The organism is Methylibium sp. (assembly GCF_035762065.1).
Taxonomy (GTDB): domain Bacteria; phylum Pseudomonadota; class Gammaproteobacteria; order Burkholderiales; family Burkholderiaceae_C; genus Methylibium.
In genome coordinates, this window is sequence record NZ_DASTPW010000011.1 from 1 (window position 1) to 55129 (window position 55129).

Sequence of the window (55129 nt, forward strand, 5' to 3'; positions counted from 1 at the left end):
GCTCGATCTGTCGAGCCAGCGACTGGGCGAGTTGGTCACCAGCATCGGCGCGGTCGTGGCCGCCGTGGCGACCAACCGGGACGCGGCCACCGCATCGGCCGCGGCGCAGCAGGTGGATGCGTACAACCGGCAGTTGCATCCGGTGGAGACGGGCCGGGTGCAGCAGCTGGCGCAAGGCGATGTCGAGCGCGAAGCGCGACTGGGCGCGGCGGCCTGCGCGCTGGTGCGCTGCGCCGACGGCGTGCCGACCGACGATCCGAGCTACGCCTACCTGCGCGCGCTGCAGGACGAGGGCGCCGGCTACACGGCCGAGCAGGCGCTGCTGCGTCAGCAGCAAGGCCAGATCGGGCGCAGCCGGCAGACGCTGTTCGGCTATGACCCGCTGGTGGACACCAGCCTTGATTGGTTGAGCCAGAACCGCGTGGGCACACGCGCGGCCGGCACAGCGCAAGCAGTCGGCGGCGCAGCACTCATCGCCAGCGGCGCGGTCGAGTGCACCACCGGCATCGGCTGCACGCTCGGCGCGGCGAGCATGGTCTTCGGGGCTGATCAGCTTCAGGCCGGCGCGCGCACGGCCGCAAGTGGGCAGACAGCAGCAACGCAGGGCGAGCTGGTGCTGCAGTCCCTGGGCATGAGCCCGGAGGCGGCGGCGGTCAGCTATGCGGCGTTGGGGGTGGCGCCTGCCGCAGCAGGGGCGGTGGTCGCGAACCGCGCGGCGAATGCGACGGCTGAATTGAATGCATTGACCCGGGCCAGCTACGCCAACGACTTCGCTACTCACGGGCTTCAGGCCACGCCGGAGGTGATGGCGACGCCGCAGGCGCAGGCGTTGATGAGGGAGATCGCAGCGGGTAGTCCGGGGTTGTCGCCTCAACGAGTGATCGACTATGCGCGAGACTACATCCAGTCAGGAACGTCGCTACCGGTACAAAGCTTTGCGACGGCTGACACGATTGCAATCAAGGTCGTGCCCAGGGGAGAGGGCGTTACTGACTTCAGTGGCTTTTGGATGACACCACAACAGGCGCGCGTGATAGCGACGATGTCGCCTACACAAGCTGCACAAGTGCTGGGCCTACCAGCGCCACAAGCAGCGCGCATGCAACTCCAAGGCATGGACTTTGTGGCGATCTCGCCAAGAACCGGAGTCACACCCACAGTCTTCACATCAGAAATTGCGCGCATCACGCAAGGCGGAATCGCCATGCCAGGGGGCGCTCAACAACTGCTTGTACCCAATCGATCTCAATGGACACCGGCAACTCCCATTGATCCCGCCACGTTGCGGCAATGACGAAGGTTGTTATCAAGGAGTCGACAGACGTGGACAAAGTCACTTTGCTAAAGCAAAAAGCGGCAGCACTGAGACTGCTGCTCGAGCGCCACCAGCACTTCAACGGCGATGCCAGATCGCTACTGGAGACACTCACCCCGTTGTTCAATGACATTGCCGCAGGAAAAGTGGTGCCGCCCATGTATTACGCTCAAAGCCGTGCGCTCGGCAAGGACCACCCTTTCTATGAACCCGCCAGCATCTTCTCCGGCCCACATGCCGAGTTCGCCTGTGCGTTAGAGGACTGGGCGTCGCAACCCTGGTACGCCGCGCTGGAAGCACAAATGAGCCGCAAACCCTGAGCGCCAGTACGAAGCTCAAGCGCCCGGCCGGCCAGCCGGGCCTGGCCTACCTCGGCGGCCTCGCCCACGAGGCGCGCACCCGGCACCCGGCCACTTGGCAGGCGGTGGACCTCGCGGCGCAGAGCTGGAACCACCGCGCCCAGGGCCTGACGCCGGCCGGCGCGGTGATCGTGGCCATCGTGGTCACGGCCGTCTCGGCGGGCAGCGCGTCGAGTGCCGGGGCGGCCGTGGCCTCCTCGGCGGGCGCTACCGGGGCTACGGCCACCGCCGTGACCGCGGCCACCGCCGCGGGGCTGAGCACACTGGCCAGCCAGGCGGCCGTCAGCTGATCGACAACCAGGGCAACCTCGCCCGCACGCTCGACGACCTCGGCAGCCGCGAGAACGTGCGCGCGCTCGTCGTCAGCATGCTCGGCGCGGGCATCGCCAGCGGCTTGACCGAGGCGCTGAACCTGCCGCGCGGACAGCAGCTTGCCGGCGCGAGCTTCGGCACGCAGTTCCAGAGCTCGCCGGGCGCCGTCGGAGACGCTGCGGCCAGATCTCCAACCATCGTTCTTCCCTGAAGGATGCAGCCATGACAGAGGCACGCTTGTATGGCGCTTCGTCGCTGGACCTGGAAGAGGGGTGTGCCCTTTTGCAGGCCGCCGTCGCAGCAAGATTTGAGGCGCATGAAAGCTTGTATCGCGGCGGCAAGTACTACCGGCTGAGAACACGCGACGACGTTGAACTGGTGCTTCAGCTGAATTTCATTGAGGACGACGGAGAGGCAACAGAGTCCGACTTTCCACAAGCTACGCTGTTGCTATACGTGCACGGCAACAACAATGCTGTCGCGTCAACGGCTTCTTGCATTGAGAGTGCCAGAGGCGGCTTCGAGCTCCTACTGCGTACATCCGGTTGATCGACGCTACCAACTAAGGCGCAGCAACCGTTGCAAGACATGACCTGGCGCGAGATAGGCACCCAAAGCATCGGCAGCTTAGCCTCGTGGACAGCCGCATCGAGTTCACGCCGGCGGCGCCCGGTCTCTTCGTTGTCGCCTACAAGCCGTAGGCGGCGATTTGCGAAGGCCGCCCGCGCGCGATGGCGACGGGCGGCCTGCCGCTCGGCCGGTGGCGGGCTTCAGCCGATCAACGGCGCGTCCGGCAGCTCGTTTGCGTCCACCTCGCCCGCCCCACGCGGGAAGTGCTCGCGCAACTTCGCATCGACCGCATCGATCGCCTGGTTCAAGCCGTCCTCGAACCGCCCCGCGCGAAACGCCGCGCGCATGCCTTCGACGATCCGCTGCCAGTGCGCCTGCGGGACCACGCGCGCGAGGCCGCGGTCCGCGAGGATTTCGATCCTGTGCTCGGCCAGCAGCAGGTAGATCAGCACGCCGTTGTTGCGCTCGGTGTCCCAGACGCGCAGCTTGCCGAACAGCGTGATCGCGCGGTCGCGCGCCTGCAGACCGCGCCACAGGTAGCCCAGCGGCAGGCCGGCTTCGACGACGACGCGGATCTCGCCGCCGTGGCCCGCTTCGCTCGCCTGCACGCGCTGCTCGATGCGTTCGAGCGCGCCTTCGCCCAGGGCGCGGCGCGCGTCGCCTTCGTCGAGCATGCGGTGCTTGAGGATGCGCAGCCAGCGGTTCATCGTCGCCCCGTGCTTCGTGTCGTTCGTCACCAATCGCCGGAGGCGCCGCCGCCGCCGAAATCGCCGCCGCCGCCCGAGGAGAAGCCGCCGCCGAAGCCACCGCCGCCGCCGCCGCCCCAGGAGCCCCCGCCGCCCCAGACGATCGGCGGCATCCCTGCGCCCGCACCGCGACGCCCGCCGAGGCCGCGCGACGCAGCGCCGAAGCCCAGCACGCCGACGAGCACCACCGCGATCAGACCAGCCACGATCGCGATGCCGAAGCTCGCGGTCAGTACCCAGGCCAGCGCGCCGGCACCGCCGCCCGTCGCGAGCGAGCCGAGCTTGCGGCCGAGCATCGCGGTGAGCACGGTGGCGGCGACCGGCACGCCGAGCAGGAAGAAGAGCGCGAGGTCGCCGAGGTCGGTGCCCGCCGACGCGGAGCCGCCGACGCGCCCAGGCGCACTGGGCGGCGGCAGTGCCTCGCCCTTGATGCGTGCCGCGAGCCGATCGACCGCGGCATTGAGCCCGCCCGCGTAATCGCCGGCGCGGAACGCGGGCTGCAGCGTCGCATCGATGATCTGCTTGGCCGCGAGGTCGGGGATCGCGCCTTCGAGCGACTTCGCGGTCGCGATGTGCAGGCGCCGGTCGCCCTTCGCGACGACGATCAGCAGGCCGTCGCCCACTTCGCGCCGGCCGATCTTCCAGGCCTCGCCGACGCGCTGCGCGTAGCTCGCGACGTCCTCCGGCTGCGTCGTCGCGACGATCAGCACGACGATCTGCGCGCCGAGCTCGCGTTCGTGGCCGGCGAGCTTGGCTTCGAGCGCGCTGGTCTGGGCGCGGCTCAGGGTGCCGGTCTGGTCGATGACGCTCGCGGTGAGCACCGGCACCGGCCGCAGGTCCTGCGCGAACGCGAGGCTCGCGGCGAACGCGAGCAGCAGCGCCGCGACGGAGCGCGCGAGGACGCGCATCAGCTCGCCTGTCGTTGCGGTCGAGCGATCACTTCGACGCCGGCTTCTCGAAGCTCACCGGCGGCGGCGTCGAGATCTGCTGCTCGTTCTGCACGCTGAAGTTGGCCTTCGGCTCGTAGCTGAAGATCATCGCGGTGATGTTGCTCGGGAAGCTGCGCGCGAGCACGTTGTATTCCTGCACCGCCTTCACGTAGCGGCCGCGCGCGACGGTGATGCGGTTCTCGGTGCCTTCCAGTTGCACGCGCAGGTCCTGGAAGCCCTGGTTGGCCTTCAGGTTCGGATAGTTCTCGCTGACCACCAGCAGCCGGCTCAAGGCGCCGCTCAGTTCGCCCTGCGCCTGCTGGAACTTGCTGAAGGTCTCCGGGTTGTTCAGCGTGTCCGGCGTCACCTGGATGCTCGTGGCCTTCGCGCGTGCCTCGACCACCTTGGTCAGCGTCTCCTGCTCGAAGTTGGCCTCGCCCTTGACGGTGGCGACGACGTTCGGGATCAGGTCGGCACGCCGCTGGTACTGGTTGAGCACCTCGGACCACGCGCTCTTGGTCTGCTCGTCGAGCCGCTGGAAGTCGTTGTAGCCGCAGCCCGCGAGGCCGAGGCTTGCGACGATGGCGAAGGCAGCAAAGAGCGAACGGATCGGTGAGCGCGTCATGGCGGTCCTTTCGTGTTGTCGACGGGGGCGAGCGCGCGGCGACGGCGGTCGCGCGGGTCGCCGCACAGGTGCTCGCCCGCGCGGCGTTTTCAAGGGGCGGATCAGTATGCTCCGCGGCCATGGCGCTCGATGCCCTCACCGCGCTGCAAGCCGCGCAGCGGCCCACCGCGCCGGAGACGGCGCTGCGCCCGCAACGCCTGCTGCTGGCCGGCGCCGGCGGCGCGCTCGGGCGGGCGGTGCTGCACGAGGCGCTGGCCTCGGCGCGCTTCGCCGGCATCGAGGTGCTGACCGCCGGCGCGATGCAGCCCGGCCTGCGCGGGCTGCATCCGACGCCGCACGACGCGCGGGCCGCGACGCCGATCGCCGGCGAGATCGCGCTCGTCGTGTTCGACCGCGGCCGCGACTTCTACGGCCGCGACGAGGCCTGGCATCTGCCCGAGCCCGCCGAGCTGCCCGCGCTCGCGCGGCGCCTGCGCGCCGGCGGCGTGCACACGCTGGTCGTCGTCTGCCCGACCGCGCCTTCGCTGCTCCCGCAGGCGCTGCAGCAAGGCCTCGCCGACCTGAACGAGCAGGCCATCGCCGCGCTCGGCTTCGATCGACTGCTGTTCGTGCGGCCGACGCAGGACGCGCCGAAACCCACGCTCGCCAACCACGCCGAGCGGCTCGCCGCGTGGATGCTCTCGCAGCTGCGCTACATGATCCCGGCGCGCGAGCGGCCGGTGCGCGCGCAGACGGTCGCGGCCTTCGTCTTCGAGGTGCTGCGCCAATGGCCCGGCGCGCGCGTGCCGGCCGGCACGCGCGTGGCCGGTGCGCCGCTGTTGTGGGCCGCGGCACAGCAGGCCGGGCCGGCGCAGGCGGTCGCCAACTGGCTGAACGCCGAAGCCTGAAACGCGCGCCTCAGCGCTCGCGCAGCGCGGGCGGCAGCCAGGTCCGCGCGCGTTCGATCTGCTCGGCCCGCCGCTCCAGCGGCAGCGGCCCGCGCATGCCTTGCAGGACGAAGACGAGGCGCCCGCGATCGATCGACCCCTGCGCCAGCGCGCGACCGCCGTCGCGCAGCAGGCTCGCGAGCCAGGCGGCCTCCAGCGGCGTCAGGCGCTCGACGCTCTTCTGCAGATGGGCACGCGCCGCGGCGTCGGCGCCGCACAGCCCGCCGCCCCAGGGCGCGAGCCGCAGGTACAGCTGCAGGATGCGCGCCTTGCCGAGCGTGCGCTCCATCTCGACGGCATAGAGCAACTCGCGCAACTTGCGCGCCGCGCTGCGTTCGTCGCCGACGAACACCCGCTTCGCGAGCTGCTGCGTCAGCGTGCTCGCGCCCTGCACGCCGGCCGGCGTGCTTCCATCGTTCACGCCGGCTGGCGCGCTTCCGTCGTCCGCGCCGGCTGGCGTGCTTCCCTCGTCCGCGCCGGCCGGCGTGCTGCCGTCGTCCGCGCCGGCCGCAGCGTGGCCGGCGCCCTGGTCGGCGCCTGCGTTGGCCGACCACGCGGCGAGCAGTTGCGCCAGGTCGTAGCCGGGGTGCTCGAAGAAGCGCTGGTCCTCGGCGGCGACCACCGCGCGCGGCAGCCAGCCGACCACCCGCGGCGCCTTCGACGCCGCACGGCCGCAGCCGGCCGGCAGCGCGGCATCGAGCAGCGCCTCGGTGCCGAGGCCAGCGACGCCGAAGCCCGCGAGCTGGATCGACGGCTTGATCGCCCCGCCGGGCAGCTTCCACGCGAAGCCGCCGCGCAGCGTGCCGTCGATTCGCGCGCGGCCCAGCTCCGGAACCTGCGCCGCGCCGAGCGCCTGCGCGGCGCGAGCGATCGGCTGCGGCGGCAGCTCGGCGTCGATCGCGAGGCCCTCCGGCGCGAGCTTCGCCTGCCAGTGGATCCGCAGCGCCTCGCCTTCGCGCTCGCCCAGCACGAGCTCGCCGCGGTAGCGATCGACCTCGGCGCGCGTCAGCCGCAGTTGCGCGCGCGGCAGCACGAGCGCCGACGCGCCGAGCGCCGCCAGCTCGACCGAGCACGGCGCGCAGGTCGCAACCAGCGTGTCGGCCGCGCGGCGCTCCAGCCGCCAGCGGCCCCAACGCATGCCGAGCCTGCGGCCGTCGATCGTGCGGCCGTCGAGCGCCGCGAGGCCCAGCGGATGCGTCGCGACGCGGATCAGCGGCGCGACGCCGAGCTCGCGCTCGATCGGCCCCAGCCGCACGCGCTGCGACCACTCGCCGGGCTGCGCCTTCAGCACGTGCAGCGCGAAGGCGACGAAGCCGCCCGCGACGAGGCTCGCCGCCAGCGCGCTCCACAGCAGCGCGCGCAGCGCGGCGCGCAAGCCGGCGCAGCGGCCGCACGCCGCGGCGCGGGTGGCCGCGCGCTCGCCGTTCGGGCTCATGCGTCCTCCGGCCAGCGGCTGACCGTCGTCACCGCCCGCCAGGGCCCGCCCGTGCGGCCGAGCGCCGCGGCCCAGAACCAGGCCGAGGCATCGGTCCAGGCCTCGCCCGGCGCGCCCTCGATGCGCTCGCACACGCGCAGCGGCGCCTGCCCCTCGCGGCGCGCGACGAAGCAGCGCCACAGCCGATCGCGCCGGTCGTGCTCGAGCCGCGCGCCCTCGATGCGCCAGCCGAGGCCGCGGTAGCAGTCGGCCGCCGGATGCAGCATCCGCGTCGGCCGCTGCACGTCGCGCAAGACGACGAGCCGCTCGCCGTCGAAGAAGCGGCCGATCGCGCCGGGGAAGGCGTTGGCAAAGCGCTGCTCGACGGGGCTCAGGCTCATCGGGCGCAGCGCGCGCCCGTCAAACTCCCGCGGCCATTCGATCGCGCGGACGACCGGCCCGGTGCTCTCGGCGCGCCGCGCCAGCGGCAGCAGCGCGCAGGCGGCGAGCCCCAGGGCGAGCGCGCCACGGCGCGGCCAGCGCGCCGCAAAGACCGCGGCCGCGCGCTTCAGCGCTTCGAGCCGGCCGTGCGGCCGGCATTCAACGACGGTGCGCATGGGCCTCGCTCCGGGTCGTCCACGCGATCACCGCGGCGCCCACCGCGGCGGTGATCCCGAGGCCGATCGCCTGGTGCGCGGCCTCGCTCAGGCCGCCGCTCGCCTCGCCGCCGACCAGCAAGCTGTTGCGCAGCGCGTTGCCCGCCAGCACAAACACGCCGACGAGCGGCAGCCGGCGCAGCCAGATCGCGTCGCCGCGCGCGCTCCACCAGCCCGCGACGCAGGCGCAGAAGTAGGCGCACCACGCCAGCTGCACGCCGGAGCACGGCGCATCGACGATCACCAGCCGGCCATCCACCGTCATTGCTGCGCCGCTGCGTTCGGCCACGAAGCCCGCCGCGCGCAGCGCCCAGGTGCTGAGCTCGGCGGTCAGCACGCGCAGCGGCCAGCCGGCATAGAACTGCAGCGACGCGATCACCGGCAGCGCGAGCAGCACCAGGCCGGCGAGCGGCGCGCGCGGCGCGTGCGACGGCAGCCAGGCCGCGAGCGCGCTGCCGAACGCGAGTGCCGCGAGCAGCGCGCCGGCCAGCGGCGGCAGCGCGAACCACGCGGCGGTGGCGGCGGCGGTGAGCCCGAGGCTCGCGGCGAGCCAGCCCGGGCGCGGCGTGCCGAGCAGGCGCGGCGCGGCCCTGGCGACCGCAGCGGCGAGCACCGCGAGCGCGACCAGGCCGAGCGGATCGTCGGAACCGTCGGCCGCACGGCGCGCCGCCCACAGCGCATGCGGCCAGAGCGCGGCGGCCTGCAGGGCGAGCCAGGCCCACGGCGGCAGCCGGTCGAGCGCGGGCCAGGCGCCGCGCCGGGCCAGCGCGATGGTGGTCATCGTCGTCACTGCCCGCGCCCCGGCCGGCCCCAGGCGACGACCGCCGCGCGATGCCGCGCCATGAATGCCCCCGCCCGGCGCCTGCGGTTCGGATCGGCGCCGTGGCAGTGCCAGGCCGCGCCGCCGAGCAGCAGCGCGACGACGGCCAGCGCGAGCCATGCCGAAGGCTCCGGCGTGCTCGGCACCGCGGCGCCGAACACCGCCTCCTGCGCTTCGCCGACCGCCAGCGCACTCACCCCCGCCGGCAGCGGGCTCGGCTGATCGACGCCCGCGTTCGCGCCGGGCGCCGCGTTGCGCACCCGCTGGTCGATCGCGACGAAGCTGGTGTAGTGCGTCAGCAGGCCGTAGCGCAGGCCGAGCGCGGTGATCGCCTCGCGCTGCAGGTCGCCGCCTTGCAGCGCCTCCTGATCCGAAAGTTGCGCGATGCGCTCGCGCGCCCACAGGTGGCGCAGCGCGACGGCCTGCGCATCCGGCGTGCCGACCGGCACGACCTGCTGCCAGCTGCCGGCGGCCGACTGCCCTTCGAGCACGAGCCGGCCCGCCGCCGCGCCCTTCCACTTGCCGAAGATCGCGACCGGTCGGCCGCCCATCACGTCGGGCATCGCATGCAGCGACGGCGCGGGCTCGACGTCGTGGACCTCCAGGCCTTCGAAGCGCGCGCGCAGCTGCGTCAGCACCGGCGAGTCGACGATCCTGCGCAGCCGCTCGGCCTGCGCGGCGGCCTGCTCGGGCCGCGTCACGACGAAGGCCTCGCCCTGGCCGGCGCGCGCGATGCCTTCGATCAGGTGGCGGTTCACCGAGCTGCCGATGCCGAAGGCGAACACGTTCGCGCGGTCGAGGTTGCGGCGGATCAGCGCGAAGACTTCGCTCTCGACGGTGACGTAGCCGTCGGTCACGACGATCACGCTGCGCGAGACGTCGGCCGGCTTCGCGAGCGCCATCACGCGCTTCAGGGCCGGCACGATCTCGGTGCTGCCCGAGCCGCCCATGCGGTCGATGGTGCGCAGGGCCTGCTCGATGTTGGCCTGCGTCGCCGGCACCGAGCTTTCGCTCAGCATGCGGTTGCTGCCGGAGAAGAGCATGACGTTGAAGCTGTCGCTCGGGCGCAGCTGGCCGATCAGGCGGCGCAGCAGCGTCTTCGCGGTGTCGAGCGGGTAGCCGTGCATCGAGCCGGAGATGTCGACGACGAAGACGTAGTCGCGCGGGTTGATCTGCGCAGGCGCGACGGCCTTCGGCGGCTCGACGAGTGCGAGGAAGAAGTTTTCCCCGTCGGGCCCGGGATAGAGCAGCAGGCCGGAGGCGAGGGCGTCGCCGGCGAGGCGCCAGTCGAGGACGAAGTCGCGGTCGTTGCGCGGCGCGTCGCCGCTCGCCAGGCCGACTTGCGCCTGCGTGCCGCCCTCGCCTTCGACCTCGATCGCGTGCGAGGCGCTGCGCACCTCGTTGACCGGCAGCGGCGACGCGAAGCTCAGCTGCAGATCGAAGGCCGTGTTCGATCGCTCGCCTTCTCGCAGGAACTGCGCCGCGGCGAACTTCGCGGGCTCGTTCGACGCGGGGCTCCGGTACCTCGGGCCGACGACCGTCGGGAAGACGAACCGGTAGCGGCCCTCCTCCGGTGCGACCAGCTCGGTGTAGCGCAGCTCCACCGCGACCTCGTCGCCGGGCAGGATGTTCGCGACGTTCATCGCGAAGACGTTGGGCCGCTCCTGTTCGAGCAGCGCCCCCGTCTTGCCTTCGCGCTTCGCGGCTTCGAACTCGATGCGGGCCTGCCGCTTTTCCTGGATGCGCGCGCTGACGAGCCGGTCGCCGACGCGCACCGTCATCGCATGCACCGCCGAGCGCGTGCCGCCGGGGAAGACGTAGCGGGCGTCGAGCGCGCGCCGCCCCTCGTTGCGGTAGTGCTGCGTCACCGTCACGTCGGCGATCACGCCGGCGATGCGCACGTCGACCTTCGTGGCCTTCAGCGGCAGGCGGTCGGTGGCGGGATCGTCGCTTCGGACCGCGAAGTACGGGCTCTCGGCCCGGCGCGCTTCGCTGTCGTCGGCCCAGGCCGCCGTCGCGGTCAGCAGGATCGCCGCGGCGCAGGCGAGCCCGAGCACCGCGCCCCAGAGGCGCGCCGCCCACAGGCGGCCGACGCGCGACACGGGCCGCAAGGGGTAGCGCCGGGCGGGCATCGGCCAGCACGACAGCGATCGAAGAGACAGCGCCCAGCGGTCGGGGCGCAGCGAAGAGGACGCGGGGTGCATGCCGGAGCTCCTGGAGGGGCGTGCCGATCGGGGCACGACGCCAGCTTGCGCGGCGAGCGAGAAGCGATGAGGAAGCGCGCGGGGCTCGTGTGAAGCGCCGGTGAAGTCCCGGTGAAGTGCCAGTACGGTGCCGGTCTACCGGCCGTCGGGCGAAGGCGTTCAGCGCGCCAGCGGCAGCGCGAGCAGCGCCTCGGCGCCCGCGCCCGGCGCACCGCCGACGTTGCGCAGCGTCACCCGGCCGTGGTGCAGCGCCGCGATCTCCTTGACGAAGGCGAGACCGAGCCCGGTGCCCTTCTTCTGCGAATGCGGCCGCGCGAGCGAATAGAACTTCTCGAACACCTTGTCGTCGGCGTAGTCGGGGATCCCGGGGCCTTGATCGATCAGGCGCACCTGCGCTTCGCCGCGCCCGCGCGTGTCGCGCGCCGACGCCAGCAGCACGCGCACCGTGCCGCCTTGGGGCGAGAAGTCGAGCGCGTTGTCGAGCAGGTTGCCGACGGCGCGCCTGAGCAGCAGCGCATCGCCTTCGACGACCGGCTCGTCCGCTTCGGCGCGCACGCGCCGCAGGTCGCGGGCCTGCGCGTGCTCGAACAGCACGCGCACCTGCCGTGCCGCGCCGGCCGCGTTCGCTCCTTCGACCAGCTCCGTCAGCAGCGGCACCAGCTCGACCGCCTCCACCCGCTCCAGCCCGCGCCGCGATTCGAGCGCGCTCAGCTCCATCATCCGATCGATCAGCGCCTGGATGCGCGCCGTCTCGCGGCCGATGTGGGCGAGGAAGCGCTGCCGGTCGGCCTCGGGCATCTGCGGCTCGGCCAGCAGCTCGGCGGCGCCGCGGATCGCGGAGAGCGGGCTCTTCAGCTCGTGCGTCAGCGTCTGCACATGCTCGGCGACCGGGCTGCGGCCTGCGAGCGCGTCGCGCATCTCGTCGAAGCTCGCGGCGATCACGTCGCGCGTGCGCTGTGCGAGCCGCGGCAGGCTCAGGCTGCGGCGCGCCCGCGCATAGCGCCACAGCTCCCGCACGATGCCCAGGATGCCGTAGGGCCGCACCAGCCAGGCCGAGACGATCACCACCAGCAGCACGACCGCCGCGACCGACGTGGCGCCGACGACGATCGTCTTGCGCCGTGCCGCCGCGACGAACTGACCGAAGCTCTGCACCGGCTTGCCGACGCTGGCGACGCCGACGATCTCGTCGTTCGCGTGGATCGGCGCGCCGACATACATGACCGAAGCGTCGACGTCGAGCGGCCCGTCGAAGTCGACCGAGGTGCGTGCGCCGTACTTGCCTTCGAGCGTGAGCCGCACGTCGCGCCAGCCCGAGTAGTCCTCGCCGACGTGGCGGCCGAGCGAGTCGAAGACGACGCGGCCCGATCGGTCGGTGACGTACAGGCGCAGTTCGACGCGCGTCTTCTCGAAGCCGAAGATGCGCGCCTCGAAGCGGCGCGCGTAGAGCTCGCGGAACACCGTGTCGAGCCCGTCGGTGTTCAGCCCGTCGGTGTTCAGCCCGTAAGGCGCGAGGCCCGCGCTGCCCGCTTCGCCGGGCCCGCCGCCCGGTGGGCTCGAAGAGCGCGCCGGAGCGGCGCTTTCACGCGACCGCGCCTCGATCAGGGCGGCCACCAGCTGCGCCGTCTCGACCAGCGACTCCTCGGCCGATTCGCGGTAGCGCGGGTCGATGTCGGCCAGCAGCCGCCACATCAGCAGCGCGACACCGGCCGCATAGACCAGCAGCACGCCGACGAAGACGCGGTTGCGGCGGCTCAGCACGGCTCAGGCCGAAGGCGGCGCGGCCGGCAGGTCGTCGGCCAGTGCGTAGCCGCATCCGCGGTGCGTGCGGATCGGCTCGAGCGTCGGCGCCACCGCCTTCAGCTTCGCGCGCAGCGTCTTCACGTGGGCGTCGACGGTGCGGTCGAGGCTCGCGGCGTGCTCGTCCCACACCAGGTCGAGCAGCGCGTCTCGGGTGTAGACGTGGCCAGGCCGTGCGGCCAGCGTCTTCAGCAGGCCGAATTCGTAGCGCGAGAGGTCGAGCAGCCGGCCGTAGTAGTGGATGCGCCGGCGGCCGTCGTCGACGGCGATCGGCGAGGCCGGCGCCGGCGCAACCGCAGCGACACGCGCGCTGCGCCGCAGCACCGTGCGCACGCGCGCCACCAGCTCGCGCGGCGAGAACGGCTTGGCGACGTAGTCGTCGGCGCCCAGTTCGAGGCCGACGACGCGATCGATCTCGTCGCTGCGCGCGGTGAGGAAGAGGATCGGCAGCGCGTCGTCGAGCGCGCGCAGGCGCTTGAAGACCTCGAAGCCGCTGGCGTCGGGCAGGCCGACGTCGAGGATCACCAGCGCCGGCAGCGTGCGGCGCACTTCGGCCAACGCCGCCTCGCCGGTCGCACAGCAGCAGGGCTCGAAGCCTTCGGTGCGCAGCGCGTAGGTGAGGGTGTCGGCGATGCCGGGCTCGTCTTCGACGATGAGGATGCGCGCTCGCTGCAGCATGGCGCGGGGATCATAGGTGTCGATAATCTTTGAATGCCCGCCGTACCCCCGCCTGCCTCCGCCACCGAGCCGCGCCTGCCGCAGCTCGCGAACGACAGCTTCCTGCGCGCCTGCCTGCGCCTGCCGACCGAGCACACGCCGGTCTGGCTGATGCGCCAGGCCGGCCGCTACCTCCCGGAGTACCGCGCCACGCGCGCGAAGGCCGGCAGCTTCATGGGACTCGCGACCCACCCTGACTACGCGACCGCGGTGACGATCCAGCCGCTGGACCGCTATGCGCTCGACGCGGCGATCCTCTTCAGCGACATCCTCACCGTGCCCGATGCGATGGGCCTGGGCCTGTCGTTCGCGCAGGGCGAAGGCCCGCGCTTCGAGCGGCCGCTCAAGGACGAGGCCGACGTCGCGAAGCTCGAAGTGCCCGACATGGCGAAGCTGCGCTACGTCTTCGACGCGGTCGCGTCGATCCGCCGCGCGCTCGGTCAGGGCAGGGAGCAGCGCGTGCCGCTGATCGGCTTTTCCGGCAGCCCGTGGACGCTGGCCTGCTACATGGTCGAAGGCGGCGGCAGCGACGACTACCGGCTCGTCAAATCGATGATGTACGCGCGGCCCGACCTGATGCACCGCATCCTCGCGGTGAACGCCGACGCGGTCGCGGCCTACCTGAACGCGCAGATCGACGCCGGCGCACAGGCGGTCATGGTGTTCGACAGCTGGGGCGGCGTGCTCGCCGACGGCGCCTTCCAGCGCTTCAGCCTCGCCTACACCGAGCGCGTGCTGCGGCAGTTGAAGCGCGAGCACGACGGCTATCGCGTGCCGCACATCGTCTTCACCAAGGGCGGCGGCCTGTGGCTGGAGCCGATCGCCGGCAGCGGCTGCGACGTGGTCGGGCTCGACTGGACGGTGAACCTGGGCTCGGCGCGTGCCCGCATCGGCGAGCGCGTCGCGCTGCAGGGCAACCTCGATCCCAACGTGCTGTTCGCCGGCGAGGCGCAGATCCGCGCCGAGGCCGCGGCGGCGCTCGAAAGCTTCGGCCCGCCGACCGCAGGCGCGGGCCACGTCTTCAATCTCGGCCACGGCATCAGCCAGCACACGCCGCCGGAGAGCGTCGCGGTGCTGGTCGATGCGGTGCACGAGTACTCGCGGCGCCAGCGCGCGCCGCGCCAGTGAGCCGGTGTGCGTGCGGTGCAGTCCTACAGCGCAGGCAACCCGGGAAAACCCTCGAACGGCGCGGCGCGGCTTCGACTTATCCCCAAAATGAAGCGAGCAGGTCGCCGCAGTGGCTTCTGTGGCGCCGCATCATGAAAGCGACCGCAGTGACGGCTAAGTGCTTGATTCGCAACGCAGCCGTCAGCTGCTGCCGGATCGCGCAAAGCAGGCCATGCCCTTGCGGCACAAAGGCTTAGCGCCCGTCTACGCAGGTTCCGCACAAAGTTGTCCACAGCAGGCGGGGACAGCTGCAAAAGTGCTGTCCGATCAAGCACTTGAGGGCCTTCGTTGACGGAGCTTCGAGCATCTCGACCGCAACTGGCGGCTCCAACCGCGGTGCTGGGCGTCGCCGTCGATGCGCCGCAGCACAGCGGACTCGACCGGCTGCTGGACTATCTGGCCGAGCGGCCCCGGCCGCGCGGCAGTCTGGTGCGCGTGCCGCTGGGCCGCCGTGAGGTGCTCGGGCTCGTCTGGTCTTCGACGGAGCGCGAGGCCGAGCCGGCGCAAGGCGGGGCCGTGGCGCTGCGCAACGTCGTCGAAGCCTTCGACGCGCTGCCGGCGCTGCCGCCGGCCTGGTGCGACCTGCTCGATTTCGCCGCCGGCTACTACCAGCGCAGCCTCGGTGAGTTGGCGCTCGCCGTACTGCCGCCCGAGCTGCGCAGGATCGACGCGGCCGGCCTGGCGCGGCGGCTCGCGCGCATCGACAAGCGCCTCGCGAAGGCGCAGCCAGCCCGCGACGAACCGTCGTTGCCGACGCCGAGCATCGAGCAGGCCGCGGTGCTCGCGGCACTGGCTGCGAGCGAGACGCCCGCGACCACGCTGCTGCATGGCGGCACCGGCAGCGGCAAGACGGAGATCTATTTGCGCGAAGCCGCCCGCGCGCTCGACGCCGGCCGGCAGGCGCTGGTGCTGGTGCCCGAGATCAACCTGACGCCGCAGCTCGAGGCGCGCTTCGCCGAGCGCTTTCCGGATCGCCGCGTCGTCGCGCTGCACAGCGCGCTGACGCCGGCGCAGCGGCTCGGCCACTGGCTGCTGGCGCTGCGCGGCGACGCCGACCTGGTGCTCGGCACGCGGCTCGCGGTGTTCACGCCGCTCGCGCGCTGCGGACTGATCGTCGTCGACGAGGAACACGATCCTTCGTACAAGCAGCAGGAAGGCGCGCGCTACTCGGCGCGCGATCTGGCGGTGGCGCGCGGGCGCATCGAAGGCGTGCCGGTGCTGCTGGGCTCGGCGACGCCGTCGATCGAGACCTGGCACAACGCGCTGCCCGCCGCGCAGGGCGGCGCGGGCCGCTACCGGCGGCTCGCGATGCCGGGGCGCATCGGCGGCGCGGCCTGGCCGCGGGTGCGGTTGATCGACATGGGCCGGCTGCCGAAGGCGCAGACGCGCGCCAGCCCGATCGCCGAGCCGCTGCGCGACGCGCTGCGCGAGCGGCTCGCGCGCGGCGAGCAGAGCCTCGTGCTGCTGAACCGCCGCGGCTACGCGCCGGTGCTGCACTGCGCCGACTGCGGCTGGAAAAGCGCCTGCCCGCACTGCAGCGCCTGGCGCGTGTTCCACCGCCACGACCGCACGCTGCGCTGCCACCACTGCGGCCTGACGCAGCGCGTGCCGCGCGCCTGCGAGCAGTGCGGCAATGCCGACATCCGCCCGCTCGGCCGCGGCACCGAGAAGCTCGAGGAGCAACTCGCCGGGCTGCTGCCCGAAGCGCGCATCGGCCGCATCGACGCCGACACCGCGAAGTGCGCGGGCGCACTGGCCGCCGACCTGGCGCGGGTGCATGCCGGCGAGGTCGACGTGCTGGTCGGCACGCAAATGATCGCGAAGGGGCACGACTTCCGGCGGGTCACGCTGGTCGCGGCGATCGATCCCGACGGCGCGCTGTTCGGCAGCGACTTCCGCGGCCCCGAGCGACTCTTCGCGCTGCTGATGCAGGCGGCAGGCCGCGCAGGGCGCGATGCGCAGCAGGCCGCGGGCGCCGAGATGTGGGTGCAGACCTGGCACCCAGGGCACGCGCTGTACGGCGCGCTGAAGGCGCACGACTTCGAGGCCTTCGCGACCAGCCTGCTCACCGAGCGCCGCGGCGCCGGCCTGCCGCCGTACCGCCATCTCGCGCTGCTGCGCGCCGATGCGCGCACGCAGGAGCTGGCGCAGGCGTGGCTCGCGGCGGTGGCGGAGGCGGCGGGCGATCTGCCCGGCAGCGAGGAGGTGCAGTGCTACCCGCCGGTGCCGTTGACGGTGCAGCGGGTGGCCGATGTCGAGCGGGCTCAGATGCTGGTCGAGTCGGCTTCGCGGCCGGCCCTGCAACGCTTCCTCGCGGCCTGGAACCCGGTGCTGCAAACGCGGCGAGCCGAGTCGCGCGGCGTGCTGCGTTGGGCCGTCGACGTGGACCCGGTCGCGATTTGAGCTAGCGGCCGCGCTGGTGCTCGGGTGCTTCGAGCCGCTTGGCGAGCTGCGACAGCAGCAGCGTCAGCACCAGGTAGATCGCCGAGATCGCGAGGTAGGGCTCCCAGTAGCGCGCGTAGGCCCCGGCGACGGTGCGCGCCGCGAGGGCGAGTTCGGCCAAGCCGATCGCCGAGACGAGCGACGAATCCTTGATCAGCGTCACGCCCTCGTTCACCAGCGGCGGCACCATGCGCCGCAGCGCCTGCGGCACGACCACGTAGCGCATCGACTGCACGTGATCGAGCCCGAGGCTGTAGGCCGCCTGCATTTGGCCGCGGTGGATGCTCTGGATGCCGGCGCGGAAGATCTCCGAGATGTAGGCGCCGGCGTTCAAGGTCAGCGCGAGCGCTCCCGAGAAGAAGGCGCCGTGCTGCTGGCGGAATGCGCGCGCTGCTTCGCCTGAAAGCAGCAGGCCGCCGTCGGGATGCACCAGCGCCGGCATCAGCGCGAAGTGCACCAGCAGGATCTGCACGAACAGCGGCGTGCCGCGGAAGAAGCCGACGTAGCCGAGCGTGAGCCACTGTGCCGGCTTCAGCAGCGCCGCGGCGAGCGCGCTCTTCGGCGCCGGCGCTTCGCGCGAGCTGCTGACGAGCCCGAGCACCAGCCCGAGCGCAAGGCCGCCGGCGATCGCCACGACGGTGAGCTGCACCGTCATGACGAGCCCGCTCAGGAACAGCGGGCCGTAGCCGGCGAGGATCTCCCAGCGCAAGTCCACGGAGATCCTCGGCGCGAAGCGCTTACTTGGACGCGGCGCTCGCCGGCTTCGGCGCGGCGCCGAAGGCCTTCGCGTAGAGGGTGTCGTAGCTGCCGTCGGCCTTGATCGCGGCCAAGCCCTTGTTGACCTTGTCGAGCAGCTCGGCATTGCCCTTCTTCACCGCGATGCCGTACTGCTCGGGCGCGAAGGCGCTGTCGCTCACGGTCTTGAACTTCGCGCCGGCGTTGTTCTGCACGTAGTTGACGACCACGCCGTTGTCCGCGACGACCGCATCGACGCCGCCCGCCTCCAGCTCCTTCAGCGCCAGCGGCGTCGATTCGAAGCGCTTCACGTTCGTGCTGTTCTTGCCCTGCAGCTTGGTGACGACTTCGTCGCCGGTGGTGCCGGTCTGCACGCCGACCTTGAGCTTCTTCAGGTCGTCGAACTTGGCGACCTTGCTGTCCGCCTTCACCGCGATCAACTGGTAGGCGTCGAAGTAGGGCTCGGAGAAGTCCATCGTCTGCTTGCGCTCGTCGGTGATCGTGATCGACGAGATCAGCAGGTCGCGGTCGCCTTGCGCGAGCGCGTTGAAGATGCCTTCCCACGGCGTGTTGACGAACTTGATCTCGAAGCCGCCCTTGGCCGCGACGGCCGTCAGCAGATCGACGCTGAAGCCGACGATCTCGCCCTTCTCGTTCTGCGATTCGAAGGGCGCGTAGGCCGCGTCGGTGCCGACAACGTAGACCTTCGCCGGCGGCGGCGCCGAAGCAGCCACCGGCGCGGAAGCCGGCGCCGAGGCGGCCGGCGCCGGCGCGTCCTTCTTGCCGCAGGCGGCCAGCAGCACGCCGCAAGCCGCGAGCGCGGCGGTCTTCAGGAATTGACGGGTGGTCGAGTGCATGGTGCTTTCCTTGGGGTAGGTCAAGACAGAAGACGCGGCGGGCCGATCGGGCCTCCCGGTGCGCGCAGCCGCGCGAAGGCCGCAACGATACGAAAAAGCGGCCCGAAGGCCGCTTTTCCGGAAGGCGGCTCCAAGGCCGCCTTTTGCTGATGCCGAAGGATCCGGATCAGAAGTTGTGGCGGATGCCGGCGCCGAAGACGCTCAGCGTGTCGCCAGGAACCGCGAAGCTCGGGCCGTAGACGACCGCCGCCGGCGTGCCCGACTTGTTCTCGATGCTGTAGTAGAAGGCGTACAGCTTGGTGCGCTTCGACAGGTTGTAGTTGTAGCCGAGCGTCCACTGGATCGCGTCCGAGTTCGGCGCGTTGTCCCATTCGTCGGCCCAGCCGGCCGACAGGTGGAATTCGTTGGCGCCCAGCGTGTACATGCCGGTGAAGGTCACCTGGTTGCGCTTGCCGAGCGCGGTGCCGCCGGTGAAGGCCGCCGACGCGTCGCTGTACTCGTAGTTCAGGCCGAGCAGCACCGGGCCGAAGCCGTAGGCGATGGCAGCCGAAGCGCCCTCGATCACGTCCTGCTTGAACTGGTTCTCGGTCTTGCTGACGCCGGCGCCGATGTGCAGCGAGCCCTGGTCGAAGTTCACGACGCCTTCGTAGGTCTTGTTGCCGGTGCCTTCGCTGGCGTTGGCGGTGACGGCGAACGAGACCGGGCCGAAGTTCGGGCTGGTGTACTCGACGGCGTTCTGGAAGCCGATGTTCAGCGAGTACAGGTTGTCTTCCGACGTCGTGCCGGTGTTGTGGTTGAACACGCCGATGTAGTCGATCGTGCTCGCGTAGAGCGCGCCCAGGCCGATGCGGCCGAACTTCAGCTGGCCGAGGCTTGCACTCTTGATGCCGACGAAAGCGTCGCGGTTGAAGCCGCCGGCGCCGGCGCCGGTGTCGGAGCCGAAGCCGTTCTCGAGCTGGAAGAAGGCGCTGAGCCCGCCGCCCAGATCTTCATTGCCGCGCAGGCCCCAACGCGAGGCGTTGTTGTTCATCACCGTGCGGTCGGTCGTCTCGTTGTCCTGGAATTCGACGGTGGTGTTGATCCGGCCGTACAGCGTCACGCTGCTTTGCGCAAAAGCGCTGCCGGCAAAGGCCGCGGTCAGCGCGGCGGCGAGGGCGATCTTCTTCATGCTGTGTTCTCTCCGAGTTGAATGTCCGAACGCCGGCGCCTTGATCGAGGGCGCGGACCCGGCGTTCGGGTCGGGGCACTTTATGACGCGATCACGGTGGAAGCCCGCGCAACGAGCGCGGAAGCCGCCCGATCCTGCGGATCTGATGCGCCGGCACAACACCGGCGCGTCGCACCTCGTTCAATGCGGCCTTGCACCGGCAAGCCAGGCCAGGGCGCTGAAGCTGACGAAGGCCAGGGCCGTCGACGCCAGGATGATCCGCGCGACCCGCCCGTTGTCGGCGCCGAAGCGCTCGGCCAGCAGCGAGACGTTGCTGGCCGAAGGCAGCGCGGCGGCGAGCATCAGCACCGTGAGGTGAAAGCTCGACAAAGGCGCGCCGGCGCTGATCGCCGCGACGCCGATCGCGAGCACCGCAAGCGGATGCAGCAGCAGCTTGATCAGCGCGATCGGCAGCACCTCGCCGAGCGGCGTGCGCGTGTGCACGTGCAGGCCGGCGCGCCAGAGCACCGCGCCGATCGTGAACAGCGCCACCGGCGTCGCCGCGCCGGCGAGCAGCTCGACGACGCGCGCGGCCGGCGCCGGCAGCGCCGCGCCGGTGGCCGAGAACACCGCACCGAGCGCGATCGCCCAGGGCTGCGGGTTGCGCACCGGCCCGCGCAGCGCATCGAGCACGCGCCGGCCGAACGGGAGGTGGCCGCTGGCCTGCCATTGCGCGAGCACCAGGCACACCGAGGTCGTCATGAACATGTCGACCAGCATCGTGAGCATCATCGGCCCGGCCGCCTGCGCGCCGAGCAACGCCGTCATCAGCGGCACGCCCATGAAGCCGGTGTTCGGGAAGGCGGCGACGAGCGCGGCGAAGGCGCCGTCCTTCAGCTCGACACGCAGCGCGTGCAGCAGCGCGAGCGACACGCCGACGATCAACAGGGCCGTCGCGGCCCAGACCGCCAGCATCGTCGGGTCGAGCAGCGTCGAGACCGGCGTTCGCGCGCCGAACTGGAACAGCATGCAAGGCAGCGCGAAATAGAGGACGAAGCTGTTGAGCCCGGGGATCGCTGCCTCCGGCAGCACCCGCAGGCGCCCCGCCAGCCAGCCGCACAGCACGAGCGCGAAGAACGGCAGCGTGACGGCGAGGATGGACTGCATCGCGGCGCAGTATCGCCACGGCGTTTGCGCGGTCGGTGCGCGAGGCCGCTGGCTATGATCCGCCGCCCTTGCCGACCCCTGCGGTGCGCTCGCATCGCGGCGCCAACGTGTCCTCCCCACCCGCCAGCCTGAACGACGCGCAGATGCGCGCCGTCCACCAGCTCCATGCGCCATCGCTCGTGCTTGCCGGCGCCGGCTCGGGCAAGACGCGGGTGATCGTGCACAAGATCGCGCGGCTGCTCGGCCGCGGGCCGGGGGCCGAACTGGCGCCGTCGCAGATCGCCGCGATCACCTTCACCAACAAGGCCGCGGCCGAGATGCGCGAGCGCGCGAAGGCGCTGATCGGCGGCAAGGCCGCGCGCGAGCTGCTGGTCAGCACCTTCCACGCGCTCGGCGTGCGCCTGCTGCGCGAGGACGGCGAGGCGATCGGCCTGAAGAAGAACTTCTCGATCCTCGACAGCGACGACGTGCTCGCGCTGATGCGCGACGCCGGCGGCACCACCGACAACGCGACCGCACGCCGCTGGCAGTGGACGGTCAGCCTGTGGAAGAACCAGGGGCTGGAGCCGGCCGGCGCCGAAGCGCAGGCGCGCAACCCCGACGAGCTGCAGGCCGCGCGCGTGATGACCCGCTACCAGGAGCGCCTGACCGCCTACCAGGCGGTCGACTTCGACGACCTGATCGGCCTGCCCGTCGCGCTGCTCGCGCGGCACGATGAAGTCCGCGCCAAGTGGCAGCACAAGCTGCGCCACGTGCTCGTCGACGAGTACCAGGACACCAACGCGCAGCAGTACGAGCTGCTGAAGCTGCTGGTCGGCGACGGCCGCACCCGGCCCGCGCTCTTCACGGCGGTCGGCGACGACGACCAGTCGATCTACGGCTGGCGCGGCGCGACGATCGACAACCTCAAGCGCCTGCCGCAGGACTACCCCGCGCTCGAAGTCATCCCGCTCGAACAGAACTACCGCTCGACCGGCCACATCCTGCGCGCCGCCAACCGGGTGATCGCCTCGAACCCGAAGCTGTTTGAGAAGAAGCTGTGGAGCGACTTCGGCGACGGCGAGCCGGTGCGCGTCGTCGAATGCGACAGCGAGGAACACGAGGCGGAGCGGGCCGTCGCCCGGATCCAGGCACTTCGGTGCGCGGGAGGCGCCGAAGGCGGCACGCCTGGCGGGCAGGCGCTCGACTGGAAGGACTTCGCGATCCTCTACCGCGCCAACCATCAGGCGCGCGTCTTCGAGCAGAAGCTGCGCGCCGCGCAGATCCCGTACAAGGTCTCCGGCGGCCAGAGCTTCTTCGACCGCGCCGAGATCAAGGACCTGTGCGCCTGGCTGCGGCTGCTGGTCAACCAGGACGACGACCCGGCCTTCCTGCGCGCGGTCGGCACGCCGAAACGCGGCATCGGCCACCAGACGCTCGCCTCGCTCGGCGCCTTTGCGGCGACATGGAAGGTCTCGCTGTACGAGGCGCTGTTCGCCGAGACGCTGGGCAGCGCGCTGAGCGCCAAGGCCCTGGGCTCGCTGCACGAATTCGGCCGCTACGTGAACGACCTCGAGTACCGCGCGCGCCGGACCACCGGCGCCGAGGACGCGCGCACGCTGCTGCTCGGCTGGCTGAAGGACATCGGCTACGAGCAGCACCTGCACGACGGCGAGGACAGCGAGAAGCTCGCCACCGCCCGCTGGGCCAACGTGCTCGACTTCGTCGACTGGATCGCCAAGCGCTGCGGCGGCCGCCTTGAAGAAACCGCGATCGACGCCGACGGCGGCTTCGAGACCGAAAAGAAGAGCGTGCTCGAAGTCGCGCAGTCGATCGCGCTGATCCTCACGCTGGCCGAGCGCGGCAGCGATCCGAACGTGGTGACCTTGTCGACGCTGCACGCAGCCAAGGGCCTCGAATGGCCGCATGTGCAACTGGTCGGCATCAACGAAGGCCTGCTGCCGTTCAAGGCCGACGACGAAGGTCTCGACGCCGCCGCGCTCGCCGCGCGCATCGAGGAAGAACGCCGGCTGATGTATGTCGGCATCACCCGCGCGCGCCAGACGCTCACGGTCAGCTGGCTGCGCCGCCGCAAGCGCGGCCGCGAGACGGCGCCCGGCCAGCCGAGCCGCTTCATCGCCGAGATGGCGCCGAAGCCGGGCGAGGAGCCGGTGGTGGATCCGAAGGAGAAGCTGCGCGCGCTGCGTGCGGCGCTGGCTGCGAAAGCGGCGGCGCAGGGCGCGCCGCAGTCCGGCTAGCCGGTGGTGTCGTCGGGCCGCGCGGCGGCTTCGTCGATGTCGAGGATGTCCCCGCCCTGCTTGCGAAGCATCTCCTGCCCCAGGCTGCTCAGGCGGTCCTTGTCGATCACCTGGATGCGCAGGCCGGCCGGGTAGCCGTGGAAAGACTCGAAGTTCACCGTCGTGGGCGCGGCGAAGGATTCAGTGCGTCGTTGCGGCAAGGCAGCCATCGAGCTCTCCTTCACTTGTGGCGGACGCCGTCCGGAAAGCACACCGCCGCGAGGTTGTCGGCATAGGTCCGGGCGAGCTGGCGGACTGTCGCATGGTCGAAACGGCTCTGGTCGAGTCCGGCGTCGCTGTCGAGGTTCAGCACGCCGACGATTCTGCTTTCGAACCAGATCGGTTCGCTCAGTGCGGACTTCAAGCCCTGGGTCGCCGCCCGCTGCACCGGGTTGCGGCGCTTGGCGGCCGTGTCGAAGCCCGATCGTTCGGCGTCGTAGAGGCCGGTCATGCGGTGCTGCCAGGCCCAGCCGCAGACGCCTTCGCCCTTCTTCCATTCGACGATGCGTTCCTCGTTGTTGTAGGCCAGCACCGGCAGCGTCGCCGCGTAGTGCATGCGCAGGAAGCTGCGCAGCTTGAACCAGCGGGTCAGCAGCATGACGTTGACGCGCACGCTGGGCTGCTGGGCCGGGTCGAGCTGCTGCACGTACTCGTAGTACTGCGCGAGCAGCGCGGCGAGGTAGTTCTCGGCGATGCCCTGGGCCTTGCGCGCGCGCTCGGGCGCGCTGGGGTCGGAGATCACCTGGTAGATCTGCTGAAGCAGCAGCGCGATCGTCAGCGCGGCGCCGAGCCAGATCATCTGCTCGTCGGTGATCGAGCTGCGGCGGTTGCCGATCATGATCCACTGCCAGCCCACCGCCAGCAGCACGGTGAACAGGACGGCCAGCACCTTGTTCAAGCGCTACATCCCCTTGAAAAGGTGCGTGTAGCTGCGGCTGACTTCCAGCTTCTGCGCGTGTCCCTTGACCGAGACGCGCTGGCGCCCGGCCAGATCGCGCGTCACGCCGGCGATCGCCTTGGCGTTGACCAGCGTCGAGCGGTGGATCTGCCAGAACTGGTCGGGGTCGAGCTCGTCGAGCAGCTCCTTGATCGGCTTCCTGATCAGCGCCTCGACCGTCGCCGTCTGCACCCGCGTGTACTTCTCGTCGGAGATGAAGAACAGCACTTCGTCGACCGGGATCATCTGGATCTGCGTGCCGACGTTCGCCTGGATCCAGCGCAGCCGTGCTGGCGCCGCGCCGCCGTGGCCGCCGCCGCGCTGCAGCTGGCTCGACAGCTTCTCCAGCAGCGCCTGCAGGTCGCCGGGCCGCGCCGGCGTGTCGGCGACCGCGACGTCGCGCGCGCCGAGCCGTTGCTTCAGCCGCTGCACGGTGAGCGCGAGCCGCTCGCGCTCGGCCGGCTTCAGCACGTAGTCGACGACGCCCTGCTCGAAGGCCTCGACGGCGTACTGGTCGTAGGCGGTGATGAAGACGATCTCGCAGGCCGGCCGGCCGGCGTCGCCCGTGCCCGCCGTGCGCGCGATCTCGCGCGCGGCCTCGATGCCGGTCATGCCGGGCATGCGGATGTCCAGGAACACCAGCTCCGGCCGGTGCCGGGCGACCAGCTCGACCGCCTCGGCGCCGTGCTTCGCCTCGGCGACGATCTCCAGCTCCGGCCACACCTCGGCGAGCCGCGAGCGCAGCTGCTCGCGCATCAGGCGCTCGTCGTCGGCGAGGACGGCGCGCACCGCGGTCGAGGTCGGCGAGGTCATCGCTCGATGCTAAGCGCAGGCCCGTCGAGGCCACCGTCGTTCACGCTTTGCGACAACCCCGTGCGCCACCGCCACGGCGCCGCGCGCCGCAGCGTGCTTTTTCGACATCGAACCGACGGCCTGCATGACATAAACGGCCGATGCAACGCCTGCTCCACCCTCTGCTCGCCCGCCCGGCGCACCGCGCGGCCTTCACCGGCGCCCTGCTCGGCGCGCTCGTCTGGGCCATGGCCCGGCATCGGCCGGACGACCACTTCGCCCTCGCGATGGCCTGCGTGCTGCTGCTGTTCGGCGCCGCAAGCTTCGTCTGCCATGCCCTGGCGCTGGAGCCGCGGTCGCGGCGCTCGGTGCCGGCCTGGATCGTCTGCCTGGGCAGCGGCGTGCTCGCGAGCCTGGCGGGCCTGAACCTGCTGTAGGTCGTCGCGCGGCGTCGGCGGCTCGCTCATGCGCGAGCGCCGGCCCCGTCGTCGAGGCTCTTGTAGGGCACGGTCACCGTGACCAGCGTGCCGCCGCCCGGGTTCTCCGCCACGGTCAGCGACGCGCGCGCGCCGTAGAGCAGCGCCAGCCGCTCGCGGATGTTGGCGAGGCCGACGCCGGTGCCGGCGGTCGGGGCCGCCTTGTTGGATCTCGCGAAGCCGACGCCGGTGTCGGCGACGCTCAGCGCCAGCTTGCCGTGCACCACGTCGGCCTTCACCGTCAGCGTGCCGCCTTCCGGCTTGGGCTCGAGGCCGTGCTTGATCGCGTTCTCGACGAGGCTCTGGACCATCATCGGCGGGAACTCCGCCGACAGCAGGCCTTCGGGCACCTCGATCAGCGTCGCGAGCCGCTCCTCCATCCGCACCTTCAGGATCTCCAGGTAGGGCCGGATCACCGCCAGCTCGCGCCCCAGGTCGCGCGGCGCCTGCGCGTTGGCCTCGCGCATCGTCGGCATGCTGGCGCGCAGCAGCGCGATCAGGTTCTTCTGCATCTGCGTCGCGCGCTTCGGGTCGGTCTCGATCAGGTGGTCGATGCTCGCGAGCGTGTTGAACAGGAAGTGCGGCTCGACCTGCGCCTGCATCGCAGCCATCCGCGCCTCGATCACCTGGCGCTTCAGCGATTCGCTCTCGGCCACCTCGGCCGCCTGCGCCGCCTTCACCTCGGCCTGCATCCGGCCCTTGTAGGTCGCCTTGATCAGCACCGAGCCGAGCACCCAGAGGACCGCGATCTGCGGCAGCGCGTCGCCGAGCTTGACCTTGCTGATGCGCGTGCGCGGCTTGCCGGCGGCGGCCGCCACCTCCTTGGCCGCCGCGATGGCTTGCTGCCGCGCGCTCTCAGCGTCTTCGCGCGCGCTCTCCGCCTCCTGCTTGGCTTCCTCGACGGCCGCCCGGATCTCCTCGCGCGCCTCCTCGATCGCGGCGCGCACCGATTCACGATCGACGCCCGGCGGCAGCTTGATCTCGAGCTGCGAGGCGACGGCCGCGAGCGAGTCCGCCGCCTGCTGCACCGCCGAGGCCGCCGAAGCGGCTTGATCGGCCGCCTGCTGGGCGGCCTGCGGCGGCACCGGCTTCTTCAGGATGCGCAGGCCGTCCTTGTCGATGACGATTTCCAGCGCTTCGTTGCCGCCGTCGCCGGGCTTCCGGACTCGCGCGGTTGGCTGGGCCGCCGGCTCCGAGGCGCGCCCCGCCGGGGCTTGCGGCAGCGCCGGCGGCGTCGCCGCGCCGGCCTTCGGCGCATTCGGCGCGTTCGGCGGTGTGGGCGCCGCCGGGGGCACAGGCGGCGCGGCGGGCGCGGGCGGCGATTCGTCGCGTTCGATCTCGGTGACGGTCTCGCTGATGGTCCAGCTGAACGGCGGCAGCTCGCTCAGGATCGCCGCCGCCAGCAGCAGCAGCAGCGACAGCAGCGCGAAGCGCCACCAGCTGATGCCGACCAGCCAGGTCGCATAGGCGTGGAAGCCGCGCACCGTGGCTGCCGCGAGCCGCTTCCAGCCGGCGGCGAAGTCGGAGGAAAACGAGGACGGCGGGTTCATCAAGGCGGGGCGGCGGGCTCGGTGGCTGCGCACTTTAGGGGCCGGCCGGCGGCCGTCGGGCGCCGCTTGCGACCGGCCGCGCGGCCCGGCGACAGGCTGCGCCGATGCGCGACGGACGGGCCGCGCTTATGCCGGTCCGCGCACGAGCAAACAACGAAACCGTTGTTCGCTGCGCTGCAGCGGCCGTGAAGAATCGCCAGCTCGTCCGATGACCGGCTTGCCCGGCGAACCCGACCGATGAACTTCCAGCAGTTGCGCTCGGTGCGCGAAACCGTGCGGCGCGGCTTCAACCTCACCGAAGTCGCGCAGACGCTGCACACCTCGCAGCCGGGCGTGAGCCGGCAGATCCGCGAGCTGGAAGACGAGCTCGGCGTGCAGCTCTTCGTGCGCGCCGGCAAGCGCCTGACCGGGCTGACCGCGCCGGGCGAGAGCGCGCTGCCGATCGTCGAGCGGCTGCTCGTCGAGGCCGAGAACCTCAAGCGCGCCGGCGCCGACCACGCCAACCGCCAGAGCGGCCCGCTGTCGATCGCCGCGACCCACTCGCAGGCGCGCTACGCGCTGCCGACGGTGGTGCGCGACTTCCGCGCGAGCCACCCCGACGTGCAGCTGCAGCTGCACCAGGGCTCGCCGAAGCAGATCGCGCAGATGCTGATCGACGGCGAAGCCGACCTCGGCATCGCGACCGAGGCGCTGGCCTCGTACCCGGAACTCGTCGCGCTGCCCTGCTACCGCTGGACGCACGCGGTGCTGGTGCCGCCGGGGCATGCGCTGCTGGACGGCGAACTGACGCTGCCACGGCTGGCCGAGCACCCGCTGATCACCTACGACAGCGGCTACACGGGCCGCTCGCACATCGACGAGGCCTTCGAAGCCGCGGGGTTGACGCCGACGCTCGCGCTGACCGCGATGGACGCCGACGTGATCAAGACCTACGTCGAGCTGGGCCTGGGCGTGGGCATCGTCGCGGCGATGGCCTTCGATCCGCAACGCGACCGGGAGCTGCGCGCGATCGACGCGCGGCATCTATTCGCGGTCAACATGACGCGGCTGGCGGTGAAGCGCGGCACATACCTGCGCGGGTATGTGCAGGACTTCATCGAGGCCTTCGCGCCGACGTTGACGCGGGAGGTGGTGCAGGCGGCGTTGGAGGCGGAGCGCGACGCAGCGATCGACCAGGCCTAGGCGGCCCCCTCAGCGCGCTGGCGGGGGCCACCGCTCGCCCGGTGCCAGCCCGTGCCGCGCAGCGCAGCCGGCATGCAGCTCCACCACGCGGCTCGCGCGCCAGCACGCCGCCGCGCGCCACGGCTTCAAACCTTCGACGACACGCACGATGCCGCCCCGCCGATCGACGAACACCACGTCGATCGCATAGCGCATGCCCGCGGTGTGGACGCTGTTGCACGGCGCGATCTCCAGCGCTTCGTCGGGGCCGAGAGGCGCCCGGGCGAGCAGGCCACGCAAGCGTTCGTGCCACCGCAGCGCATGGCGCACGCGCAGGGCGGGCAAAACGGTGCGCATCGGCTGGGCGTGGTTCATCGCGCACGCCGCGGTGGCAGCGCGGCCTCGCCGGGCACGGGATCGAGCGGGTGCGGCGGCGGCGCGGGCGGGGCTCGCAGCGCGCGCGGCGGCCGGGAGCGATCGAGCAGTTCCTGCGCCCCTTCGGGCATGCGGTCGGGGTCGAGCCAGCGATCGGGCAAGCCGGCCTCGACCTGAACGGCCGTGGCGTGGATTTCGTCTCCGATGACTTGGTCGACCGTCTCCAGCGGCAGGTTCTTCTCGTGGCGGCCCGCATAGCGGTTCCACAGGCAGCGGCCTTTGGGAACGATCACCGCGGCGGACACCGGCACCTCGGTGCAGGTTTCGCCCGCGATCATGCGCTGTGCGAAGCCGGGGTCGAGGCGCATGAAGGCCGGCGCTTTCGCCCGGCCGCGATGGACGGACTTCGGCCGGCCTTCGTCGTCGCAAGAGATGGCGCGCGTGCTGCCGTCGGCCCACCAGATGGTGGTCTTGTCGAAGCGGCTCACTCGATAGGCGAGACAGTTCGGCGGCAAGCCGGATTGCGCGGCGGCTTTCGCATCGAAGGGCAGCGAGACACCGGCCTGCCGGAACTCGCGGCGGCCGACGCCGGTGTGCTCGTCGAACATCTCCTCGACGGTGAGGGAGTCGAGCAGCTCGAGTCTCGCCTGCCGTGCAGCGCTGAAAGCCTGAGGCTCGGCAACGACCATCTGCCGCATCGCGTTGCACAGATCGAAGCTCAGGCGCGCCATCGTCCGGCTGCGCACGCCATCGACCGGCCGCACGCGGCCTTGCAGGCGCACGTAGCCGCTGGGCGGCGTGCGGGTCAGGTCGGTGGCGGGCGACGCGTCTTGAGCGATGGCGCTCGGCACAGCGACGAAGGCCATCGCAGCCATCGCGGCGCGGGCCGCGAGCTGCTTCGGACTCGCGCCGGCGAGCTCCTCAGCTTTCGTCGTCGCTTTCATCGGCAGGCGGTGGATCGCTCGACATCACGACGGGCACGCCTGTCGGCAAGGCATCGATGGTGGGCAGGCCGAAGCCGGGGCCGCGGTCCAGGCCGTCGTGGCTGGCCCACTCGGCAACCCATCGGTGATCGAAGACGCCGAGGCGATCGATGACTTCCAGGTTGAGCGGCAGCACACCGAACTTGACTTGCACGAAGGGCGTCCACCGGCAGTGCTGGGCGCCCAGCAGCGAACTCCCGACCGACGGGATGACCATGCAGGGCTGCGCCGCGATCGTGCGCTGCTCCCAGCTGCTGGACCACGCCAAGTCGGTCATGAGTCGAGGCCCGGTCCGCGAACCGACCATGCGCCGGTTCACACCGGTCGCTGGGTCGTAGTCCGATCGGTAGGTGTTGCCGTCCGACGAGACGATGGTCGTGTAGTGGCGGTAGCGCAACCGCCAAAGGGCGCAGTCGGGAGGCACGGCCATGAAGTCGGGTGGCATCACCACTTCAGGGTAGGCATGCCGGTACTCGATGCGCGAGGCACCCGTGGCGCCGTCGTACATCACGCTGCGCGTGTCGTGATCGGCGTCGTACCAGACATCCGCCGGCAGCTCGGGCGACTGCGCCGGCAAGTTGTGAATCGCTGTGCGCACCAGATTGCAGCTCGCCAGGTTCTGGTCGTACAGCGATCGGTAGAAGCCGACGCGCCGGCCTTGCTCATCGAGCTTCCAGAACTCGCCCACGTAGCGCACATAGCCGCTTGGCACGTTTGGCAAGCCCGTGGCGCGAGCTCGAGGAACCTCGGCCGCCACCGTCGCAGAGCCTGTCGTCGTTGTTTCGATCTCACCGCCACTGCCACCGCCACAGGCGACGAGTACCGCGGTGCCCACCAAGCCGGCGAACCGGCCTGCCGGCATCGGCCGACCCCTTGTTTCACGGACCATCTTGTTCTCCTGGAGCAACCAAACGCGCGACGTGCCCGGGCACACCGCGAACCCCTACATGCCCAATGCCATGAACTTCATCGCGATGGGAAAACCCAGCACGATGAAGGTGCACGGGAAGATGAACGCGATCAGCGGAAAGAGCATCTTCACCGGCGCTTCCATCGCGAGCTTCTCGGCTCGTGCGAAGCGCTCGGCGCGGCGCTGCTCGGCCTGCGCCCGCAGCACCGGGCCGAGATCCATGCCGGTGCTTTCGGCCTGGATCAGCGCGCTGACGAGGTTGTGGATCGCCGGCTCGTTCATGCGGTCGGCGAGCTGGCGCAGCGCCTGCGCGCGCGGCTTGCCGGCGCGTACGTCGCGCAGCACGCGCGAGAACTCGTCGCGCAGCGCGCCGGCCGGGCCCTTGGCGACGGCCTGCTGCAGGCCGCCGGTGAAGTTGAGCCCGGCTTCGACGCACAGCGTGAGCATGTCGAGGAAGAACGGCAGCGTCTTGAGCGTCTGGCGCTTGCGAAGGTTCAGCTGGTCGCGCAGCCAGATACCGACGTACACGTGGCCGAACAGCGCAGACAGCGCCAGTCCCGTCCAGGGCACGCCCAGGCGCAGGCTGCTCGCGAGGATGGCGAACAACACGGCCGCCAAGGCCGCGCAGACCCAGCGCGCGGCGATGAACTGCTCGGGCGACAAGGCGTAGTCGAGCCCCGCGAGCCGCAACTGACCGAGCACGCGCTGGCGTTTGCCGATCGACAGCGCCGGCCCGAGGTAATAGGCCAGCCACTGGATCGGCCACCACACGAGTCGCATTGCGCGCGGCGGGCGGTCACGCCAGGTGCGGTCTTCCGGCGGCACCTCGGCCACCCGCTGGCCGAACCATGCGGCAAGCAGCGCGGCAGCCGTGCCGAGCACCAACGCGAGCACGAGCGGCAGCGCGGTGACGAACATCGAGTCGCGGTCCATGTCGACGCCTCTTCAGACGTCGATCGCGACGATCTTGCGGATCAGCACCACGCCGAAGAACTCCAGCAGCGCCAGCGCCACGAGCACCGCCCAACCGAGCTGCGTGCTGAACAGCTTGCCCATGTCGTGCGGCTCCATCTTCATCAGCACGAACATCAGCACCAGCGGCAGCGAGCCGACGACGATCGCCTGCAGCTTGCCTTGCGCAGTCAGCGCGCGGATCTTTCCTTCCATCGCGAGCTTGGCGCGCAGCGTGGCGGCGGCGCGCTCCAAGGCTTCGGCGAGGCCGCCGCCGGTCTCGGTGGCGATGCGCATCGCGGCGACCGCGAGGGTGACCGACTGCAAGGGCAACCGGGTATCGAGGTGACTCAGTGCCTCGTCGAGGCTTACGCCAAGACGCTGCTCGCGCAGCATCAGATCGATTTCCTGCGCAAGCGGCGGGCGGCTCTCGCGCACCAGTTGCTGCAGGCCGGCGGCCAAGCTCAGGCCAGCCTTCATCGAGCCGGCCAGCACGAGCAGCGCGTCGGGCAGCTGCTGCTCGATCCGATCGAGTCGGCGCCGACGCAGCCAGCGCAGCGCGAGCCGCGGCAACAGCACCGCGGCACCTCCGGCGAGCACCGCCAAGGGCCATGCACCGCTCGCGAACCAAGCGAGGGTCGTGACCGCGAGCACCAACGCCAGATGCAGCGCGTACAGCCGCGCCGGGTCCATGAACAGGAACATCTCGCGCAGGCGTAGGTTGGCGTCGCTGGTGAAGCGTTCGCGGTAGCGGGCAAGGCCCTGCGTGCCGAGGTGGGCGACACCCCAGGCGAAGCACGCGGCAGCGATGCCGATGGCCAGCGCGGTGACGACGAAGGCCGTGGCGGAGAAGTCGGCGGCTGGATTCATGGTGCGTCCGCCCCTGCTTCAGGAGGGCAGCGAGAACAACAGCGTTTCGATCTTCTTGCCACCCACGAGCAGGTCGCAGATGTCGTCCGACTTGCCAAGGCCACCCTGGACCGACCTTGCGACGATCCTTCTCGACAGGCCGCCACCGGGACCCTTGTTCAAGATGGAGCCGAAGTAGCACTCCGCCGAGACGACCAAGTCGTCGAATGGCGTGCTCAGGTTCAGCGTCGGCGAGAAGCGCGAGAAGTCGCCCTGCAGTCGTGGCTCGCCGTTGATGGTGATGCGAAGGCGGTTGTTGTCCGCGTCGAAGCTGCCGCCGAATTCGAGCTTCTTGCCCTGAACCTGGACGGACTTGTTCTGGGCCACGCGCGGCGGCGTGGAGCAGGCGGCGAGAACGAAGGCCAGGACCACAAAGCTGAAGTTGGAGAAGGCACGCATCAAGGTCTTTCGTCGTGGAACAAATCAAAGAGATCCGGCAAGCGCGGGAACGGGTTCGCGGGCGAACAGCCCTATGTCGAGCGCCGCGCCTTGCTCGCGCAGCTCTTCATAGAACGTGGGCACCGCATCACAAGGCTCGAAGCGACCGCGTACGCGGCCGTCGGCGCCGTAGCCGGCTCGCTCGAAGCGGAACAGCTCGAGCAGCTGCACGCGGCCGTTCTCCATACCGCAGACCTCCGCCACGCTGGTGATCTTGCGGCTGCCGCAGGCAAAGCGCGTGAGCTGCACGATCACGTCGACCGCCGACGCCGCTTGCTCGCGGATGGCCACCAGCGGCAGGTCCATGCCCGCCATCAGCACCATGGTCTCGAGACGCGCCAGCGCGTCGCGCGGCGAGTTCGCATGAAGCGTGGTGAGCGAGCCTTCATGGCCGGTGTTCATCGCCTGCAGCATGTCGAGCGCCTCGCCGCCGCGGCATTCGCCGACGACGATGCGGTCGGGACGCATGCGCAGGCAGTTCTTGACCAGATCGCGGATCGCGACCTGCCCGCGACCTTCGGCATTCGCCGGGCGCGCTTCGAGCGAGATGAGGTGCGAGTGGTTGAGCTGCAGCTCGGCCGCGTCCTCCACCGTGACGATGCGCTCGCCGTCGGGGATGAAGTTCGAGAGCACGTTCAGAAAGGTCGTCTTGCCCGAGCCGGTGCCGCCACTGACGATGACGTTCTTGCGCTGCTCGACGCACACGCGGAGAAAGGCGACGATCGCAGCGCTGACCGAATCACGGCGCACGAGGTCCTGGGGCTGCAGCTTGCGCTTGGCGAACTTGCGGATCGTCAGCGTGGGGCCCTTCAAGGCCAGTGGCGGGATGACGGCATTGACGCGCGAGCCGTCCTTCAGCCGCGCATCGACCATCGGGGAAGACTCGTCGATGCGCCGGCCCAGCGGCGCGACGATGCGTTCGATGACGCCGAGGACCGCGCGGTCGCTCGTGAAGGCGAGCGGATGGCGCGCGAGCCGCCCGTCGCGCTCGACGAAGATTTCGTCGTGGCGGTTGACCATGATCTCGGTGATCGACGCATCGGCAAGCAGGTCTTCGAGCGGCCCGAGCCCGATCGCCTCGTTCAGCACTTCGACGATCAACCGTTCACGGTCGACATGGTGCGGAATCGCGGCATCCTGGCCACGGACGATTTCGCGGATCAGCGCTTCCGTTTCGATGCGAAGCTCCGCGTCGCTCATGCGCACGAGGTCGCGGCGGCGCAAGTCGATGGTGTCGAGCAGCAGCGCGTGGACGGCCTGGCGCCAGCTGAACAGGTCGGGTGCGGCAAGCGGGGCAGCCGGGGTTTCCGACATGGCGGACGGCGCGGCTGCTGCGACGGGCTCGTCGGCCGCGCCCGGAGCGACCATCGCTGCCGCCCTGGACGCGGGCGAGCGCGAGGGCGGGAGCCGGCCATCTTCACGCGAGACGGCGAATGCCGACGCGTCACGAGAAGCCTCGGGCGACTCGGCAGCCTCACGCTTCGGCGGCATGGCGTTCGCCGTAGGCCGAAGCCCCGCATCGCGCGCGGACGCGCGCGGAGCTGCCGGACGTGACTGGACGCGAAGGCGATAACCCGCGATCGCGATCTCGTCGCCCATGTCGAGCGGACCATGGCGCACGACGCGACTGCCGTTGACCTGCGTGCCGTGCAGCGTGCCAAGGTCTTCGATCCAGACACCGTCGGACCCGAACGCCAGGCGCGCGTGCTCGCGCCCGGCGCGCCATCCGGCCAGCGCGACGACGCAGGCGCGTCCCCGGCCAATCAGTGCCGGCCAGCCGTGCAAGGGCACGACCCACTCGTCGCCCTCGGGCGAAACGACGGTGACATCGGCCAGCACCGGCCGATCTGCCGATTGGGCCGTACCCGCCGAATCAAGGACGGCATTCACTGCGCAAGCTCCTGGGCCGTCGGTGCTGGTGCCGGCGAAGCAGGCACCGGTTCGAGCCCCACGCGCGCCGGCGCTCCAAGGTAGCGGCCTGCGCGCGCTTCCGATTCGGCAATGCGCTGGCGCACCGAGTCGCTGTCCGCATCGACGATCGTCGGCGTGACGAAGATGACGACCTCGCTCTCGCTTTCGGCTTCGCGCGTGCTGCGGAACAGCGCGCCGAGTAGCGGGACGTCGCCGAGCAACGGGACCTTCGTGACGGTGGTGGACTTGTTGCGCTGGATCAGGCCGGACAGCACCATCGTCTGGCCGTCGCGGACGTTGAAGACAGTCTCGACACGACGCTCACGGAAGGCCGGCTGGCCGTTGATGGTGACGCTGCCGTCCGGTTCGCTCACCTCGGTGCTGATGCTCGCGTGAATGCTGCCGTTGCGGCCTACCCATGGGGTGACGCTGAGGCCGACGCCGTAGGTCAAGGTTTCGACCGTGCGGTCGCCAAGTCCGCCGACGACGACGATGGGCACGCGCCCGCCGACGTTCATCCTCGCCTGTTTGCCACTGCGGGCCGTCAACTGCGGGCTGGCAAGCACGACGGCGTCGCCGTCGTTCGCGAGCAGGTTGATCCTCGAGTACAGGACCGACAACAGGCCGAAGTAGCTGCGAAACGGCGTTACCGGCCGCGCGAGACGGTCGGCGCCCTCCACCGGCAGCCCGCCACCGCCGGGCAGCACATAGAAGCGATTGCCATCGGACTGGTAACTCGAACGGATGTCTCCGGCAATGCCGAAAGCCGGGCCGTTCGCCTGTGCGTCCCATTGGATGCCGAGCTCGCGCAGCCGGTCCTTGTTCTTGAACTCGACGATCTTCACATCGAGCAGCACCATGCGATCCCACCCGCCGTGGTCCTTCTGGTACTCGGTGAGGTTGACGACCTGCTCGTAGGTCTTGGTCAGCGTCGCGATCTTGTAGAGGTTCTCGTCCCCGAGATCGTGTCCGTCGATCACGACCTTGTCGCCGACGGGCGTGATGCGCAGGTTGGGCACATCGCGCAGCAGCTCACCCAACTCCGCGGCCAGGCGCTGCATCTCAGCCGGGCGCACCGTGAGACGGTACTGGCGCAGTTGACCGAGCACGTCCCAGACCTGCAGCGTCACGGTGCCGGGGGCGTTGCCGAAGAGCATGACTTCGCGGCTCTCGAGCACGCTGGCGGTAGCGACCGTGCCGCTGCCGACGACGACGCGGGCGGACTTCAGGCCGCTGAGGAGGCGGCTCTCGCCGACGAAGAGGGTGATGTCGGTCAGGGACGCGGGGCCGATATCGATGACCTGCGTGGCGGGGACGCTTACGCGGCGTGCGGGTGATGCATCGCGGGCAGGCGTGGCGGTCCGACTTGCCACGGCTGCTGAGACGAGAGCGCTGGGCGGCTTGAGGGCAGGTGTCGCGGCGGAGGTCGCTGCTGACACCGGCGCGCTTGCGATCGATGGCGTCGGCACGGGCGTGCTGGTTTGCGCAGAGACGTTCGAAGTCGTCAGCACAAGCAACAGCGTCGCTACCCATGACAGCCGGCTAGCAACCTGGACGCCGCCGCAAAGAGACGCGCGGGAGGGTGAGCGCCGAGGAGAGAAGTCGAATGCAGAGATGAACATCGGAGGCGGCGACGGTCGGTTCAGTCGGAAGAGGAAGGTGGCCGGTTGCACGCGTGCGGCTCAAGTCACTCGGCGGCGTCGGCTTGCACGACCTGCACGGTCGAGCCGATGACGAACAGTTCGGTCTCGTAGCTCAGGCGCCAGCCGCGGCACACATCGGCGCAGATCCCGGACAGCATGCGATGGGTGAGCGACTTATTCATCAGCGCCCGCGAATCCACGAAGGGTTGAACCAAGGGGCTTTTTCGAGCGGGCCTTCGGTGCAATTGGGGCCACCCTGCCGCGGTACTTCACAAGGAAGATCGCCGCCATGCATCGCGTAGACCCATGTGCCGCCCGTATTGAACTGAGGAAGGCTGATCGCTTCTTGCACATCCCATGCGAGCAGCACCCCGTCGTCTTTGACGCGAAAGATCAGCCGAAGAACGCGGTTGGGGCCAGCCAGTGCGTAGTCAAGTACTTCTTTAGGAATGCGGCTGCGAACCGGGATCGTGTGGTCGCCAGCAATCTGGCCGCCTTTCCAACGCCCGCTACCAAGGTCTAGCAAGATGCCTTCGCCGCTTCGCCAAGTGACGCGAACGATTTCAGGCAGACCCCCCTTGTCTCCAAAATATGTGTTTGTAGACAGGCCCTTCCCAAGGCTTCCGCCAAACAAGCTGCGGCCTGAAAGGGTTTCGGCACGCACACCGTCCTTGGGAGAAGCGCCTTCGGCAAGGCCGTAAGCGATGACAAGACCCATAGCCTGATGCCGATTGCCGACACCCAGACTTGTGCAGCCAATGCAGATGAGCGCAACAGCGATGGACAACCCTCGACTCACTGCCCTGCCTCCGTGACGTTCATGTTGATGCCGTAGCCGTGCTCATTGAGCCAATCAAGATAGGCGCGCATGTCGACCGTTCCTGCAATGTCGTCGCGCGTATTCGGGTTGCCGAGATAGCTGATGAACTGCTGCGTATCGGCCCAACTCATGCCAAGGGTCTGCGCTTGGACTTGGCGCGTTCTCGCCCCGTTCATCAACGTAAAGCTGCGGTCTTCATCCTGACCAGATCCCGTGTCACTGGCGGTCAGTCGGCTGCTGCTGTCATGCAAGACGGGGTTGGCAACGATCGTTCGATCGACAGACCGCATCACAACGCCGGCGGCCGTCGCCTGGTCGACCATCCAGACGAGTGCCACTCGCGCAAGGTCGCCATCAGGAAAGCTGCCGCCGATATCCGAGTGCGCACCGAGGAAGCCGCGCTCGACGCGCGTGCGATCGGTGCTCGCTTGCACTCCCATGATCGACTCGCCCGGGAACAGCGATCGATGCTCGTTGAGTGCGACCGCATGAGCGACGTGCTCGAAGGCGTCCGGAATGCGTAGCTGATAGCTGCCGGTGTGCGTGCTGAGCACGGTGTCCCACAGGCCCATGAAGCGGAAGTTCACGCGCTGGTGACGGGTCTGACCGGTTCGACGGTCAACGTACGAATAGCAACCGTTGCGCGTGTTGGCGACGATGCGGTTGGCGAACTCACGCGCCTGAGCCGCACCGCGGCTGAAACCAACGATGTCAATGTCAACGGCTTCGTCGTCGGTTGCAGCATTTGCCGCGAGCGCCAGGTTTTCCTCCATTGCCGCGATGCGCCTTGGTCCCGTGTACGACCGCCCCATGTCGATCAATCCGTCCGGATCGAGCGAGTTCGGTCCGATGCCGGTGTTTGGATCGAGGGTGCCCGGGCCCGTGATATAGAAGCGCTGGCCGTTCGCTGGGCTGTACAGCTCCCTGAAGTTGACAACATTCGAGTACGTCCGCGGATCACTCTCGTCATTGCCCGTCCCATCGAACGCAAACAGCACCAGCCCCTCGGGATCGACGTAGCGCAGCGGGTTGGCTGCAACGTAGACGAACCCGTTCGGCCCGCCTTGAAGCCCGAGCGGATCGGCGCTGAGGTAGCGCCCCTGGTCCGGGTCGTAGGTGCGATGCCGGTTGTCGTGCAGCCCCGTCTCTTCGTCCTCGTACTGGCCCGGCAGGCGCAGGTGCAGCTTGAAGGTGGCTGACTTCGTCGTCGCTCGGCCGTAGGGCGCGTAGCTCGCCGTCCAGACCACTCGGCCTGCCTGATCGGTGGCCGCCTCCGGCGCGCTCAGGTGATTCAGGTGCAGGAAGACCGTGGCTTGAGCACGCGCTTTCCATCCGCGCTTCAAGTCCTGGGCGATGCGCTGCCATGCGTCTTCATGCGGTCGCGCGACTTCGGCCTCGCCGTCGATCACAGCCAGCGGCAAGTCGGCCATGTGCACCACCAGCCGCGTGATGCGCCCGCTGGCATTCAGCTCGGCCGCGATGCGGCCGGCGTCGTCGTGGAGGTAGCCGGTCTCGGTCGATGCCTTGCCGCGCCGCACCGTCTTGCCGATGCGCTCGCCGCGGTGGCTGTAGGCGTAGCTCGCTTCAAAGTCTTGGCCCTTGACGCTCGCCAGTCTCCCGATGGCGTCCCATTCGAGCCGCTTGCCGTCAAGCTTCGTGGTCTGGCCGGCAGCGTCCGTCTCGGCGCTGCGGTTGCTGGCCTTGGCGAGGTCGATGCGCTGGGCCTGGTCGCCTTCTTGCGCGAGGAGCCGGTTGCCGTTGGCGTCGTGGTGGTAGCGCCACAGCGAGGCGGGCGTCGACGCCTGTGCAGCCACGGGCCGAAGCGCATTCGCAACCCGTTGCGCTGCGATCAGCCGATTGGCAGCGTCGTAGGCGTAGGCGGTGGCGTGCTCGCCGCTCTTGTCCATCAGCAGGTTGCCGACGCGGTCCCACAGGTAGCGATGGTCGATCAGCGCTCGTGGGTCGCGTGGCTGGGTGAACGCAGTCTGCACACGGCCGGTTGCATGACGCTGTGCCTGCGCGTGGGCAGATCCCATGCCCAGCAGGTCGATGAAGGCCGTGCGCGCTTGGTGCTGCGTCAGCGGCTCGTCCCGGCGATGCACGAGCTGCGCGAGCACGCCGGCTTTGCTGCGCTGCCACTCGGTGCGGATGCCGTTGCCGGCTTGGTGGTGCGTCAGGCCGCCGGCGTCTCTTCGGATGTCGCAGGCGAGCGTTTGGCTCGGCGCGAGCCAGCGCAGCCACGCGGTGGTGACGGTCTCGCGTCGCAACGCGGTGACTTGGCCTTGGCCGTCGCGCTCGTAGACGACGAGGCTGCCGTCGGCCAGGCTTTGCGATCGAAGCCGGTCTTGGTCGTCATAGCCGTACGCGGTGGTGGCCGCAACCGGCGTCGCGCCGACGTTCAGCGTCACCGTCTTGCGCGTGCGTCGGCCGAAGGCGTCGTACTCATAGCGCTCGGTCTGCGCTCGGCCTTGAACTTCGACGAGCCGCCGTCCTTCGTAGCGCCAGCGCGTCGTCGAGGCCGGGTTGCCTACCGCCTGCTCGGCGATGCGGCCTTGCACGTCGTAGGCGTAGCGGGCTTGGTGATCCACCGCGTCGCGCATGCGCACGAGCCGGTCGGCTTCGTCGAACCAGCGCAGCGATCGGCCGCTGTCGGCGCTGTCCAGGACAACGACGCGGCCGAAGTCGTCGAGCCGCTCGCGGGTCGTCGCCCCGTTGGCGGCGGTGGTGAGGCGTTCGCCTGGCCGCGCTTCGATGCGCGCCGGGAGACGCACCGGGCGGTCCAGCGCGTCGAAGGCGGCGCTGCGGCCTTCGTCGTGGACGTAGCGCGCCGAAGGCGCCGGCGGCTGGCCTTCGACGTCGAGCGCGCCGTCTTCGGTTTGGGTGAGGCGGCCTTGCTCGTCGTGGCGGTAGCGCCAGATGCGCTCGAAGTGGGCCGAGCGCTGGCTTGCTTCCTGCACGCGGCCGTCGGCATCGAAGGTCTGGGTCCACAGCGTGCCGCGGGCCGAGGCCATCTGATGGACGCGCCCTGCTGCGTCATAGGCCAGGCGCCAATCGCCGCGGTAGTCCTTCGGCTCGTTGGTGGCCGCGTGGCCGGCTTCGACGAGCCGGCCCTGCGCGTCGTAGGTGCGCACCTGGAAGCGAGCCTTGAGCAAGGCGCCCGAAGCGGATGGGTCGATCCAGCCCTGCGTCAGGCGGGTGATGTGGCCCAGGGCGTCGTGCACGAAGCGGCTGACGTGGCCTGCGTCGTTGCGCACCTCGGCGACGCGGCCGGCGGCGTCGTAGCGCAGGTCGTTGGTCAGGACTCCGGGTTGAACGACGCGGGTGATGGCGTTGCCGTCTTCGTCCCACTCGAATTGGGTGACGTCGCTGTCGCTCGGATCGGCCTTCGGCCCATTGGGCAGCGGCCCGTCGATGCCGGCGAGCAGGCTGCGCCCGTTGATGCGCCGGTAGGTGTGGGTGGTGCTGCGTTCGAGGGCGGCTTCGTTCGGCTGGCCGTTCGCATCGAGCGGGCTGTAGCCGGTCTCGGTGGCGCGGGTGATCTGGCCTGCTTCGTTGCGCTCGAGGCGCCACCGGTGCTCCTTGCCTTCGATGACGCTGGGCTTGGCGATCAGGCTGGGCTCGAAAACCGGCACGCGGCGGCCGGCTGGCTCACGGTCGGCGGGGTACTCGTAACGGGCGAGGAGCCGCGCTGGCGTTCGACGCGCCAGGAGCTCGGCTTGCTTGCCGGAAGGGGTTTCGACGCGCTCGACACGCACGACCCTTCCCAGCGCGTCGCGCTCACTGCGCACGGTGTCGATGGTGCGGCCCTCGGCATCGAGCCGGCTCACGGCGATGAGCCGGCCTTGGCGGTCGTAGCTGTAGGCGCGGTCGGTCTCGGCGCAGCTCGCGCAACCCGGCTCGGTCGCCCGGATCAGCCGGTGCTCGCCGCCGACGATGGCGTGCTCGTAGGTCGTGACGCCGCGCGCGGTGATCGCTTCGGTGCGGCCGACACTGCCGTTCAGGCCCGCGGGCTCGACGTGGCGCAGCACGATGCGCTCGCTCGACGGATCGGATGCAGGGCCCCTGAGGCTCAGGATCGCGCGGCCTCGATCGTCGTACGCCCAGGTGACGAGGCGTTGCGCTTCGGCGCCGTCGTAGCCGGCGGCGATGCCGGTCAGCAGCGTCGGGTGCCGAGGGTCGTCATGCAGGTAGTGCCGCACCGCGCGCTTGCCTTGCGCTGCGGGTCCGCTCACGCGGATCAAGCGCGCGGGGGTGTGGGCTCGCAGGGCCGGGTCGGCGCCCGAGGGCAGGTCGCCGCCGTAGGCGTAGTCGTAGCGGCCCACGGGCGTCTCGATGCGAGTTACGCCGCCGTAGCTGGCACCGCGGGAGGCGTAGTCCAGACGCAGCGTGCGGCCTTGCGGATCGCGCACTTCGATCAAGAGGCCTTGCAGGTCGTAGCGCAGCGAGACGAATTCGCCGGTGGCGGCGACGATCTGATCGAGGCGTCCGCGTTCGTCGAAGTGCAGCCGGCGGCCGCTGGGCCAATGCCAGACGAACTGCTCGCCGCGCGAAGTGCGGCGCGCTTCGAGGTGGCCGCGTGCGGGGTCGGTGCTGGCGCAGTGGGCGGGGTTGCTCGCATCGCGGCTGAAGATCACCCGACTGCCGTCGGCCTGCATGACTTGCACCGTCGAGCCGATGATGTGCAGTTCGGTTTCGTAACTCAGGCGCCAGCCGCGGCCAAGCAGGCGGTTGACGGACGCAGGCTGCGAGCGGGCGCTGTCGTAATGGCGCACAAGTTCGAGGCCGAGGACACCAGGCAGCGCGGGCATGTCGACTTCGGTCTGGTGCTTGTTGCCGTTGGCGAGGTTGATGGGATTGCCGATGCCGAGCATGGGGGCGTTGGCTTGGTCGGGCTGGCTCGCAGGCGCCGTGGCGCTGGTGCCGCAAGGGTCGCTGGCGTTCGCGGGGCTGCACGAGGGCGCAGGATTGGCGGGCGTGGTTGCGGGCGCCGGTGCCTGCGCACCCAGCGGCGCGGACAAGGCCATGGCGCCGGCGAGCACCAAGGCTGCATGCAACCGACGGCTGAGCTTCGAGACAAGTCGCATGGCGGTGTTCTCAGGTCGAGCCGGGCAGACAACACAACCCTTCGGTGGGCACACAGCGCTCTGGAGCGCAGCTCTGGCGGCTCGGATCGCAGCGGCCGGGCGAGCCCCCGGGGGCGCTGGCTGCGCCGCCCGGGCTGCTGGCGCTGCCGTTGGGCGTGCTTACGGCGCTGGCCGGTGTGCTCGCCGCACTGGCAGGCGCGGCAGGCGTGCTTGCGGCGCTGGCCGCGGCTTGCGGGGCGGCGGCGGCATGGGCCATCAGGTCGTTGCGGATCGGCTCGCTTTGCATGCGCACGAGCGCGGTGGCGACGACAGGGATGCGGCCGGCCGCGATGAGCGCGCGGTTGGCCGCGGGCATCGAGGGATCGAGCAGCGCTTGTGCGCGCAGCACCTGCACGATCGCAGGGCCGGCCAATGGCACCTGTTTGGCTGTGGGAATGCCCCAGGTGATGCGTAGCTTGAGGAGGTTGGCGTCTTGCAGACTCTGGCCGCTGGCGTTGCGGGCCGGGTCGGCGTTGCAGCTTGGGCGGTCGTAGGGACAGGCACGGCCGGCGATGTTGAGGTTGGGGATGACGGGCTCGGTGGTGTCGAGGTTCTCTTCGAGGCGCACGCGCCGGGCTTCGGCTGGGCTGGCGTAGTCGGTGAAGCTTTCGCGCAAGGGCGAAAGGATTTCGATGCGCGCGAGTGCTGCTTCGCCCAGAGCCTGCGCATAGCTGATTGCCAGTTCTTCGGCATTGCGGCCGCCGCCCATGAAGGGGACGAGGCCGCGCGCAAAGGCCTCGCGGATGCGCACCTCGCCGGCATGCGCAACGGAACCGGCACGCGCGGCTTGAACGGCGGCGTGGTTGGCTTGCCCCTTCGCGTGGAACAGCAAGCCCATTTGCATCACGCCGAGCAGGCACAGCAAGGCGAGCGGCAGCACCACAACCAGCTCTGCAGCACCGGCGCCGCGCTGTGTGCTTTGCGACCGGCGCGAACGGGTAGGCGCGACCAGTCCGCTGCTTGTCGCGTCGGACATCGTTTGCTTCACGGCTTGCGCTCTGCCAACCCGCGGGTGGACGGAGCGATCGATGCGGAGAGCTGGAGCTCGTTCGGGCTTTCGCCGGGGTTCGCGAGATTGGCGGGATAGCCCCCGCCGCCGCGCACGGTGTACAGGCGCGGATTCGCCGCGCCGTGCATCACAGCGACGGTGGGTGCCGCGCCAGCCCGCGAGCCGGGCGGCGCAAGTCCCAGCTCGGCCATCGCATCGCTACGCACCGCGAGGGCGGCCTGCACATCGCCCGGTGCCCTGAGCAAGGCGGTGAGCCGGCCGACCTCGCGCGCGGCCATGATGCGGCGCGCTTCGTCGGGCGTGACGTCGAGCGTGACGGTCGTGAAGCTGCGCTCGCCGCGGCCTTCCGGGCTGCCGTTGTCCACGCGCGTGCCTGTGGCGAGCACACGCACGGCCTGCATCACGGGCACCAGGGTCGAGCGCTGATCGACCTTGGTCATCGCGATCAGATCGATCGTGTCGCCTGGGCTCAGCATGCCGCTGATCGAGCTGATTTCATCGACCGCCACGGTCACCGCGCGCCGCCCATTCGCCAGCCGCGCCGAGAAGCTGGCAGCGCGCTGGCCTTCGAGTTGCGCCCACAAGACGGGCTGGCCCTTGGCCGCGGGTACGGCGAGCACGGCGTGTTCGATCTTCCCGAAATCCTCGGGTCGGATCGCGTTCGCGTGGACCCAGAGCTTGGGCACTTGCCGTACGGCAAGGTTGTTCGAGGCAAGACGGTCGCCCTTGGAGAGATCGGCTGTCGCGACGACGAGCGGGACCATGCCGTCGGGGTCGGTCTTCGGCTTTGCGGCTTCGATGCGTTGGTGGATGTAGCGGTTTGCAGCGATCGCGGCGATTGCTCCGACGAGGATCGCAATCAATGGAATCAGCAGATTGGGTGGCAGGCGCAGGCGCTTCACGGCGGCGGCTTTCGCAGGGTCGGTGAGATGGAATGGCGTGGTCGCTCAGGCGCTCACGCCGGGAGCGCGATCGCGGTGAAAAAGCGGAGATAGGCGATGCGGACCATGTCGATGAAGTACTCGACCAGCGAGGCGCGGCCGTCGAAGGGCACGGCGACGATGGCGGTGACAACGGCGAGGCCGACGAGGTACTCAGTCATGGACTGGCCGCCGATCGACAGCATCCGTTTCGACTTCATCGAGGCTCCTCGAAAGCCGCAAGGTGGACCACCGTGTGCACGGTGACAAGCCGCGTTTCGCCCGCGCTGCGCACGGCAAGCAAGGCTTCGCCGCCGCGGTCGTCCGCGAACCACCGCAGGGCTTGCGCCGCGTCGCCGTCCGCGCCGCGCTCCACGGGCACGAGACCGCGGGCTTCGAACTCGCGCTCCACGAATGCGACATTGGCGCTCACCGAGTGCCGATTGCCGTAGACGCGCATTCGCGCAAGGCGCGGCCCGTCCTGACTTTCCACGTCGCTCAACAAGCTTGAATCGGGCGGCATGGAAGGAAGGGTGCGGCGAGCCTCGGTTTGAAGCTGAGGTGCCAGCCGCGTCTGCAGCACGCGCGCGTGCAGCGGCGTGTTGGCTGAACGCTCGGGCTCGTCGATCACTTGCACCGTGACGTAGCTGCCGCCCACGACGCCTCCGACGATGCGCTGCCCCGGTGTGTTCGCAGGCTCCGACGCGGAGTCGCCGAACTGCTGGCGGTAGAAGCTCAACAGCGCTTCCACCGAACCTGGGTACCGCAACTCCTGCAGCCGCGCTTCCTGACCGTTGATGCGCATGCGGTCGCCAAGCTGCGAGACCTCCGCCTCGGGCGGCACGGGCACGAGGTGAGGATCCTGAGCCTGGATGGTTGTGGCGGCACCGAGCACGGCAGCTACAAGGGCGATAAGGCCTGCACGAAGGCGGCGGAAATCGAGCAAGGCGTCGGGCATCGTCAGCATCCCTCTGCAAGCCGGTCGCAGGGCAGCAACTGGTACGACTCACGACGCAGGCCGAACGGCAGTTCCGGGTCGCCGAGCAGGCCCGAGAAGTGCGTCGTCATCTCTCTGACCCTCGGCGGGAGCGCGTTGATGGGATAGAGGAGCCGCATGCGCTCGACGACGTTGCGTGCGGCGTGGTCGTCGCGGCCGGTCCAGGCGTCGGCCAGCACCGCGGTGCGGCGGCTGATCGAGAGATCGAGGCGGTCGAACGGCGCCGGCAGATCGATGAGGTTGGCGGGCCGCACGGAGACACGGCCGATGACGAGGTTGTCTTCGGGCAGGCGCATGTCGGCATGCCACGCTTCGCGGCTGGGCGCATGCTGATTGAAGGCAGCGAGCGACGCGGATGCTGCAACGTTGCTGCTTCGCTCGGGCAGCATCGTGCGGCCCCACGGACTGGTCCAAAGCACATTGCGTTGCTCAGCGATGTCGATCGCAGCCTCACCGGTGCGAATCTGACTGCTGCTTTCGGAGAAGAAGCGGCGGCGCACGTCGGCCGACAGCGTCGCGTCGCTTTTCCACTGCGCGCTGCCCGGCAAATGCACCGTACCTTCAAAGGCGACGTAGCGGCTCGCCAGTTCGGCGGCGTGGGTCAAATCGATGTACTTGCCGACCATCGGCACGAGCAGCAGTAGCGGCACGATCACGAGGCAGGCGACGAGAAACTCCGAGGTGGCCTGGCCGCGCGACGGGCGCATATGCGAGCAAGGCCTGAAGGACGGGCAAGGCGGGCAAGGCGGGCAAGGCGGGCAAGGCGGGCAAGAAAAACGGCTCGGCATGGACAACTCCGCAGTCAGTTCCAGTAGCGCAAAACAGCCGCGGCGCCGTACATCGCGTAGTCGGTCGCTGAAGGCGAGACCAGGCGCACGGTCCAGAAAGGGTTGAACAGGTTCGGGTACTCGTTGCGGCCGTCGGGCCGCGGCGGGCGCATGAACAACACCTCGGCGCGTGCAATGCCACTCAGCTGATCGACCACCGGTGTTTCACTGAACACCGCCAGCCGGCCGGCTGGCGAGAAGGCCGGGTTGTGGCCCGCCGTGTTCGTGTCGGACTTGCCTTTGCGCACCCAGACGCTCAGGCCAGCGCGGTGTTGAGTCGGCTCGCGGTTCGCAGGGTCGTCGACGTCGTAGGCCGAGGCCATGCCGGAGTAATAGGCGGCATCGAAGCCGTCGATGTGTCGGTCGGTGTCACGGCCGCTGCTGCTATTGCTGCTGCCATCCCCTCGGTAGTAGAAGCTGCCGTCCGAGTCTTCGCCTGCTGTTGCATTGGCGCCCGCGATACGCGTCTCGCCGAAACGTGGGATGCCAAACCTTCGCCTCGTGATGCTGCGATACGACAGGCTGTCGAACGAGGCCCAGCTGTCAAGGTTCGGCATCCAGGTCGCGCCGCGGCGAATCAGGCCGACGCGCAAAGGGCGCGCGGCGACCGAGTAAGAAGTCCAGCCGCGCTGCCGGACGACATCGTCCAGCGAAGCGAGCACGACGCCCTGAAGCCGCGCACGTTCGTCGTCCGAATAGCGGCGAACGATGGGCCCCACGCCACCCCCGACGGGGTTGACGACCGCCTGCAGTGCGGGATCCATCTCCGACGCCACACGCGACGCGATGGCCTGCGACCGCTCAAGCAAAGTGGCGGCGCGGGCGCCGAGCACGGAGACGACGGAACTGTCGAGCATCACTGATGCGGCGTTGGACGCCTGGATGAAGCCGGCAGCAACGCCGTTAATGCCATCGATGTACTCGACGAACTCGTCCGGGTCGTAGCCGTAGTACTGGGCGATCAACGATCCCACCAGCAACCCGGACAGGCGCGCATGCGGATCGACGTTGTCCGGGGGCGTCGCCCAAGCCAGTCCCTGGCTCAAGTCACGGATGCCGTTGCCTGCCCCATCGGTCGCCGTGTAGACGCTCGCGGCATGGTTCAGGAAATTGGTCATGCTCAACGTCTGCGCGATCGCGACCTGGTTGGCCACGATGGCTCGGTTGGCATACGCGGCGTAATTGAGCCCGCGCGCCTGGACCACCCCGGCGCTGTATGCGGCCGCGTCGGCTGCATTCAGCACCCTCGTTTTCTCGACGGCGATCTGGCCCGTGTTGACCATCAGATAGAAGATGGCGCAACACATGACCAGAAACGCGGCAACCAAAGGCAAAGCTTGCCCCTGGCTGCCGGTACGAAACCGGCGCCCACTCACAGCGAACTCGACTGGGTCTAGCGGCGCCGGCTATTGGCCACCGCCGCCGCCACCGGCACCGCCGGCGTTGCCGTCTTCGTAGTTGCTGAGGTTCTTGTTGGTGGCAGCTCGTGTGGCGGCCGCCGTTGCGCCCGCGGTCGCCGTGGCGCGAGCACCGGCTGTGCCTGCACCACCTGCGAGCTCGGAAGCCACGACAGCCGTCTGTCCGCGCACGACACCGCCGAACGCGGCATAGACGCCGATGGCGGCGATCGCGATCAACGCGACGATGATGATGTATTCCGTCATGCCCTGGCCGCGCTGGGCACGCCGACGGAAAGCGAAACGCTTTTGAGCGAAGCTCATTTATGTTCTCCCTGAGCAAGTGGCATGCGAGTCGATGTGTTCAACGACTGCGCAGCCACTGTATTGGGAGGACGCCGAGTGAGGGCCTCTACGAGTTAGGGATGAGTTGCAACCGACTGCTTCGGCGCCGTGAGTGGCGCCGTCCAAAGTGCTTGTGCGGCTATGCAGCGCAAAACGTCTCAAATCATCGCGGCCGGATCCAGCACCTCGTCGCCCTGCCGCTCGAACCGCGTGATCCGCCGCGGCAGCAGATGCACCGTCTTGCCAGGCTCCAATGAAAGCCGCTCGCGCAACGCCTGGTACTCGGCGCGCGGCAGTTCCACGTCGACATAGCTGCCGTCCTCGCGCTTGAACTCGATGCGCGTGTTCGGACCGACCGTCAGCGCCTGCGCGAGCCTGACCGTGATCGATCCTTCGGCCGGCTGCGCGAGGATGCTCAATTCGTGCGGGCGCACGTAGCTCACCTCTTCCGGAGCACTGCCATGGCCAAGCCGGCCATGGAACAGGTTCACGTCGCCCAGGAACTGCAGCACGAACGGCGAGGCCGGCTTGTCGTACACCTCGTCCGGCGTGCCCACCTGCTCGATGCGGCCCTGGTTCATCACGACGACGCGGTCGGCGACTTCCATCGCCTCGTCCTGGTCGTGCGTGACGAAGACGCTGGTGACGTGCACCTCGTCGTGCAGGCGGCGCAGCCAGCGGCGCAGCTCCTTGCGGACCTTGGCGTCGAGCGCGCCGAAGGGTTCGTCGAGCAGCAGCACCTTGGGCTCAACCGCGAGCGCACGCGCGAGCGCGATGCGCTGGCGCTGGCCGCCGGAGAGCTGGTGCGGGAAGCGGTCGGCGACCCAGTCGAGCTGCACCAGCTTCAGCAGCTCCATCACCTTCTCGCGGATCTTCGCGTCGCTCGGCCGCGTGGCCTTGGGCCGCACGCGCAGCCCGAAGGCCACGTTCTCGAAGATCGACATGTGGCCGAACAGCGCGTAGTGCTGGAACACGAAGCCGACCTGGCGTTCGCGCACGTCGGTGCCGGTGGCGTCCTCGCCTTCGAAGTGGACGCTGCCGGCATCGGGCACTTCGAGGCCCGCGATGATCCGCAGCAGCGTCGTCTTGCCGCAGCCCGAAGGGCCGAGCAGCGCGACGAGTTCGCCCGAGGGCATCGTGAGGTTGAGGTCGTCGCAGGCGACGGTGGCGCCGAAGCGCTTCTGCAAACCGCGGACTTCGATGCTCATGGCGATTTCTCCTGCGACGCCGCGTCGATCTGCTGCTTCACCTGCCGCTCGACGGCGAGCTTCAGCACCAGCGTCACCAGCGCCAGCCCGGCGAGCAGCGAAGCGACGGCGAACGAAGCGGCGAATTGGTATTCGTTGTAGAGGATCTCGATGTGCAGCGGCATCGTGTTCGTCTGCCCCCGGATGTGCCCCGAGACCACGCTGACCGCGCCGAACTCGCCCATCGCCCGCGCGTTGCACAGGATCACGCCGTAGAGCAGCGCCCACTTGACGTTGGGCAGCGTCACGCGCCAGAAGGTCTGCCAGCCGTTCGCGCCGAGCACGCGCGCGGCCTCTTCCTGCTCGGTGCCCTGCGCCTGCATCAGCGGGATCAGCTCGCGCGCGACGAACGGGAAGGTAATGAACACGGTGGCGAGCACGATGCCGGGCAGCGCGAAGATGATCTTCAGGTCGTGCTCGCGCAGCCAGGGGCCGAGCCAGCCCTGCAGCCCGAACACCAGCACGTAGATCAAGCCGGCGATCACCGGGCTCACCGAGAACGGCAGGTCGATCAGCGTCAGCACGAGGTTCTTGCCGCGGAAATCGAACTTCGCGATGCACCAGGCCGCGGCCACGCCGAACACCAGGTTCAGCGGCACCGAGATCGCCGCGGCGATCAGCGTGAGCTTGATCGCCGAGAGCGCGTCGGGCTCGGTGATCGCGGCGGCGTAGACGTCCCAGCCCTTCTTCAGCGCCTCGTAGAACACGGTCGCGAGCGGCACGAAGAGGAACAGCGTCAGGAACACCAGCGCGATGCCGATCAGCGTGCGGCGCACCCACGCGGGCTCGGTGGTCGCCTCGCGCAGCGAGCGCGGCGCGACGTGCGCGGCGGCGGATTGACGCAGGACGGCAGCCATCTTCATCGACCCCGCGAGCGGCCGCCGCGGATCCGGCCTCGCCGGGCCGCCAGCGGCGCCTCATCCAGGGGAAGCGGCGCAGCCGCGACGGGGGCGGTCGTCATCACAAGCCGCCCTGGCGGCGTCGCGACCAGGCCTGCAGCGCATTGATCGCCAGCAGCAGCGCGAAGCTCACCACCAGCATCACGACCGCGATCGCGGTCGCGCCGGCGTAGTCGTACTGCTCGAGCTTGGTGATGATGAGCAGGGGCGTGATCTCGGAGACCAGCGGCAGGTTGCCGGCGATGAAGATCACGCTGCCGTACTCGCCGAGTGCGCGCGCGAACGCGAGCGCGAAGCCGGTCAGCAGCGCGGGCGTGACGATCGGCAGGATCACGTGCCGGAAGGTCTGCCAGCGGCTCGCGCCCAGCGTCGCCGCAGCTTCTTCCAGCTCCTTCGACAGATCCTCCAGCACCGGCTGCAAGGTGCGCACGACGAAGGGCAGGCCGATGAAGGTCAGCGCGACGAACACGCCCAGCGGCGTGAAGCTCACCTTGAATGGCAGCCACTGGCCGATCAGGCCGTTGCCGGAGTAGATCGCGGTCAGCGCGATGCCGGCCACTGCGGTGGGCAGCGCGAAGGGCAGGTCGACCAGCGCATCGACCACGCGCTTGCCCGGGAAGTCGTAGCGCACCAGCACCCAGCAGACGACGAGGCCGAACACCGCGTTGACGCAGGCGCCCAGGAACGACGCGCCAAAGGTCAGGCGGTAGCTCGCCATCACGCGCGGCGAGGTCACCGCGTCCCAGAACGCGGGCCAGGTCAGCGTGAAGGTCTTAAGGAAGGCCGCGGAGAGCGGCAGCAGCACGATCAGGCTCAGGTAGAGGATCGTGAAGCCGAAGGCGAGGTCGAAGCCGGGCAGCACGCTGTGCCTGCGCAGCAGGGCGCGGGAGAACACCACGATGGAGCTCGAACGCGATTCAGCGCTTGGCGGCGAGGATCTGGTCGTAGACGCCGCCGTCGTCGAAGTGCTCCTTCTGCGCCTTGCTCCAGCCGCCGAAGACCTCGTCGATCGTGAAGGTGTTGACCTTCGGGAAGTCCTTCGCGTACTTCGCCAGCAACGCGGGCGAGCGCGGGCGGATCTGGTGCTTCGCGGCGATCTCCTGCGCCTCGTCCGAGTACAGGAACTTCAGGTAGGCCTCGGCCTGCTTGCGCGTGCCTTTCTTGTCCACGACCTTGTCGATCACCGCGACCGGGTTCTCGGCCAGGATCGTCGACTTCGGGTAGACCACGTCGAAGTTGTCGCCGAACTCGGCCTTGATCAGGTTGACCTCGGACTCGAAGGTCGCGAGCGCGTCGCCGATGTTGCGTTGCGCGAAGGTGGTGGTGGCGGCGCGGCCGCCGCCGTCGAAGACCGGCACGTTCGCGAAGATCTTGCCGACCAGCTCGCGCGCCTGGGCCGGCGTGCCGCCGGCCTTGATCACCGAGCCCCAGGCCGCGACGTAGCTGTAGCGGCCGTTGCCGGTGACCTTCGGGTTCGGGATCACGACGCTGGTGCCCGGCTTCGCGAGATCGGGCCAGTCGGCGATCTTCTTCGGGTTGCCCTTGCGCACCAGCAGCACCGTGACCGAGGTGGTCGGCGCGGCGTTGTTCGGCAGGCGCTTGGCCCAGTCTTCGCCAAGCAGCTTGCCGCGCGTGGCGATCGCGTCGATGTCGCTCGACTGGTTCATCGTCACGACGTCGGCTTCGAGCCCGTCGATGACGCCGCGCGCCTGCTTGCTCGAGCCGCCGTGCGACTGGTTGATCGCGATGTCCTCGCCGCTCGCCTGCTTCCACGACTTCTGGAACGCCGGGTTGATGTCCTTGAAGAATTCGCGGCTGACGTCGTAGCTGACGTTCAGCAGCGCCGGCGCGGCGAAGGCCGGCGCGGCGGCGAACGAAGTCAGCGCGGCGGCGATCAGCAGGGCACGGCGCGGCAGCTTGGAACTTGGCTTCATGGTCGGCGGGGCGGGGTCGCCCCGGGCGAAGAAAAAGGACGCCGATGCTAAGCAGCGGGCCTCCTGGCCCGAACGACAGTTTTGGCGGTTGCTTATGCGCCGCACGCGCCGAAGCCCGCCGCGGCGGGCCGCGGCGGGCTTCGGCGATGCCGCCCTACTTCTTCGCGTAGATCTGGTCGAACACGCCGCCGTCGGCGAAGTGCGTCTTCTGCGCCTTGGCCCAGCCGCCGAAGGTCTCGTCGACGGTGAACAGCTTCACCGCGGGGAAGCTCTTCGCGTACTTCGCGGCGACCTGCGGGTCGATCGGCCGGTAGAAGTGGCGCGCCGCGATCTCCTGCCCCTCAGGCGAATACAGGTGCTCGAGGTAGGCCTGCGCGACGGCGCGCGTGCCCTTCTTGTCGACCACCTTGTCGAGCACCGCGACGGGCGGCTCGGCCAGGATGCTGGTGGGCGGGTAGACGATGTCGAACTTGTCGGCGCCGAACTCCTTCAGCGACAGGTGCGCCTCGTTCTCCCAGGCAAGCAGCACGTCGCCGATGCCGCGCTCGGCGAAGGTCACCGTCGAGCCGCGCGCGCCCGCATCGAGCACCGGCACGTTGGCGAACAGCTTGCCGATGTACTCCTTCGCCTTCTCTTCGTTGCCGCCCGGCTGTTTCAGCGCCCAGCCGTAGCCGGCCAGGTAGCCCCAGCGCGCGCCGCCGGAGGTCTTGGGGTTCGCGGTGATCACCGAGACGCCCGGCTTGATCAGGTCGCCCCAGTCCTTGATGCCCTTCGGGTTGCCCTTGCGCACCAGGAAGATGTAGGTGGAGGTGTAGGGCGAGCTGTTGTGCTTGAGCTTCTTCTGCCAGTCGGGGGCGAGCAGCTTGGCGCGTTCGGCGATCTCGTCGATGTCGTAGGCGAGCGCCAAGGTCACGACGTCGGCGTCGATGCCGTCGATCACCGAGCGCGCCTGCTTGCCCGAGCCGCCGTGCGACTGCTTGACGGTGACGGTGTCGCCGGTCTTGGCCTTCCAGTGCTTCGCGAACGCGGCGTTGTAGTCGGCGTAGAGCTCGCGCGTCGGGTCGTAGGAGACGTTGAGCAGCGTCACGTCCTTGGCCGCGGCGCCGCCGGCGGCGAGGGTGAATGCGAAAGCGGCCAGCGCGCGCCGCGTGAGTGAGGTGGTCATGGTGGGAAGCGGTCCTTGCGGTTCGTCGGTCGGCGCGATGCTAGGGAGCTCGTCGCGCGTCGCGAACGAAGGAAAAGTCCGATGCTTCTGCGCCCAGCGCCTAAGCCGCGCGCGTCATGCGGCGAGCGACCATGCGTCGCCGGCCTGCTCGGCGCGGCGTGCGCGCGTCAGGCGCTGCTGCATCGTCGTGACCCAGCGCTTCGCCACCGGCAGCGGGCCGAAGCCCGATTCGGCGTTGACGTGACCGGCGTCGCCGAGCGTCATCCAGCCGCTGCCCCAGCGCTGCGCCCAGCGGCGCGTGCTGGCCGCGCTCATCCACGGGTCGTTGTCGCTCGCGATCACCGTGCTCGGGATCGCGAGGCGCGAGGCCGGCAGCGCGGCGGCGACGCCGAACTTGTCGGGCTCCGCCGGGGCCACGAACAACGCGGCGCGCACCGGCGTGTCGGCGCGCAGCAGCAGATGCCGCGCGAGCGCGAGGCAGCCGAAGCTGTGCGCCACCGCGATCCATTGCGCGTCGCGCTCGCGGTCGAGCGTCGAGGCGATGCGCTCGGCCCAGCGGTCGAGTTCGGGCCGGCTCCAATCGCGCTGCTCGACACGGCGCGCGTCGCGCACCTGCGCCTGCAGCCAGCTCTGCCAGTGGGCCGGGCCGCTGTCGTGCAGGCCGGGGACGATCAGCAGGCGCGCTCGCGCGCCGGGGGTGGCGGAGTTCATCGGTGACGGTGGCGAGCGCCGATCCGGAGAGACCGGCCATCGCGCCACCTTAGTCAGCCGTGCCGCGGCCGCGAACGAATGAATTCGCGCGTGCTTCTGCGCGGGCGGCATGCCCGGCCCGCGCTCAGACCGCCTGGCCGATCGACGCGAGCGTCGCGACGAAGCGCGCCGGCTCGGCCACCGCCCCGGCACGCAGCGGCGCGCGTTCGGCCGCATCGAGCATGCGTGCCAGCGTCTGCGGCTGCGGCGTCAGCGCACCGAGGAAGCGCAGCTCGCCGCCACGCGCGACCGCGAGCGTCGGAAAGTTCTCCACGTCCAGATCGAAGGGCGCCAGCGCGTCGCTCGCGTCCTCGATGTCGATCCACACGAAGCGCGCGCCGGGGCGTCCGCGGGCCGCGGCCTCGAAGGTGGCGCGGTAGCCGTCGCAGCTGCGGCACCACGCCGCGCAGAGGCAGGCGACGAGCAGCCCGGCCGGCACGGCGTCCACGCGCGTCAGGCGTCGAGCGCCAGCAGCTGGAGCAGCCAGCGGTTGAGGTCGTCGATCTCCTCCATGCACACCGAATGCGGCATCGGGTAGGCATGCCAGTCGACCGCATGGCCCAGCGCGCGCAGCGCGTCGCGCGAGTCGATCGCGCGCGCGATCGGGATCACGGTGTCCTGCTCGCCGTGCGCCAGGAAGATCGGCGTCGTCGCGTTCGCGTCGTGGCGCTCGGCCTGCGTCAGCGCCGCCAGCGGCAGGTAGCCCGAAAGGCCGACCAGCCCGGCCAGCCGCTCGCGATGCCGCAGGCCGGTCATCAGCGTCATCGCGCAGCCCTGCGAGAAGCCGGCCAGCACGATGCGCTCGCTCGGGATGCCGCGACTGCGCTCGCGCGCGATCAGCGCCTCGACCGCGAGCTGCGACGCGCGCAGGCCGGCTTCGTCCTCGCGGCGGGTCAGCTCGGTGCCGAGGATGTCGTACCAGGCGCGCATCACGTAGCCGCCGTTGATCGTCACCGGCCGCGTCGGCGCATGCGGGAACACGAAGCGCACCGGGCCGACCGCGGCCAGGTCGAGCTGCTGCGCCACCGGCACGAAATCATTGCCGTCGGCGCCGAGCCCGTGGAGGATGACGATGCTCGCGGTGGGCGCGGCGCCGGTGGCGAATTCGAGGGCTTCGAGGTTCATGGCGGTGCGTTGATCCAGGAGAGTTCGCGAGCGATTCTCGCGGCCACAATGCGCCCGCGCCGCGAAGGCTGCGCCCGCGAAAGCGTTTCGCGCGACGACCGGAGGACGACCGAGATGCTGCTGTTGCTGCTGGGCCTGGTGATCTTTCTCGGCGCGCATTCGACGCGCATCGTGGCCGACGGCTGGCGCGACGGCGTCGTCGCGCGCATCGGCGCGAAACGCTGGAAGGGGCTGTACGCGCTCGTGTCGCTGGTGGGCTTCGTGTTGATCGTCGTGGGCTACGGGCTCGCGCGGCAGCAGCCGGTCGTGCTGTGGCAGCCGCCGGTGTGGACGCGGCATGCGGCGAGCCTG

General features: G+C 70.0%; 55 protein-coding genes and 1 pseudogene (1 of these 56 cut by a window edge). 12 read left to right on the forward strand and 44 right to left on the reverse strand.

What is annotated here, in order from left to right; genetic code table 11:
• The 5 genes from VFR90_RS03850 to VFR90_RS03870 form a co-directional block, all read left to right on the forward strand.
• The coding region (locus tag VFR90_RS03850) for a hypothetical protein (RefSeq protein ID WP_326404699.1) at positions 1-1294 on the forward strand (1294 nt) is incomplete at its 5' end.
• A 29-nt stretch (positions 1295-1323) separates the two neighbouring features.
• On the forward strand, positions 1324-1635 hold the full coding sequence (locus VFR90_RS03855; protein ID WP_326404700.1) for a hypothetical protein: 312 nt from the start codon (positions 1324-1326) through the stop codon (positions 1633-1635).
• Between the two features lie 104 nt (positions 1636-1739).
• Complete coding sequence (locus tag VFR90_RS03860) at positions 1740-1964, forward strand: hypothetical protein (RefSeq protein WP_326404770.1); 225 nt, start codon at positions 1740-1742, stop codon at positions 1962-1964.
• Positions 1964-2197 carry a DUF637 domain-containing protein gene (locus tag VFR90_RS03865; RefSeq protein WP_326404766.1) on the forward strand — a complete coding sequence of 78 codons (234 nt, stop codon included), beginning with the start codon at positions 1964-1966 and terminating at the stop codon, positions 2195-2197. Before VFR90_RS03860 ends, VFR90_RS03865 begins: the two co-directional genes overlap by 1 nt.
• Positions 2198-2208: 11 nt before the next feature.
• The gene (locus VFR90_RS03870) at positions 2209-2535 is read left to right on the forward strand and encodes a hypothetical protein (protein WP_326404701.1); all 327 of its coding nucleotides are present in this window, start codon (positions 2209-2211) and stop codon (positions 2533-2535) included.
• Between the two features lie 221 nt (positions 2536-2756).
• Here VFR90_RS03870 and VFR90_RS03875 read toward each other — a convergent pair whose 3' ends face one another.
• The 3 genes from VFR90_RS03875 to VFR90_RS03885 are packed head-to-tail and all read right to left on the reverse strand — an operon-like array spanning position 2757 to position 4856.
• Positions 2757-3263, reverse strand: a complete 507-nt coding sequence (locus VFR90_RS03875) for a TPM domain-containing protein (RefSeq protein WP_326404702.1) — start codon at positions 3261-3263, stop codon at positions 2757-2759.
• Positions 3264-3289: 26 nt separating this feature from the next.
• The gene (locus VFR90_RS03880; protein ID WP_326404703.1) at positions 3290-4210 is read right to left on the reverse strand and encodes a TPM domain-containing protein; all 921 of its coding nucleotides are present in this window, start codon (positions 4208-4210) and stop codon (positions 3290-3292) included.
• Positions 4211-4238: 28 nt separating this feature from the next.
• The gene (locus VFR90_RS03885) at positions 4239-4856 is read right to left on the reverse strand and encodes a LemA family protein (protein ID WP_326404704.1); all 618 of its coding nucleotides are present in this window, start codon (positions 4854-4856) and stop codon (positions 4239-4241) included.
• Positions 4857-4975: 119 nt separating this feature from the next.
• On the opposite strand from VFR90_RS03885, the gene VFR90_RS03890 reads away from it, so the two are divergent.
• Positions 4976-5743 (forward strand): hypothetical protein, encoded by a 768-nt coding sequence (locus tag VFR90_RS03890; protein ID WP_326404705.1) that lies wholly within the window; start codon positions 4976-4978, stop codon positions 5741-5743.
• Positions 5744-5753: 10 nt separating this feature from the next.
• On the opposite strand, the gene VFR90_RS03895 is transcribed toward VFR90_RS03890, so the two are convergent.
• From VFR90_RS03895 to creB, 6 genes are all read right to left on the reverse strand, one after another.
• Positions 5754-7217 carry a biosynthetic peptidoglycan transglycosylase gene (locus tag VFR90_RS03895; protein ID WP_326404706.1) on the reverse strand — a complete coding sequence of 488 codons (1464 nt, stop codon included), beginning with the start codon at positions 7215-7217 and terminating at the stop codon, positions 5754-5756.
• Complete coding sequence (xrtQb, locus tag VFR90_RS03900; protein WP_326404708.1) at positions 7214-7813, reverse strand: exosortase Q subunit 2; 600 nt, start codon at positions 7811-7813, stop codon at positions 7214-7216. The genes VFR90_RS03895 and xrtQb overlap by 4 nt, the downstream gene beginning before the upstream one ends.
• Complete coding sequence (xrtQa, locus tag VFR90_RS03905; protein WP_326404709.1) at positions 7797-8633, reverse strand: exosortase Q; 837 nt, start codon at positions 8631-8633, stop codon at positions 7797-7799. Before xrtQa ends, xrtQb begins: the two co-directional genes overlap by 17 nt.
• 5 nt (positions 8634-8638) lie before the next feature.
• Positions 8639-10876 (reverse strand): VIT and vWA domain-containing protein, encoded by a 2238-nt coding sequence (locus VFR90_RS03910; protein WP_326404711.1) that lies wholly within the window; start codon positions 10874-10876, stop codon positions 8639-8641.
• Positions 10877-11035: 159 nt separating this feature from the next.
• Positions 11036-12637 (reverse strand): two-component system sensor histidine kinase CreC, encoded by a 1602-nt coding sequence (creC, locus tag VFR90_RS03915; RefSeq protein ID WP_326404712.1) that lies wholly within the window; start codon positions 12635-12637, stop codon positions 11036-11038.
• Positions 12638-12640: 3 nt separating this feature from the next.
• Positions 12641-13354, reverse strand: coding sequence for a two-component system response regulator CreB (creB, locus tag VFR90_RS03920; protein ID WP_326404713.1), 714 nt, complete (start codon positions 13352-13354; stop codon positions 12641-12643).
• Between the two features lie 33 nt (positions 13355-13387).
• Here creB and hemE point away from each other — a divergent pair, with 33 nt between their 5' ends.
• Both hemE and priA read left to right on the forward strand, forming a co-directional pair.
• Positions 13388-14521: a uroporphyrinogen decarboxylase gene (gene hemE, locus VFR90_RS03925; RefSeq protein ID WP_326404714.1), complete on the forward strand. Its 1134-nt coding sequence runs from the start codon at positions 13388-13390 to the stop codon at positions 14519-14521.
• A gap of 375 nt (positions 14522-14896) precedes the next feature.
• The gene (gene priA, locus VFR90_RS03930) at positions 14897-16963 is read left to right on the forward strand and encodes a replication restart helicase PriA (protein ID WP_326404715.1); all 2067 of its coding nucleotides are present in this window, start codon (positions 14897-14899) and stop codon (positions 16961-16963) included.
• Position 16964: 1 nt separating this feature from the next.
• Here priA and VFR90_RS03935 read toward each other — a convergent pair whose 3' ends face one another.
• The 4 genes from VFR90_RS03935 to VFR90_RS03950 all read right to left on the reverse strand — a co-directional run bounded on the left by VFR90_RS03935 (position 16965) and on the right by VFR90_RS03950 (position 20908).
• Positions 16965-17717, reverse strand: a complete 753-nt coding sequence (locus VFR90_RS03935; protein ID WP_326404716.1) for an amino acid ABC transporter permease — start codon at positions 17715-17717, stop codon at positions 16965-16967.
• Between the two features lie 22 nt (positions 17718-17739).
• Positions 17740-18594, reverse strand: coding sequence for a basic amino acid ABC transporter substrate-binding protein (locus VFR90_RS03940; protein WP_326404717.1), 855 nt, complete (start codon positions 18592-18594; stop codon positions 17740-17742).
• 166 nt (positions 18595-18760) lie between these two features.
• Entirely contained in the window at positions 18761-19762 is a 1002-nt protein-coding gene (locus tag VFR90_RS03945) for a porin (RefSeq protein ID WP_326404718.1), read from the reverse strand.
• 180 nt (positions 19763-19942) lie between these two features.
• Positions 19943-20908, reverse strand: a complete 966-nt coding sequence (locus tag VFR90_RS03950; RefSeq protein WP_326404719.1) for an AEC family transporter — start codon at positions 20906-20908, stop codon at positions 19943-19945.
• A gap of 107 nt (positions 20909-21015) precedes the next feature.
• Here VFR90_RS03950 and VFR90_RS03955 point away from each other — a divergent pair, with 107 nt between their 5' ends.
• On the forward strand, positions 21016-23145 hold the full coding sequence (locus tag VFR90_RS03955; RefSeq protein WP_326404720.1) for an ATP-dependent helicase: 2130 nt from the start codon (positions 21016-21018) through the stop codon (positions 23143-23145).
• On the opposite strand, the gene VFR90_RS03960 is transcribed toward VFR90_RS03955, so the two are convergent.
• From VFR90_RS03960 to VFR90_RS03970, 3 genes are read right to left on the reverse strand one after another with little or no spacing between them, the layout of a single operon-like run.
• A complete protein-coding gene (locus tag VFR90_RS03960) occupies positions 23142-23354 on the reverse strand; it encodes a hypothetical protein (RefSeq protein WP_326404721.1) in 213 nt (70 codons plus the stop codon). The genes VFR90_RS03955 and VFR90_RS03960 overlap by 4 nt on opposite strands.
• A gap of 11 nt (positions 23355-23365) precedes the next feature.
• Entirely contained in the window at positions 23366-24082 is a 717-nt protein-coding gene (locus VFR90_RS03965) for a GAF domain-containing protein (protein ID WP_326404723.1), read from the reverse strand.
• A 3-nt stretch (positions 24083-24085) separates the two neighbouring features.
• Positions 24086-24934, reverse strand: a complete 849-nt coding sequence (locus VFR90_RS03970; protein WP_326404724.1) for a LytR/AlgR family response regulator transcription factor — start codon at positions 24932-24934, stop codon at positions 24086-24088.
• 140 nt (positions 24935-25074) lie between these two features.
• Here VFR90_RS03970 and VFR90_RS03975 point away from each other — a divergent pair, with 140 nt between their 5' ends.
• Positions 25075-25350 (forward strand): hypothetical protein, encoded by a 276-nt coding sequence (locus VFR90_RS03975; RefSeq protein WP_326404725.1) that lies wholly within the window; start codon positions 25075-25077, stop codon positions 25348-25350.
• A 26-nt stretch (positions 25351-25376) separates the two neighbouring features.
• Here VFR90_RS03975 and VFR90_RS03980 read toward each other — a convergent pair whose 3' ends face one another.
• Entirely contained in the window at positions 25377-26939 is a 1563-nt protein-coding gene (locus VFR90_RS03980) for a sensor histidine kinase (protein ID WP_326404726.1), read from the reverse strand.
• A gap of 237 nt (positions 26940-27176) precedes the next feature.
• Between VFR90_RS03980 and VFR90_RS03985 the strand changes: the two genes are divergently transcribed.
• On the forward strand, positions 27177-28121 hold the full coding sequence (locus tag VFR90_RS03985) for a CysB family HTH-type transcriptional regulator (RefSeq protein WP_326404727.1): 945 nt from the start codon (positions 27177-27179) through the stop codon (positions 28119-28121).
• Positions 28122-28130: 9 nt separating this feature from the next.
• Here the strand turns inward: VFR90_RS03985 and VFR90_RS03990 are convergent, their stop codons facing one another.
• The 27 genes and pseudogenes from VFR90_RS03990 to VFR90_RS04115 all read right to left on the reverse strand — a co-directional run bounded on the left by VFR90_RS03990 (position 28131) and on the right by VFR90_RS04115 (position 54778).
• On the reverse strand, positions 28131-28475 hold the full coding sequence (locus VFR90_RS03990; protein ID WP_326404729.1) for a DUF192 domain-containing protein: 345 nt from the start codon (positions 28473-28475) through the stop codon (positions 28131-28133).
• Positions 28472-29419 carry a hypothetical protein gene (locus VFR90_RS03995; protein WP_326404730.1) on the reverse strand — a complete coding sequence of 316 codons (948 nt, stop codon included), beginning with the start codon at positions 29417-29419 and terminating at the stop codon, positions 28472-28474. Before VFR90_RS03995 ends, VFR90_RS03990 begins: the two co-directional genes overlap by 4 nt.
• On the reverse strand, positions 29397-30320 hold the full coding sequence (locus VFR90_RS04000; RefSeq protein ID WP_326404732.1) for a hypothetical protein: 924 nt from the start codon (positions 30318-30320) through the stop codon (positions 29397-29399). Before VFR90_RS04000 ends, VFR90_RS03995 begins: the two co-directional genes overlap by 23 nt.
• Before the next feature lie 81 nt (positions 30321-30401).
• The gene (locus VFR90_RS04005; RefSeq protein ID WP_326404734.1) at positions 30402-31301 is read right to left on the reverse strand and encodes a type II secretion system F family protein; all 900 of its coding nucleotides are present in this window, start codon (positions 31299-31301) and stop codon (positions 30402-30404) included.
• Between the two features lie 12 nt (positions 31302-31313).
• Positions 31314-32189, reverse strand: coding sequence for a type II secretion system F family protein (locus VFR90_RS04010; RefSeq protein ID WP_326404735.1), 876 nt, complete (start codon positions 32187-32189; stop codon positions 31314-31316).
• Between the two features lie 18 nt (positions 32190-32207).
• Positions 32208-32627: a hypothetical protein gene (locus tag VFR90_RS04015; protein ID WP_326404736.1), complete on the reverse strand. Its 420-nt coding sequence runs from the start codon at positions 32625-32627 to the stop codon at positions 32208-32210.
• 24 nt (positions 32628-32651) lie between these two features.
• Positions 32652-34556, reverse strand: coding sequence for a TadA family conjugal transfer-associated ATPase (locus tag VFR90_RS04020; protein WP_414676486.1), 1905 nt, complete (start codon positions 34554-34556; stop codon positions 32652-32654).
• The gene (locus VFR90_RS04025) at positions 34553-36199 is read right to left on the reverse strand and encodes a type II and III secretion system protein family protein (protein WP_326404737.1); all 1647 of its coding nucleotides are present in this window, start codon (positions 36197-36199) and stop codon (positions 34553-34555) included. The genes VFR90_RS04020 and VFR90_RS04025 overlap by 4 nt, the downstream gene beginning before the upstream one ends.
• A gap of 65 nt (positions 36200-36264) precedes the next feature.
• Positions 36265-36402, reverse strand: a complete 138-nt coding sequence (locus VFR90_RS04030) for a hypothetical protein (RefSeq protein WP_326404738.1) — start codon at positions 36400-36402, stop codon at positions 36265-36267.
• A complete protein-coding gene (locus VFR90_RS04035; protein WP_326404739.1) occupies positions 36402-37007 on the reverse strand; it encodes a hypothetical protein in 606 nt (201 codons plus the stop codon). Before VFR90_RS04035 ends, VFR90_RS04030 begins: the two co-directional genes overlap by 1 nt.
• 8 nt (positions 37008-37015) lie before the next feature.
• Positions 37016-40867 (reverse strand): RHS repeat-associated core domain-containing protein, encoded by a 3852-nt coding sequence (locus VFR90_RS04040; protein ID WP_326404741.1) that lies wholly within the window; start codon positions 40865-40867, stop codon positions 37016-37018.
• An 810-nt stretch (positions 40868-41677) separates the two neighbouring features.
• A pseudogene (locus VFR90_RS17670) lies at positions 41678-42124 on the reverse strand (DUF6531 domain-containing protein); the annotation flags it as partial.
• 10 nt (positions 42125-42134) lie between these two features.
• Positions 42135-43139 carry a TadE/TadG family type IV pilus assembly protein gene (locus VFR90_RS04045; protein WP_326404742.1) on the reverse strand — a complete coding sequence of 335 codons (1005 nt, stop codon included), beginning with the start codon at positions 43137-43139 and terminating at the stop codon, positions 42135-42137.
• A gap of 8 nt (positions 43140-43147) precedes the next feature.
• Positions 43148-44074: a Flp pilus assembly protein CpaB gene (gene cpaB / locus VFR90_RS04050; protein ID WP_326404743.1), complete on the reverse strand. Its 927-nt coding sequence runs from the start codon at positions 44072-44074 to the stop codon at positions 43148-43150.
• Positions 44075-44127: 53 nt separating this feature from the next.
• A complete protein-coding gene (locus tag VFR90_RS04055) occupies positions 44128-44313 on the reverse strand; it encodes a hypothetical protein (protein ID WP_326404744.1) in 186 nt (61 codons plus the stop codon).
• Positions 44310-45050, reverse strand: coding sequence for a hypothetical protein (locus tag VFR90_RS04060; protein WP_326404745.1), 741 nt, complete (start codon positions 45048-45050; stop codon positions 44310-44312). The genes VFR90_RS04055 and VFR90_RS04060 overlap by 4 nt, the downstream gene beginning before the upstream one ends.
• A 2-nt stretch (positions 45051-45052) precedes the next feature.
• Positions 45053-45796, reverse strand: a complete 744-nt coding sequence (locus tag VFR90_RS04065) for a hypothetical protein (protein WP_326404746.1) — start codon at positions 45794-45796, stop codon at positions 45053-45055.
• A 95-nt stretch (positions 45797-45891) separates the two neighbouring features.
• Positions 45892-47250: a pilus assembly protein TadG-related protein gene (locus VFR90_RS04070; RefSeq protein ID WP_326404747.1), complete on the reverse strand. Its 1359-nt coding sequence runs from the start codon at positions 47248-47250 to the stop codon at positions 45892-45894.
• A gap of 72 nt (positions 47251-47322) precedes the next feature.
• Positions 47323-47637 carry a hypothetical protein gene (locus tag VFR90_RS04075; RefSeq protein ID WP_326404748.1) on the reverse strand — a complete coding sequence of 105 codons (315 nt, stop codon included), beginning with the start codon at positions 47635-47637 and terminating at the stop codon, positions 47323-47325.
• A 179-nt stretch (positions 47638-47816) separates the two neighbouring features.
• On the reverse strand, positions 47817-48866 hold the full coding sequence (locus VFR90_RS04080) for a sulfate/molybdate ABC transporter ATP-binding protein (protein ID WP_326404749.1): 1050 nt from the start codon (positions 48864-48866) through the stop codon (positions 47817-47819).
• Entirely contained in the window at positions 48863-49762 is a 900-nt protein-coding gene (gene cysW, locus VFR90_RS04085; protein ID WP_326404769.1) for a sulfate ABC transporter permease subunit CysW, read from the reverse strand. The genes VFR90_RS04080 and cysW overlap by 4 nt, the downstream gene beginning before the upstream one ends.
• A gap of 103 nt (positions 49763-49865) precedes the next feature.
• On the reverse strand, positions 49866-50702 hold the full coding sequence (gene cysT, locus VFR90_RS04090) for a sulfate ABC transporter permease subunit CysT (protein WP_326404750.1): 837 nt from the start codon (positions 50700-50702) through the stop codon (positions 49866-49868).
• Between the two features lie 19 nt (positions 50703-50721).
• Positions 50722-51738, reverse strand: coding sequence for a sulfate ABC transporter substrate-binding protein (locus VFR90_RS04095; protein ID WP_326404751.1), 1017 nt, complete (start codon positions 51736-51738; stop codon positions 50722-50724).
• A gap of 154 nt (positions 51739-51892) precedes the next feature.
• The gene (locus tag VFR90_RS04100; protein WP_326404752.1) at positions 51893-52903 is read right to left on the reverse strand and encodes a sulfate ABC transporter substrate-binding protein; all 1011 of its coding nucleotides are present in this window, start codon (positions 52901-52903) and stop codon (positions 51893-51895) included.
• A gap of 114 nt (positions 52904-53017) precedes the next feature.
• A complete protein-coding gene (locus tag VFR90_RS04105) occupies positions 53018-53614 on the reverse strand; it encodes an RBBP9/YdeN family alpha/beta hydrolase (RefSeq protein ID WP_326404753.1) in 597 nt (198 codons plus the stop codon).
• Between the two features lie 124 nt (positions 53615-53738).
• Positions 53739-54101, reverse strand: a complete 363-nt coding sequence (locus VFR90_RS04110; RefSeq protein WP_326404755.1) for a thioredoxin family protein — start codon at positions 54099-54101, stop codon at positions 53739-53741.
• 5 nt (positions 54102-54106) lie between these two features.
• Positions 54107-54778, reverse strand: coding sequence for an alpha/beta hydrolase (locus VFR90_RS04115; protein WP_326404756.1), 672 nt, complete (start codon positions 54776-54778; stop codon positions 54107-54109).
• A 114-nt stretch (positions 54779-54892) separates the two neighbouring features.
• Here VFR90_RS04115 and VFR90_RS04120 point away from each other — a divergent pair, with 114 nt between their 5' ends.
• Positions 54893-55129: the start of an NnrU family protein gene (locus VFR90_RS04120; protein ID WP_326404757.1), read on the forward strand. 342 nt of this gene lie beyond the right edge of the window; 237 of the gene's 579 nt are visible here — the first part of the coding sequence; it begins with the start codon at positions 54893-54895; its stop codon lies off the right edge, out of view.

Excerpts from the sequence above, each read along its gene's own strand:
- VFR90_RS03870 (WP_326404701.1), top strand. The coding sequence starts at position 2,209 with ATGACAGAGGCACGCTTGTATGGCGCTTCGTCGCTGGACCTGGAAGAG.
- VFR90_RS03875 (WP_326404702.1), bottom strand. The coding sequence starts at position 3,263 with ATGAACCGCTGGCTGCGCATCCTCAAGCACCGCATGCTCGACGAAGGC.
- VFR90_RS03880 (WP_326404703.1), bottom strand. The coding sequence starts at position 4,210 with ATGCGCGTCCTCGCGCGCTCCGTCGCGGCGCTGCTGCTCGCGTTCGCC.
- VFR90_RS03885 (WP_326404704.1), bottom strand. The coding sequence starts at position 4,856 with ATGACGCGCTCACCGATCCGTTCGCTCTTTGCTGCCTTCGCCATCGTC.
- VFR90_RS03890 (WP_326404705.1), top strand. The coding sequence starts at position 4,976 with ATGGCGCTCGATGCCCTCACCGCGCTGCAAGCCGCGCAGCGGCCCACC.
- VFR90_RS03895 (WP_326404706.1), bottom strand. The coding sequence starts at position 7,217 with ATGAGCCCGAACGGCGAGCGCGCGGCCACCCGCGCCGCGGCGTGCGGC.
- xrtQb (WP_326404708.1), bottom strand. The coding sequence starts at position 7,813 with ATGCGCACCGTCGTTGAATGCCGGCCGCACGGCCGGCTCGAAGCGCTG.
- xrtQa (WP_326404709.1), bottom strand. The coding sequence starts at position 8,633 with ATGACCACCATCGCGCTGGCCCGGCGCGGCGCCTGGCCCGCGCTCGAC.
- VFR90_RS03910 (WP_326404711.1), bottom strand. The coding sequence starts at position 10,876 with ATGCACCCCGCGTCCTCTTCGCTGCGCCCCGACCGCTGGGCGCTGTCT.
- creB (WP_326404713.1), bottom strand. The coding sequence starts at position 13,354 with ATGCTGCAGCGAGCGCGCATCCTCATCGTCGAAGACGAGCCCGGCATC.
- hemE (WP_326404714.1), top strand. The coding sequence starts at position 13,388 with ATGCCCGCCGTACCCCCGCCTGCCTCCGCCACCGAGCCGCGCCTGCCG.
- VFR90_RS03940 (WP_326404717.1), bottom strand. The coding sequence starts at position 18,594 with ATGCACTCGACCACCCGTCAATTCCTGAAGACCGCCGCGCTCGCGGCT.
- VFR90_RS03945 (WP_326404718.1), bottom strand. The coding sequence starts at position 19,762 with ATGAAGAAGATCGCCCTCGCCGCCGCGCTGACCGCGGCCTTTGCCGGC.
- VFR90_RS03950 (WP_326404719.1), bottom strand. The coding sequence starts at position 20,908 with ATGCAGTCCATCCTCGCCGTCACGCTGCCGTTCTTCGCGCTCGTGCTG.
- VFR90_RS03960 (WP_326404721.1), bottom strand. The coding sequence starts at position 23,354 with ATGGCTGCCTTGCCGCAACGACGCACTGAATCCTTCGCCGCGCCCACG.
- VFR90_RS03970 (WP_326404724.1), bottom strand. The coding sequence starts at position 24,934 with ATGACCTCGCCGACCTCGACCGCGGTGCGCGCCGTCCTCGCCGACGAC.
- VFR90_RS03975 (WP_326404725.1), top strand. The coding sequence starts at position 25,075 with ATGCAACGCCTGCTCCACCCTCTGCTCGCCCGCCCGGCGCACCGCGCG.
- VFR90_RS03980 (WP_326404726.1), bottom strand. The coding sequence starts at position 26,939 with ATGAACCCGCCGTCCTCGTTTTCCTCCGACTTCGCCGCCGGCTGGAAG.
- VFR90_RS03985 (WP_326404727.1), top strand. The coding sequence starts at position 27,177 with ATGAACTTCCAGCAGTTGCGCTCGGTGCGCGAAACCGTGCGGCGCGGC.
- VFR90_RS03990 (WP_326404729.1), bottom strand. The coding sequence starts at position 28,475 with ATGAACCACGCCCAGCCGATGCGCACCGTTTTGCCCGCCCTGCGCGTG.
- VFR90_RS03995 (WP_326404730.1), bottom strand. The coding sequence starts at position 29,419 with ATGAAAGCGACGACGAAAGCTGAGGAGCTCGCCGGCGCGAGTCCGAAG.
- VFR90_RS04000 (WP_326404732.1), bottom strand. The coding sequence starts at position 30,320 with ATGCCGGCAGGCCGGTTCGCCGGCTTGGTGGGCACCGCGGTACTCGTC.
- VFR90_RS04005 (WP_326404734.1), bottom strand. The coding sequence starts at position 31,301 with ATGGACCGCGACTCGATGTTCGTCACCGCGCTGCCGCTCGTGCTCGCG.
- VFR90_RS04010 (WP_326404735.1), bottom strand. The coding sequence starts at position 32,189 with ATGAATCCAGCCGCCGACTTCTCCGCCACGGCCTTCGTCGTCACCGCG.
- VFR90_RS04015 (WP_326404736.1), bottom strand. The coding sequence starts at position 32,627 with ATGCGTGCCTTCTCCAACTTCAGCTTTGTGGTCCTGGCCTTCGTTCTC.
- VFR90_RS04025 (WP_326404737.1), bottom strand. The coding sequence starts at position 36,199 with ATGTTCATCTCTGCATTCGACTTCTCTCCTCGGCGCTCACCCTCCCGC.
- VFR90_RS04030 (WP_326404738.1), bottom strand. The coding sequence starts at position 36,402 with ATGAATAAGTCGCTCACCCATCGCATGCTGTCCGGGATCTGCGCCGAT.
- VFR90_RS04045 (WP_326404742.1), bottom strand. The coding sequence starts at position 43,139 with ATGTCCGACGCGACAAGCAGCGGACTGGTCGCGCCTACCCGTTCGCGC.
- VFR90_RS04055 (WP_326404744.1), bottom strand. The coding sequence starts at position 44,313 with ATGAAGTCGAAACGGATGCTGTCGATCGGCGGCCAGTCCATGACTGAG.
- VFR90_RS04060 (WP_326404745.1), bottom strand. The coding sequence starts at position 45,050 with ATGCCCGACGCCTTGCTCGATTTCCGCCGCCTTCGTGCAGGCCTTATC.
- VFR90_RS04065 (WP_326404746.1), bottom strand. The coding sequence starts at position 45,796 with ATGCGCCCGTCGCGCGGCCAGGCCACCTCGGAGTTTCTCGTCGCCTGC.
- VFR90_RS04075 (WP_326404748.1), bottom strand. The coding sequence starts at position 47,637 with ATGAGCTTCGCTCAAAAGCGTTTCGCTTTCCGTCGGCGTGCCCAGCGC.
- VFR90_RS04080 (WP_326404749.1), bottom strand. The coding sequence starts at position 48,866 with ATGAGCATCGAAGTCCGCGGTTTGCAGAAGCGCTTCGGCGCCACCGTC.
- cysW (WP_326404769.1), bottom strand. The coding sequence starts at position 49,762 with ATGGCTGCCGTCCTGCGTCAATCCGCCGCCGCGCACGTCGCGCCGCGC.
- VFR90_RS04095 (WP_326404751.1), bottom strand. The coding sequence starts at position 51,738 with ATGAAGCCAAGTTCCAAGCTGCCGCGCCGTGCCCTGCTGATCGCCGCC.
- VFR90_RS04100 (WP_326404752.1), bottom strand. The coding sequence starts at position 52,903 with ATGACCACCTCACTCACGCGGCGCGCGCTGGCCGCTTTCGCATTCACC.
- VFR90_RS04105 (WP_326404753.1), bottom strand. The coding sequence starts at position 53,614 with ATGAACTCCGCCACCCCCGGCGCGCGAGCGCGCCTGCTGATCGTCCCC.
- VFR90_RS04115 (WP_326404756.1), bottom strand. The coding sequence starts at position 54,778 with ATGAACCTCGAAGCCCTCGAATTCGCCACCGGCGCCGCGCCCACCGCG.